General features: G+C 40.0%; 48 protein-coding genes (1 of these 48 cut by a window edge). 22 read left to right on the top strand and 26 right to left on the bottom strand.

Going from position 1 to position 57,671, the window contains the following annotated elements; translation table 11 throughout:
- A protein-coding gene (locus tag BUR11_RS09075) for a PKD domain-containing protein (protein WP_074224511.1) crosses the window boundary here: on the bottom strand, window positions 1-804 show its 5' end (the start). 2,334 nt of this gene lie to the left of the window's left edge; 804 of the gene's 3,138 nt are visible here — the first part of the coding sequence; it begins with the start codon at window positions 802-804; its stop codon lies beyond the left edge, outside the window.
- A gap of 163 nt (window positions 805-967) precedes the next feature.
- On the opposite strand from BUR11_RS09075, the gene BUR11_RS09080 reads away from it, so the two are divergent.
- From BUR11_RS09080 to BUR11_RS09105, 6 genes are all read left to right on the top strand, one after another.
- Entirely contained in the window at window positions 968-2,587 is a 1,620-nt protein-coding gene (locus BUR11_RS09080) for an ABC-F family ATP-binding cassette domain-containing protein (RefSeq protein WP_074224512.1), read from the top strand.
- A gap of 9 nt (window positions 2,588-2,596) precedes the next feature.
- On the top strand, window positions 2,597-3,994 hold the full coding sequence (locus BUR11_RS09085; protein WP_074224513.1) for a sodium:solute symporter family protein: 1,398 nt from the start codon (window positions 2,597-2,599) through the stop codon (window positions 3,992-3,994).
- A complete protein-coding gene (locus BUR11_RS09090) occupies window positions 3,981-5,162 on the top strand; it encodes a class I SAM-dependent rRNA methyltransferase (protein WP_074224514.1) in 1,182 nt (393 codons plus the stop codon). Before BUR11_RS09085 ends, BUR11_RS09090 begins: the two co-directional genes overlap by 14 nt.
- Window positions 5,163-5,215: 53 nt before the next feature.
- Entirely contained in the window at window positions 5,216-5,650 is a 435-nt protein-coding gene (locus BUR11_RS09095) for a hypothetical protein (protein ID WP_074224515.1), read from the top strand.
- 186 nt (window positions 5,651-5,836) lie between these two features.
- Window positions 5,837-8,149 carry a TonB-dependent receptor gene (locus BUR11_RS09100; RefSeq protein ID WP_074224516.1) on the top strand — a complete coding sequence of 771 codons (2,313 nt, stop codon included), beginning with the start codon at window positions 5,837-5,839 and terminating at the stop codon, window positions 8,147-8,149.
- Window positions 8,150-8,163: 14 nt separating this feature from the next.
- Window positions 8,164-8,760: a hypothetical protein gene (locus tag BUR11_RS09105; RefSeq protein ID WP_074224517.1), complete on the top strand. Its 597-nt coding sequence runs from the start codon at window positions 8,164-8,166 to the stop codon at window positions 8,758-8,760.
- Between the two features lie 65 nt (window positions 8,761-8,825).
- Here BUR11_RS09105 and BUR11_RS09110 read toward each other — a convergent pair whose 3' ends face one another.
- Window positions 8,826-9,290, bottom strand: coding sequence for a hypothetical protein (locus BUR11_RS09110; RefSeq protein ID WP_074224518.1), 465 nt, complete (start codon window positions 9,288-9,290; stop codon window positions 8,826-8,828).
- A gap of 213 nt (window positions 9,291-9,503) precedes the next feature.
- On the opposite strand from BUR11_RS09110, the gene BUR11_RS09115 reads away from it, so the two are divergent.
- Window positions 9,504-11,963, top strand: a complete 2,460-nt coding sequence (locus tag BUR11_RS09115) for a ligase-associated DNA damage response DEXH box helicase (protein WP_074224519.1) — start codon at window positions 9,504-9,506, stop codon at window positions 11,961-11,963.
- On the opposite strand, the gene BUR11_RS09120 is transcribed toward BUR11_RS09115, so the two are convergent.
- From BUR11_RS09120 to BUR11_RS09135, 4 genes are all read right to left on the bottom strand, one after another.
- The gene (locus BUR11_RS09120) at window positions 11,960-13,408 is read right to left on the bottom strand and encodes a TrkH family potassium uptake protein (protein ID WP_074224520.1); all 1,449 of its coding nucleotides are present in this window, start codon (window positions 13,406-13,408) and stop codon (window positions 11,960-11,962) included. The two genes, BUR11_RS09115 and BUR11_RS09120, sit on opposite strands and share 4 nt — an antisense overlap.
- Before the next feature lie 2 nt (window positions 13,409-13,410).
- Entirely contained in the window at window positions 13,411-14,757 is a 1,347-nt protein-coding gene (gene trkA / locus BUR11_RS09125; protein WP_074224521.1) for a Trk system potassium transporter TrkA, read from the bottom strand.
- Window positions 14,758-14,922: 165 nt separating this feature from the next.
- Window positions 14,923-16,167, bottom strand: a complete 1,245-nt coding sequence (gene rmuC / locus BUR11_RS09130; RefSeq protein ID WP_074224522.1) for a DNA recombination protein RmuC — start codon at window positions 16,165-16,167, stop codon at window positions 14,923-14,925.
- On the bottom strand, window positions 16,157-17,170 hold the full coding sequence (locus tag BUR11_RS09135; RefSeq protein ID WP_074224523.1) for an alpha/beta fold hydrolase: 1,014 nt from the start codon (window positions 17,168-17,170) through the stop codon (window positions 16,157-16,159). Before BUR11_RS09135 ends, rmuC begins: the two co-directional genes overlap by 11 nt.
- A gap of 79 nt (window positions 17,171-17,249) precedes the next feature.
- On the opposite strand from BUR11_RS09135, the gene BUR11_RS09140 reads away from it, so the two are divergent.
- Entirely contained in the window at window positions 17,250-18,476 is a 1,227-nt protein-coding gene (locus tag BUR11_RS09140) for an Nramp family divalent metal transporter (protein WP_084560901.1), read from the top strand.
- Between the two features lie 6 nt (window positions 18,477-18,482).
- Here the strand turns inward: BUR11_RS09140 and ypfJ are convergent, their stop codons facing one another.
- Window positions 18,483-19,382 carry a KPN_02809 family neutral zinc metallopeptidase gene (gene ypfJ, locus BUR11_RS09145; protein ID WP_074224524.1) on the bottom strand — a complete coding sequence of 300 codons (900 nt, stop codon included), beginning with the start codon at window positions 19,380-19,382 and terminating at the stop codon, window positions 18,483-18,485.
- Between the two features lie 231 nt (window positions 19,383-19,613).
- Between ypfJ and BUR11_RS09150 the strand changes: the two genes are divergently transcribed.
- Complete coding sequence (locus BUR11_RS09150; RefSeq protein WP_234982159.1) at window positions 19,614-20,360, top strand: 3-keto-disaccharide hydrolase; 747 nt, start codon at window positions 19,614-19,616, stop codon at window positions 20,358-20,360.
- A gap of 75 nt (window positions 20,361-20,435) precedes the next feature.
- On the opposite strand, the gene BUR11_RS09155 is transcribed toward BUR11_RS09150, so the two are convergent.
- The 3 genes from BUR11_RS09155 to BUR11_RS09165 form a co-directional block, all read right to left on the bottom strand.
- Window positions 20,436-21,581: an AEC family transporter gene (locus BUR11_RS09155; protein WP_074224526.1), complete on the bottom strand. Its 1,146-nt coding sequence runs from the start codon at window positions 21,579-21,581 to the stop codon at window positions 20,436-20,438.
- Between the two features lie 12 nt (window positions 21,582-21,593).
- Window positions 21,594-22,769 (bottom strand): pyridoxal phosphate-dependent aminotransferase, encoded by a 1,176-nt coding sequence (locus tag BUR11_RS09160; protein ID WP_074224527.1) that lies wholly within the window; start codon window positions 22,767-22,769, stop codon window positions 21,594-21,596.
- 358 nt (window positions 22,770-23,127) lie between these two features.
- Window positions 23,128-23,595, bottom strand: a complete 468-nt coding sequence (locus BUR11_RS09165) for a SixA phosphatase family protein (RefSeq protein ID WP_074224528.1) — start codon at window positions 23,593-23,595, stop codon at window positions 23,128-23,130.
- A gap of 155 nt (window positions 23,596-23,750) precedes the next feature.
- Here BUR11_RS09165 and topA point away from each other — a divergent pair, with 155 nt between their 5' ends.
- From topA to BUR11_RS09205, 8 genes are all read left to right on the top strand, one after another.
- The gene (gene topA / locus BUR11_RS09170; protein ID WP_074224529.1) at window positions 23,751-26,075 is read left to right on the top strand and encodes a type I DNA topoisomerase; all 2,325 of its coding nucleotides are present in this window, start codon (window positions 23,751-23,753) and stop codon (window positions 26,073-26,075) included.
- A gap of 14 nt (window positions 26,076-26,089) precedes the next feature.
- Entirely contained in the window at window positions 26,090-27,340 is a 1,251-nt protein-coding gene (locus BUR11_RS09175) for a carboxypeptidase-like regulatory domain-containing protein (RefSeq protein WP_074224530.1), read from the top strand.
- A gap of 66 nt (window positions 27,341-27,406) precedes the next feature.
- Complete coding sequence (locus BUR11_RS09180; protein ID WP_074224531.1) at window positions 27,407-28,102, top strand: SIR2 family NAD-dependent protein deacylase; 696 nt, start codon at window positions 27,407-27,409, stop codon at window positions 28,100-28,102.
- 45 nt (window positions 28,103-28,147) lie between these two features.
- The gene (locus BUR11_RS09185; RefSeq protein WP_074224532.1) at window positions 28,148-29,086 is read left to right on the top strand and encodes a DUF5996 family protein; all 939 of its coding nucleotides are present in this window, start codon (window positions 28,148-28,150) and stop codon (window positions 29,084-29,086) included.
- Between the two features lie 72 nt (window positions 29,087-29,158).
- The gene (locus BUR11_RS09190; protein ID WP_074224533.1) at window positions 29,159-30,289 is read left to right on the top strand and encodes a serine hydrolase domain-containing protein; all 1,131 of its coding nucleotides are present in this window, start codon (window positions 29,159-29,161) and stop codon (window positions 30,287-30,289) included.
- Window positions 30,286-31,620, top strand: a complete 1,335-nt coding sequence (locus tag BUR11_RS09195) for a YfcC family protein (RefSeq protein WP_074224534.1) — start codon at window positions 30,286-30,288, stop codon at window positions 31,618-31,620. The genes BUR11_RS09190 and BUR11_RS09195 overlap by 4 nt, the downstream gene beginning before the upstream one ends.
- A 27-nt stretch (window positions 31,621-31,647) precedes the next feature.
- Entirely contained in the window at window positions 31,648-32,670 is a 1,023-nt protein-coding gene (gene mgrA, locus BUR11_RS09200; RefSeq protein ID WP_074224535.1) for an L-glyceraldehyde 3-phosphate reductase, read from the top strand.
- Complete coding sequence (locus BUR11_RS09205; RefSeq protein WP_074224536.1) at window positions 32,667-33,860, top strand: MFS transporter; 1,194 nt, start codon at window positions 32,667-32,669, stop codon at window positions 33,858-33,860. Before mgrA ends, BUR11_RS09205 begins: the two co-directional genes overlap by 4 nt.
- Window positions 33,861-33,877: 17 nt before the next feature.
- Here BUR11_RS09205 and BUR11_RS09210 read toward each other — a convergent pair whose 3' ends face one another.
- A complete protein-coding gene (locus BUR11_RS09210; RefSeq protein WP_074224537.1) occupies window positions 33,878-34,669 on the bottom strand; it encodes a hypothetical protein in 792 nt (263 codons plus the stop codon).
- A 200-nt stretch (window positions 34,670-34,869) separates the two neighbouring features.
- On the opposite strand from BUR11_RS09210, the gene BUR11_RS09215 reads away from it, so the two are divergent.
- Window positions 34,870-35,994: a pyridoxal phosphate-dependent aminotransferase gene (locus tag BUR11_RS09215; protein ID WP_074224538.1), complete on the top strand. Its 1,125-nt coding sequence runs from the start codon at window positions 34,870-34,872 to the stop codon at window positions 35,992-35,994.
- On the top strand, window positions 35,995-36,561 hold the full coding sequence (locus BUR11_RS09220; RefSeq protein ID WP_074224539.1) for a GNAT family N-acetyltransferase: 567 nt from the start codon (window positions 35,995-35,997) through the stop codon (window positions 36,559-36,561).
- Here the strand turns inward: BUR11_RS09220 and BUR11_RS09225 are convergent.
- From BUR11_RS09225 to BUR11_RS09250, 6 genes are all read right to left on the bottom strand, one after another.
- Window positions 36,544-37,911 carry an exonuclease domain-containing protein gene (locus BUR11_RS09225; RefSeq protein WP_074224540.1) on the bottom strand — a complete coding sequence of 456 codons (1,368 nt, stop codon included), beginning with the start codon at window positions 37,909-37,911 and terminating at the stop codon, window positions 36,544-36,546. The two genes, BUR11_RS09220 and BUR11_RS09225, sit on opposite strands and share 18 nt — an antisense overlap.
- A 58-nt stretch (window positions 37,912-37,969) precedes the next feature.
- Complete coding sequence (locus BUR11_RS09230; protein ID WP_074224541.1) at window positions 37,970-39,556, bottom strand: NAD(P)/FAD-dependent oxidoreductase; 1,587 nt, start codon at window positions 39,554-39,556, stop codon at window positions 37,970-37,972.
- 180 nt (window positions 39,557-39,736) lie between these two features.
- Window positions 39,737-41,647 carry a polysaccharide biosynthesis protein gene (locus tag BUR11_RS09235; RefSeq protein WP_074224542.1) on the bottom strand — a complete coding sequence of 637 codons (1,911 nt, stop codon included), beginning with the start codon at window positions 41,645-41,647 and terminating at the stop codon, window positions 39,737-39,739.
- A gap of 237 nt (window positions 41,648-41,884) precedes the next feature.
- Window positions 41,885-42,523, bottom strand: a complete 639-nt coding sequence (locus tag BUR11_RS09240) for a sugar transferase (RefSeq protein ID WP_317045249.1) — start codon at window positions 42,521-42,523, stop codon at window positions 41,885-41,887.
- A gap of 1 nt (window position 42,524) precedes the next feature.
- A complete protein-coding gene (locus BUR11_RS09245) occupies window positions 42,525-43,664 on the bottom strand; it encodes an aminotransferase class I/II-fold pyridoxal phosphate-dependent enzyme (RefSeq protein ID WP_074224543.1) in 1,140 nt (379 codons plus the stop codon).
- 131 nt (window positions 43,665-43,795) lie between these two features.
- On the bottom strand, window positions 43,796-44,953 hold the full coding sequence (locus BUR11_RS09250; RefSeq protein ID WP_074224544.1) for a glycosyltransferase family 4 protein: 1,158 nt from the start codon (window positions 44,951-44,953) through the stop codon (window positions 43,796-43,798).
- A gap of 270 nt (window positions 44,954-45,223) precedes the next feature.
- On the opposite strand from BUR11_RS09250, the gene BUR11_RS09255 reads away from it, so the two are divergent.
- From BUR11_RS09255 to BUR11_RS09265, 3 genes are all read left to right on the top strand, one after another.
- Window positions 45,224-45,925 carry a sugar transferase gene (locus BUR11_RS09255; protein WP_074224545.1) on the top strand — a complete coding sequence of 234 codons (702 nt, stop codon included), beginning with the start codon at window positions 45,224-45,226 and terminating at the stop codon, window positions 45,923-45,925.
- A gap of 49 nt (window positions 45,926-45,974) precedes the next feature.
- Window positions 45,975-46,679 carry a sugar transferase gene (locus BUR11_RS09260; protein WP_084560902.1) on the top strand — a complete coding sequence of 235 codons (705 nt, stop codon included), beginning with the start codon at window positions 45,975-45,977 and terminating at the stop codon, window positions 46,677-46,679.
- Window positions 46,680-47,132: 453 nt separating this feature from the next.
- Window positions 47,133-48,467 (top strand): capsule assembly Wzi family protein, encoded by a 1,335-nt coding sequence (locus BUR11_RS09265; RefSeq protein ID WP_159439215.1) that lies wholly within the window; start codon window positions 47,133-47,135, stop codon window positions 48,465-48,467.
- 222 nt (window positions 48,468-48,689) lie between these two features.
- Here the strand turns inward: BUR11_RS09265 and BUR11_RS09270 are convergent, their stop codons facing one another.
- From BUR11_RS09270 to BUR11_RS09310, 9 genes are read right to left on the bottom strand one after another with little or no spacing between them, the layout of a single operon-like run.
- Complete coding sequence (locus BUR11_RS09270) at window positions 48,690-50,087, bottom strand: UDP-glucose 6-dehydrogenase (protein WP_074224547.1); 1,398 nt, start codon at window positions 50,085-50,087, stop codon at window positions 48,690-48,692.
- Between the two features lie 5 nt (window positions 50,088-50,092).
- Window positions 50,093-50,434 (bottom strand): cupin domain-containing protein, encoded by a 342-nt coding sequence (locus BUR11_RS09275; RefSeq protein ID WP_074224548.1) that lies wholly within the window; start codon window positions 50,432-50,434, stop codon window positions 50,093-50,095.
- Window positions 50,427-51,398, bottom strand: a complete 972-nt coding sequence (locus tag BUR11_RS09280; protein WP_074225189.1) for an NAD-dependent epimerase/dehydratase family protein — start codon at window positions 51,396-51,398, stop codon at window positions 50,427-50,429. Before BUR11_RS09280 ends, BUR11_RS09275 begins: the two co-directional genes overlap by 8 nt.
- A gap of 2 nt (window positions 51,399-51,400) precedes the next feature.
- A complete protein-coding gene (locus BUR11_RS09285; RefSeq protein WP_074224549.1) occupies window positions 51,401-52,180 on the bottom strand; it encodes a WecB/TagA/CpsF family glycosyltransferase in 780 nt (259 codons plus the stop codon).
- The gene (locus BUR11_RS09290; protein ID WP_074224550.1) at window positions 52,177-53,346 is read right to left on the bottom strand and encodes a glycosyltransferase family 4 protein; all 1,170 of its coding nucleotides are present in this window, start codon (window positions 53,344-53,346) and stop codon (window positions 52,177-52,179) included. The genes BUR11_RS09285 and BUR11_RS09290 overlap by 4 nt, the downstream gene beginning before the upstream one ends.
- Window positions 53,346-54,485 carry a polysaccharide pyruvyl transferase family protein gene (locus BUR11_RS09295; protein WP_074224551.1) on the bottom strand — a complete coding sequence of 380 codons (1,140 nt, stop codon included), beginning with the start codon at window positions 54,483-54,485 and terminating at the stop codon, window positions 53,346-53,348. The genes BUR11_RS09290 and BUR11_RS09295 overlap by 1 nt, the downstream gene beginning before the upstream one ends.
- Window positions 54,486-54,488: 3 nt before the next feature.
- Window positions 54,489-55,259, bottom strand: a complete 771-nt coding sequence (locus BUR11_RS09300; protein WP_074224552.1) for a hypothetical protein — start codon at window positions 55,257-55,259, stop codon at window positions 54,489-54,491.
- Complete coding sequence (locus BUR11_RS09305) at window positions 55,222-56,397, bottom strand: O-antigen polymerase (protein ID WP_143185898.1); 1,176 nt, start codon at window positions 56,395-56,397, stop codon at window positions 55,222-55,224. The genes BUR11_RS09300 and BUR11_RS09305 overlap by 38 nt, the downstream gene beginning before the upstream one ends.
- A gap of 1 nt (window position 56,398) precedes the next feature.
- Complete coding sequence (locus tag BUR11_RS09310) at window positions 56,399-57,637, bottom strand: polysaccharide biosynthesis protein (protein ID WP_074224554.1); 1,239 nt, start codon at window positions 57,635-57,637, stop codon at window positions 56,399-56,401.
- Between the last annotated feature and the right edge of the window lie 34 nt (window positions 57,638-57,671).

Below are 57,671 nucleotides of genomic sequence, written 5' to 3' on the forward strand. Positions count from 1 at the left end.
CACATGTACAAACGAGGTTCCCCAGCTGGAAGTGGGATAGGTTTGTTGAAACAAATTATCCGGTGCACCTCCACAATTCCCTACGGTAGTCCATTTATTGCCTCCAAAAACAGCGATCTTTTTACAACTATCCGCATTTTCCCCGATCACCCGAACCCTGGAGCCCGTTAGATCCGCCTTGGCTTTCAACTGATAACTTTGTCCTCGGTTTAAAGTGATGGTAAAAGGTACTCCCGGGACATTTCCCCCGTAAGCCTGGACCGAAGAAGTGATTTCAATTTCTGTATTGTCCTCCGTAGCCACCACCAACAATTCACTTTCATCATTGACATTGGCGACAAAGGGCACTGGAACTGTCAAAAGCTCATAATGGGAGGTAACCAAATAATCCATGCCCAGGGCACTGACAGGCAACACCACTGTTCCGTCAGCAGAACGAAAACGCTCATTAAACGCATAAACCGCTATTTTCCCATTGGAACTGATGTAAACTCCTTTGTTCTCAATAACTCCTGTATTCCGATGTAATAAATCAATTTCTTCCGAAGGCACCACATGGGCAAATTGCTGTCCCTTGGAAAGGTTAAAAGGAACGTCCCTCCCGTTATACTCGATGTAGCCCACCGCGTCTTCATTCGCAGAAATAACAATTACGGCTTGATCGGGAGCATCTGGTAAAACTCGATTATTGTCCATGAATCCCACCCAGAACTCCTTTCCTACTGTGGAGAGTTGTGCAACTGATTTTTGGCAATAAAAAAAGCAGCAAAAAAGAAATAAAAATCCAAGTAAAATTCTCTTCATAGAAACCCAACTAGTGGAAATTGCTTCAATATAAACAACCTGCGAAACAATAGTTTAAATATTCAGACTATAGACAGGATTTTAACTTAGAAAAGCGCTTTCCCAACCTGCTCAACAAAATTTTATTCCTATCTTTGCGGCTCAAAAAAAGAAGCAAAACCGAATGATTTCAGTAGATAACCTTTCTCTTAAATTTGGAAAAAGAACACTTTTTGATGAAGTAAGTGTCAAGTTTACCCCAGGTAATTGTTACGGGGTAATCGGTGCCAATGGTGCCGGAAAATCTACTTTTTTGAAAATTCTTTCCGGAGATATAGAAAGTACCAGTGGTTCCGTAAATATTACTCCTGGCCAACGAATGGCCGTATTAAGTCAGGATCACTTTAAATTCGATGAGGTAGAAGTCCTGAAGACCGTATTGATGGGCCATAAAAAGCTCTTTTCAATCATGGAAGAAAAGGATGCCATCTACCTGAAGGAAGACTTCTCTGAAGAAGATGGGATCAGAGCTTCTGAATTGGAAGCAGAATTTGCTGAAATGGATGGCTGGAATGCTGAATCCGATGCAGCTTCCCTCCTTTCTGGCCTTGGCATCACGGAGGACCTTCATTACCTTCCCATGAACCAACTGGCAGGGAATCAAAAAGTACGGGTGTTATTGGCCCAGGCACTTTTTGGTAATCCGGACATTCTGATTCTGGATGAACCTACCAACGACTTGGATTCAGATACCATCGAGTGGTTGGAGAACTTCTTGATTGATTTCAAAAACCTGGTCATTGTCGTTTCCCACGATAGACACTTCTTGGATACCGTTTCTACCCACATCGTAGATATTGATTTCTCCAAAATCAAGATTTATTCAGGTAACTATACCTTCTGGTATGAGTCTTCCCAGCTTGCATTGAAGCAACGATCTGAGCAAAACAAGAAGGCGGAAGAAAAGCGTAAAGAACTTCAGTCATTCATCGAGCGATTCTCTGCCAACGTGGCAAAGTCCAAGCAAGCGACCTCCAGGAAGAAAATGCTTGAAAAGCTGAATGTGGATGAGATCCAGCCTTCTTCCAGAAAATACCCTGGCATCATCTTCAAACCTGAAAGAGAAGCGGGTGACCAGATATTTATGACCGAAAACCTGGAATTGAAATCAGATGGAGTTACCTACTTCACGGATGTCAATCTGATGGTGGATAAAGGAGATAAAATCGCGTTCATCTCCAAAACCAAGCAGGCAGTCAATAAGTTTTTCCAGACGATCATGGAGGAAATCCCCGTGCAGACAGGGAGTTTCAAATGGGGAGTGACCATCAACAAAGCCTACTTACCGAATGACAACTCTGAGTATTTCAATTCTGACCTCAATCTGATCGATTGGTTAAGACAATATTCCTCTAATCAGGAGGAAGCGTATGTAAGAACTTTCTTGGGGAGAATGCTTTTCACAGGTGAGGAAACACTTAAAAAGTCTTCTGTACTTTCTGGTGGAGAAAAGGTACGCTGCATGATTTCCAAAATGATGCTTCAAAACCCAAACCTATTGGTCATGGATGAACCTACCAACCACTTGGATCTGGAGTCGATTACTGCTTTCAACAATGCCGTAGTGGAGTTTACGGGAACTGTTCTGATGTCCTCTTATGACCACGCATTTGTTCAATCTTCTGCCAACAGAATCGTGGAATTTACCCCAAATGGAACGATTGATAGAAGAATGCCTTATGATGATTATTTAAACTCTGAGGAAATTAAAGCGATCAGAGAAAAAATGTACGGAACTAGTTAAGCTTTACTCTTGCTGCTGACTTCGATCATTATTTATCTGGCAATTACGGTTGCCATCGGAGCCTGGTCTACCAGACTGGTGAAAAGTTCCAATGATTTCGTGTTAGCGGGAAGGTCTTTACCTCTTTTCCTATCAGCATCTGCATTATTTGCAACATGGTTTGGCTCCGAAACGATTTTCGGAGCCTCTTCTGTTTATTTGGAGGAAGGGTTGATAGGCGTAATCGAAGACCCCTTTGGAGGCGCACTTTGCCTGGTATTGTTTGGTCTGTTTTTTCTCCGGCCCATGTATAGAATGGGGGTATTGACCATAGGGGATGTATTCAGAAGGATTTTTGGAAAACGCGTAGAGTTTTTTGCTTCCGTCTTCATGATCCCTGCCTATTTCGGATATGTAGCAGCTCAATTGGTGGCCTTGAGTTTAATATTAGGATCCATTACGGATTTAACGTTGGTGGAAGGAATTTTAATCTCCTCAGGCATTGTGGTCTTTTACACCTTCCTGGGTGGAATGTGGGCCATTTCTATCACTGATTTTATCCAAACTACCATGATTGTGGTAGGATTACTATGGGTATCCATGATGGTCGCCTCAGAAGCAGGGGGAGTTCAGAATATTTTATCTCAGGCCCCGGAAGAAAGCTTCCAGTTTTTCCCAACTGGCGGTGCAATTTCCTGGATCAACTATTTTGGAGCCTGGATCATATTAGGCCTGGGTAGCATTCCAAGTCAGGATATTTACCAGCGGGTCATGTCTTCCAAGTCTGAAAAAGTAGCCGTAAGATCCACGTATCTGGCAGGAGGGTTTTATTTGACTTTTGGGTTGTTGCCCTTATTTATAGCACTGGGAGCAAAGGTGCTTTACCCGGAACTTTATCTGGAAAACAAGCAAATGCTCCTGCCCACCATGATTCTTGCCCATGGGGGTCTTCCCATTCAGATTGTTTTCTTTGGAGCCCTGATCTCCGCCATCATGAGTACTACCAGCTCAGGCTTATTGGCACCGGCGGCCATTCTTTCTGAAAACCTGATCAAACCTTTTTTTGGGGAAAAACTGAAAGACCAATCGCTTTTATGGATTCTGAGAGGCAATATAGTTTTGGTGGCCCTGGTCGCCACGGTCATAGCCACGATGGAATCGGACATTTATGACCTGGTTGCAGGAGCTTCCATTTTGATGCTGGTTTCCCTGTTTGTCCCTTTGACAGCAGGTCTGTATTGGAAAAAGGCATCGCCTGTAGGCTGCCTGCTTTCCATGATGGTAGGAATGGTTTCCTACTTGATCTCCGATCAATTGAACCCTGTCATAGATTCACATCTTATTGGATTGATATTTAGTATTTTAGCAATGATAATCGGAAGCATTAGTTTCCCAACACGAACCCCACAACTCGATGAATTATCCTAAGATCATATTAAAAAAAGGAAAGGAAATCTCCTTAAAAAGAAAGCACCATTGGGTGTTTTCCGGAGCAATATTTCAAAAGCCGGAACACTTGGAAAACGGTGAACTGGTTGCTGTCTATTCTTCCAGAGAGGAGTTTCTAGGTATAGGTCATTTCTCTCATGGCTCTATCATGGTCAGGATCATATCCTTCGAAAACAGGGAAATTGACCAGGAGTTTTGGAATGTCAAGATCCAATCAGCCTATGCCTTGCGGCAAAGTTTAGGCTTGACAGCCAATCAGGAAACCAATGTCTATAGGCTTGTTCACGGAGAAGGGGATTTAGTACCTGGCCTGATTGTGGATTTTTACAATGGCACTGCCGTCATTCAAGCCCATCACGTGGGAATGCATGCCCATATCCAAGAAATAGCCCAGGCGATTCACCATACCTATGGGGAAAAGTTGGCCGGGGTCTTTGACAAAAGTGCAGAGACCCTTCCCAAGAATCTGGGGATCTCCTCCAATGAATGGATCATAGGGGAGCCTAATACTGATTTGGTAAAAGAATATGGAGCCACGTACAAAATTGATTGGGAGAAAGGGCAGAAAACCGGGTTTTTCATCGATCAACGAGAGAACAGGAAATTGCTTGCCTCCTATTCTTCCGGAAAAAAGGTCTTAAACACTTTTTGCTATTCGGGAGGGTTTTCGGTGTTGGCGCTCAAAGAGGGGGCAAAGGAAGTTCACTCCGTAGACATCTCCCCCAAAGCAATCGAACTTACGGAAGAAAACGTTGCGTTGAATCCTGAGATCGAAGGCAAACATGAATCCAAGGTAGCAGATGTGGTCAAATACATTCGGGAGATAGGTGATGACTATGACATCATTGTGCTGGACCCGCCTGCTTTTGCCAAGAACATGAAAGCCCGGCACAATGCCGTCCAGGCCTACAAACGATTAAATGCTGAGGCTTTGAAAAAAATCAAACCAGGAGGGATCTTATTTACCTTTTCCTGTAGCCAGGTAGTGGATAAAGCGTTGTTTGCCCATACGATTACGGCTGCCGCTCTGGAATCGGGCAGAAACATAAAAATCCTTCATCAAGTTACCCAACCAGCGGATCACCCAGTGAATATTTATCATACAGAAACTGAATATTTGAAAGGACTCGTATTATTTGTGGAGTAATGCCTGATAATTCGAAGCCATTCAACTATTTTCACCTATCAAAATAAAAGATCATGTATACAGGATTACAACATTTACATTCTGGCCTGGCTTACTTAGTGCTATTGGCCCTCATTATTATAGTGATATATGCCCTTCTAGGCAGTTTATCCAATAGACAGTTTACGGATAAGGATAGAAAAATTGCATTGATCGGTTTTATCCTTTCTCACCTTCAATTGACAGTAGGACTCATCCTCTATTTTGTAAGCCCTCTCGGATTTGAAATGTTAAAATCAGGTTCGGCCATGTCGGACCCTGCAGTTCGATTGACGGCGGTAGAACATCCATTGGTCAATATCATTGCGATTGTGCTCATTACCATAGGATATAGCAAAGCCAAAAAAGGAAGCATTCCCAGAGCTCGCTTCCGTAGCATTTACATGATGTATGCGATTGGATTGGTATTGTTACTTTCAAGAATACCTTGGGTAACTTGGTTAGGGTGATCTCCCAAAAAATTCTATGTAAGTCCGGCAAGTCATTGTCGGACTTTTTTGTTTCCGATTACTCAAATTGAACAATCTGTCCTTTGAATTTGCCTTTTGAATAGTCAAATAAAGCCTATTTCACATTTTTGCAACTTTGTTTCATTTACACTAGTTTAATCTAGAAATGGATTCTATTTTTGTTTCGTGAAACTTATTCAATACACCATTTTCCTCTCGTTGGTCCTCCTTTTTGGTTCCAAAAATACCTATGCCCAAAAATGTGATTTATCCATAAGGGGCAGGATTTTGCACCAAGAAAACAATGATCCTATTGTAGGAGCCTATATCTGGGTAATTGAAAGTGCCACCGGAGCAGTTTCTGATGAAAATGGAAACTTTATAGTCAAAAATCTTTGTCAGGGGGATTATCACCTCACCATTCAATACCTGGGACATAAGGAGATCCAAGACAGTATTTCATTATCCTCCAACAACTTCAACAAAACCTATAGGCTGGAAGAAGAATCCCTTGATTTGGGAGGAGTGGAAATTCACGGTCATCGGTTTGCCGTGCAAACCACGACAGCCGTTACGGCCCTCTATGGGGAGGCATTGCTGGAAGCGAGAGGTGAAAATTTGGGGGAAAGTCTCAAGCGGATCTCTGGGGTAACCACTTTTTCCACAGGAAACAGCATCGCAAAACCCGTGATCCATGGGATGCATAGTAATAGAATTATGATTCTCAACAATGGAATCAGATTAGAGGGTCAGCAGTGGGGCGCAGAACATGCACCGGAAATTGATCCTTTTGTAGCAGATGAGATTACGGTCATCAAAGGAGCTGAAACGGTAAGGTATGGACCTGAGGCAATGGGTGGGGTCATTTTGGTAAACCCTGCTCCTATTCCTACCAAGAAAGATCCCAAGACCAATATTTACCTCAACGGTGGAACCAATGGAAGAATGGGCAACATTTCCATTTCCCATGCGGATGGATCCAATAAAATCAAAGGATTGGGTTACCAGGTCCAAGCCTCTGCCAAGAGGGCTGGAAACATTAAATCCCCGGATTACTTTCAGGGAAACACCGGATTGAGCGAGCTAAACTTCTCTGGTTCTGTAGGATATAGCAGTTCCAAGTTAGGGATAGAAGGGTATTATAGCTACTTCAATACCACTTTAGGGATTTTAAGGGATTCCCATACCGGTAATTTAGACGATTTGCTTGCCATTATTGAAAATGGAAGACCTTTTTCAGATCCAGGGTTCACGTATGAAATCATCAATCCCAAGCAGGTGGTTTCCCATCATTTGGCGAAAGTCAAATCTCATTACCATCTTTCCGATACTTGGAAATTGAATTTTCAATATGGTTTCCAAACCAATAACAGACAGGAATTTGATAAAAGAAGGGGTGATTTAAATGAAAGGCCAAGTTTAGACCTCCAGCTCTTCACGAATACGCTTGACTTATTTATTGATCATAATCTGAAAAATGAATGGAGTGGAAGTTTTGGCCTAAATGCGATCCAACAGGCCAATAACAATGTTCCTGGAACGGGTGTTACCCCTTTGATCCCGAATTATGACATGATCAATCTGGGGATCTATGCCATTGAGAAATACAGTAAGGGGCCTTTGGAGTTGGAGGGCGGATTACGCTTTGACACACGATCAGTAAATACGGCCAGGTATGTGGATTCAGAGCTGCAGGAAGCGGAATTAAGCTATACCAATTTCTCGGCATTCATCGGAGGATTGTACCAGATCAGCCCAAAAGTCACCTTCAATTCCAACTTAGGAACAGCATGGAGACCTCCCAATGTCAATGAGTTGTTCAGTGAAGGATTGCACCATGGAGCAGCTGCAGTAGAAATCGGAGATCCGGACTTGAATTCTGAAAAATCCCTGAAATGGGTAAATGCCTTTGAATACGATGGAGGAAGAACCCATCTGGAACTTACTGCCTACGCAAACCATATTTCAGATTACATCTATTTAAATCCGACCGGTGAAACCTACGTTTCCTTACGAGGTACGTTCAATGTGTATGAATACTTACAGGCCAATGCCTTCTTTTATGGATTTGATTTCTCTGGAAGCTATGTGTTTACAGAACGATTAAGTGCCTATGCGAAGGGTTCAATCATCCGGGCAAAAAACACGGATGAGAACAACTATTTCCCTTTCATTCCTTCCGATAGAATGGATTGGGGACTGGCTTACCAATTTGGTTCCCTGAAAAATTCACAGACCAATAAATTGACATTGAGCAATATGCTGGTGGCCAAGCAACATAGGGAACCTGATTTTGATCTTGCTCCGGCTCCTCCTGCCTATGCCTTGTTCAACCTAGCCTATCAAAAGAAATTTATCCTGGGTGAAAACCAATTGAATGTAGGGGTGCAAATTCAAAACCTGTTCAATACCTCCTATAAGGAGTATATGAATCGATTCCGGTATTTCACGGATGATATGGGTAGAAATATTCTCTTAAAAATAAATTATCAATTTTAAACTTCAACCAACGTATGAATTACTTCAAAAAACCTGCTTTTCTAATGGCAATGATGGTTTCACTGGCTTTTGCCTCTTGTAATAGTGAAGATCCGGTTCCTGAAAATGACGAGGAATTAATCACAGATGTGACTTTGAGATTTACAGAGGTGGATGCAACGGGCAATGCCATTGGAAGCCCTTTTGAGTTTGTCGCATCCGATCCTCAGGGAGTGGAATTAGGTGATCCTACCATTGAGACCGTAGAATTGGTGAAAGGAAAATCCTACCAAATGGAAATCTTCCTTTACAATTCCATTGCGGATGAAGATATCACTGAAGAAGTTCAGGAAGAGGCTGATGAACATCAGTTTTATTTCTTGGGAACTGCATTTGTAGGTTCTCCTGTATTGACTTACACATACGATGACGAAAATGGAGAGATCATTGGGCTGAAGGGGCAAGTGGAAGTCGCTGAATTCCCAGGATTCAACAATGCCAACATGCGAATCATATTGAGACATGATTTGGACAAGAATTATCCAGGAGCGGATAATCCTAACTTCGAAAATTACACTCAAGCAGGAGGTGAAACGGATTTGGATCTCACCTTCCCTCTGGTGTTAAACTAATTAAGACCTAAAACAGAAAAGCAGCTTTACCAGCTGCTTTTTTTGTTTGAATTCAGGGATGATTTTTATTCTTGATAGTTGGCTCCGACATCCCCCGCCACTAAAATCACTTCATAGTCCGGGCCCTCACTGGCAAGGTGTACTTTTACATGCCCATTGAAAGTCAGGAAACTTTCGTAATTGATCACATTCCCATTTGATAGCTCCGTCAAAATAGTGGCTCCCACCAAGGAACTGGCATAAATTGGACTCAACATCGCAGCCATGGGAGCATCAGGGGTTCCATAAGGACCATAATGCAAATGGGCAGGATAGGTTACGGCAGTACTGCCTTTTTCTCCTTTAAGGGTAATGACCAATTCCAATTCCCCGGTTGGCAACTCCCCTACCTCTAATTCTCCGGTATACTTATAATCGCTTGCCTGCTGCAACTCATAAACGGTGGACCGCACATACCGAGAAGGTCTCTCTACCTCTGTGCATCCAACAAACAATACTCCAATAACAAAAGCTAAAACTAGTTTCCTCATAAATAATTTCGTTCAACAGTAAAACGATTTCACTTCTCATATGTTTTCTAATCTCAAAAGTGAAACAATCCTGATCAATAACCAACGTCAAACCTAAGCAATTAATGCATTAAATGGCCAAAATAAAAATCGACAATTTCCTTCGATTGATGGGTTTCATCAAAGAATTCTCACATTTTCACGGGTGCAATACTTTTTAAAAAGCAACAAGATATGAAGGACAAAAGGCTCCAAATCGCATTCAATTACTTTCAAACCAAAGGCTGGAAGCCCTTTCCCTTTCAAATTGAAACTTGGAATGATTTTTTGGATGGCAAATCCGGGTTATTGAATGCCCCTACAGGGTCAGGAAAGACATTCGCCTTGTGGTTTCCCGCAATTTTGGAATACATCCATCAACATCCGGACAGCTGGAAAAAGCCCAAAAACAATGGGATTCAGATAATTTGGGTAACCCCATTGAGGGCTTTATCCAAAGACATTCAAATGGCCATGCAGGAAGTCTGTGAGGTGATCGGGCTGCCTTGGAAAATTGCGGTGAGAAATGGAGACACGGATGCAAAAACCCGAGCTGCTTTAAAAAGAAGACCTCCGGAATGTCTGATTACTACCCCTGAAACACTCCATGTGTTGATCTCCCAGAAAGATCATAAACAATTATTTCAAACTGTCAATGCGATTGTGGTAGATGAATGGCATGAATTAGTGGGCAATAAGCGTGGCGTCCAGGTTCAGCTGGCACTAGAATATATTCAATCCATCTGTCCTTCGACATTTCGAAGATGGGCTGTTTCTGCCACCATCGGAAATTTAAAGGAAGCTGCAAAAGCTTTATTAGGGACCCATAATCCTACCCATATTGTAAAAGCGAACATCGGTAAGGAAATTTTGGTGCATCCGGTATTTCCAGAAGAAATTGAGAAATACCCTTGGTCAGGGCATTTGGGAATTCGGATGCTCGAAAAAGTCATTCCAATTATTGAAGAAGGAAAAACGGTGTTGCTCTTTACCAATACCCGTTCCCAAACTGAAATCTGGTATCAGAAGATTCTGGAAGCAAGACCTGATTGGGCGGGTTGGATCGCCATGCACCATGGTTCTTTGGATATGTCCGTGAGATCCTGGGTGGAAGAATCCCTACATGAAGGAAGGTTAAAATTGGTGGTATGTACCTCCAGCCTGGATTTAGGGGTGGATTTTAGACCGGTGGACCGGGTCGTTCAAGTGGGAAGTCCCAAAGGCGTCTCCCGCTTTATCCAAAGGGCAGGGAGAGCGGGGCATCAACCGGGATTGCCTTCTGAAATCTTCTTTGTGCCTACCAATGCCCTGGAATTGATTGAATGTTCTGCACTTCGAGATGCGATTGAAAACAATGAAATGGAATCCCAATTTCCACCAGAACTTCCCTATGATGTTTTGATTCAGTTTTTAGTCACACTCGCTGTCGGTGAAGGTCTAAATCCTGAAGAAATTTATCTCGTTGCCAAAAAGACCAAATCCTTTGAAAACCTATCGGAATCAGAAATGAGCTGGTTGATGGACTTCATTACCAAGGGTGGTGCATCCTTGGGCAGCTATGAGGACTTCCTCAAAGTCAGCCTGGATGAAGATGGGCTATACCGGGTAAAAAGTAAACGGATCGCCATGAAGCATCGGCTTTCAATGGGTACGATTGTTTCGGAAGTGATGCTCAAAGTGAAATTTAAAAACGGAGCCTATTTAGGAAGCGTGGAAGAATTCTTTATTTCCAAAATGAAAATCGGAGATCGCTTCTTCTTTGCAGGCAGAAGTTTGGAGCTCTTACAGGTCAAAGGGCTGACAGCCACCGTAAAGGTCTCTGAAAAAAAGACCAAAAATGTAGTCTCTTGGATGGGGGCCAGAATGTCCCTCTCCTCCAAGCTGTCGGATAAAATCAGGGAAATACTCGAGTACTACAACCAAGGCAACTACATCTCAGAGGAGATTGTGAGGGTGTTGCCCATTCTGGATTTACAGAACAAATTATCCCTGGTACCCAATAGAGATACCTTCCTGATTGAATCCCATCAAAGCAAAGAAGGTTTCCACTTATTCTTCTATCCCTTTGAAGGAAGGATGATCCATGAATTGATGAGTGCGTTGATTGCCTACCGTATCAGCATCAGTCAACCGGTGACCTTCAGCATTGCCATGAATGACTATGGGTTTGAACTTTTATCCGATCGCCCCATTCAGATAGAGGAGCTGTTGGAGGAAGATCTGTTTTCACTGGACAACTTCCAGGAAGACATCCGGCATTGTGTCAATGAAAGTGAAATGAGCCGAAGGAAATTCAGGGAAATCGCCAGTATTGCAGGGTTGGTGTTCCAGGGCTATCCGGGAAAACCTACCACTTTTAAGCATATCCAAGCGAATTCCAGTTTGCTCTTTCAAGTATTTGAATCCTACGATCCGGACAACTTATTGCTCAAACAGGCGCATGCAGAGGCCATCAATCAACAAATGGATCAGGAAAAAATGATCAAGGCATTGAAGAAAATCAATTCCCAACGGATCGTATTGAAAAACCCGGTTCAATTCACCCCTTTTTCATTCCCCATCATGGTGGACCGATTGAGTCGCACGTCCATATCCTCTGAATCCATAGAAGATAGAATCGTCAAAATCCAGGCCCAATTTGAAATCCAGGATTAATTGGCCCTCCAGAAGAATGGGGTAAAAAGAATCAAAATCGTAAATAACTCCAATCTTCCCAGCAGCATAATAAAGGAAAGGAAAATCTTCGCGGTCGGGCTGAAGAACGAGAAATTATCAACCGGTCCTACTTTACCAATGGCAGGTCCCACATTCCCCAAACAAGTGGCGGTTGCCCCCAGCGAAGTCTCCAGATCATATCCCATAATGGATAGGACAAATGCTCCAAATACGAAGATCAGCAGGTACAACAACAGGAAGTTCATGATGTGGGTTACAATTCTTCCGGTCACGCGATCTCCATTGATGATCAGAGGTACGATGGCCCTGGGGTGAACCAATCTTTTAAATTCCAGGTAGGAGTTTTTGAAAAAGGTGAGGTGCCTTACGAACTTGATACCACCCGCGGTTGAACCTGCAGAACCACCCACGAATAACAAAATAAAACAAATGAAGGTCATTCCCTGGCCATATTGGGTATAATCATCTGACACAAAACCAGTGGTAGTAATGAGCGAAACGACCTGAAAAGCAGATTTACGGAATGCCAATTCGGCATCTGATCCAATTTTGGTGAATATTGGGAAAAACAAGACCACAGAGGTAGCGAGCACAATGAAAGCATAGGCCTTAAATTCATCGCTTTTAAGCACTCTTCTAAACTTTCCTACCAATCCGAAATAAATCACCGTAAAGTTGGTACCCGCCAAAAACATAAAGAAGATGGCAGTATACTGGATAAATGCAGAGTCGTAATAGGCCATACTTGCGTTCTTGGTGGAGAAACCACCTGTTGCCAACGTGGTTAGCGCATGATTGATGGCATCATAGAACGTCATCCCCCCCACCCAATACAACAAGGTAGCCGCGATGGTCAAACCTACATAAACATACCATAATCGCTTGGCAGTTTCTGAAATCCTGGGATGTACCTTGTCAGAAGTAGGTCCGGGGGATTCAGCCACAAACAATTCAATTCCACCAATACCCAATAAGGGAAAGATCGCGACGGTCAATACGATGATCCCTAAACCTCCTATCCACTGCAGCATGCTTCTCCAGAACAAAAGCCCTTTGGGCATGGCTTCTATGTCGTTCAGGATGGAAGCTCCTGTGGTGGTGATCCCGGAGGTGGTTTCAAATAAGGCATCTGAAAAAGAATAGATTTCATGGCTGAGGATGAATGGAAGCATTCCAAATCCCGCCATAAAAATCCAACTCAAGGAGACGATTAAATAACCTTCCCGCTTCCGGATATTTTGATCCTGCTTGGAGAAGGAAAAAAACAGAATCCCTCCGATGACCATGGTGATCACCGCAGAACTTAAAACCGGCCAGGGATCTTCATTAAAATGCAATGAAAAACCAACTCCAGGAAGCATCAACAGTGATATCAGCACCAAGAGGGCTCCCATGATTTTGGCGATCTCTTTAAAGTGAATCATAGTTAATGAAAAAGTTTTTCGAGCGGAAGTTTTGCTTCAGGAAGGGCCAGTACAATCGCCTTGTCGTCCATTTGAAGTAAAAAGTCTCCATCCGGAATAAATACTTTATCCCCTCTGATGACCCCGGCTACGATGGCGGAATCTGGAAAATGGAGTTCTCTTAACGGTTTTTTTACCAATCGATTGGTTTTACATACCGAATACTGGATAAACTCTGCATCCACCCCATAGATCCCGGATACTGCATCCACCGTTCCTTTTTTCAGGTACCTTGAAATCTCATTCGCTGCTACCAGCTTCTTGTTGATCAGTGAATCCACTCCGATACTATGGGAAATATGAATGTATTCACGGGTGTCCACATGGGCGATGGTTTTGTATACTCCGTGATTTTTGGCAGTCAGAGAGGTAATGATATTGGTTTCTGAAGACTCCGTCAATGCCAAAAATGCATCCATTTGCTCCAATCCTTCCTCTACCAGTAATTCAATGTTTTTATAATCCCCATTGATGACCAGTGTATTGCTAAGGTTCTCTGCCAACCATTTACATCTTTCTTTATCCTTATTGACCAAGGTCACTCTAAAGTGGTCTTCCAAACGCAATGCAGTGGTCAAGGCCATGTCATCACCTCCAATGATCATCACGTTCTTGATGGTCACCTTCTTTTGGCCCAATACGTCCATGATGCTTTCAGTATTCTTTTTATTGGAAATAAAGAACACATGGTCATTGTTTCGGATGATGGTACTTCCTCTTGGAATGATCGTTTTTTGATCCCGTAGAATGGCGATAATCCGGATATCTTCAAATATGGGATTCGTCTTGGTATCCATGATCCTCTGGTTTACCAGGGGATTGGATTGGTCCAAGGTAATCCCAACGATATTCAATTTACCTCCACCAAAGTCAAATACTTCGGTGAAGCTGGAATTCTCGATCATGTTAAAGATTTCCCTGCTGCATAGCATGGTGGGAGAAATCAGATTATCGATTCCTAGATTATTGAAATAGTTTACGTTTTCAGGATTCAAATAGGAGTGGTTTCTTACCCTGGCCATGACTCTTTTGGCCCCCAACTGTTTTGCCAAGACTGCAGTCACAATGTTGGTCTTTTCTGAGGTGGTCACACACAGTACCATGCTTGCCCGCTCCACATTTGCTTGTTGAAGGACTTCAAAAGAGGTAGAATCTCCCTGTACTGTCAATACATCCAACTTCGAAGCCACATATTCCAGCACTTCCCGATCTGTATCAATCAGTGTAATATCCTTATTATCATAGCTTAATTGCTCGGCCAAGTGATATCCCATATCTCCTGCGCCTGCAATCACGATATTCATCCCCATAGAGGTAATTCGAGTGATTTAAACAGCTGCAAAATTAACACCTTTCTACATGGCAATCAGCCATATATCCTAAATCTTTTGCAATTCAGGTTTCAAAGTAGTTAATATGATCTTTTCTGTTAAATATATTCCCAACTTTTTCTTTAAAAATTCGGCTTTCTGGTTTTACTCCTCCAATAATTTGGAGCTTTCAATTTCCGGAAGTTCTTCCACATCTTTCAATTTCCGTTGAATGGCCCGAGTTCTTGCTCCAACTAATTTATCGAGTTCAGAATTGGCCTCTCCCAATTTCTTCTGGGTTTTCTCTATCAAGGCTCCAAACTTCCCGAATTCCGTCTTGATACCGCCCAACACCTGCCAGACCTCAGAACTCCTCTTTTGGATCGCCAAGGTTCTAAAGCCCATCTGTAGGCTGTTTAAAATCGCTGACAAAGTGGTCGGTCCGGTGATCAATACTTTATATTCCTGTTGGATCTGTTGGGACAACCCTGGTTCTCTTAGTATTTCAGCATATAAACTTTCGACCGGTAAAAATAAAATGGCAAAATCGGTGGTATGTGGGACCTGTATGTACTTGTTGCTGATATCCGATGCCGCTTTTCTCACTGCTTTGATCAATTCAGCTCTTGCAAAATCAATCGCTGACTTATCGACTAAATCGTAAGCATCTACCAATCTTAAATAAGATTCCTGTGGGAATTTGGAATCCACGGGCAATAGCACTTGGGATTCATTTCCCGGCATTTTCACGGCAAACTCCACCCGTTCTCTTCCAGTTTGCCCAATGGCCGCATTCAAGATATACTGATCCGGTGTCAATACATTGTCCAAAATGGCCTGAAGCTGATATTCACCCAACACACCCCGGCTTTTCACATTGCTCAGCACCCTTTTCAAATCTCCGACCCCATTGGCTAAACTCTGCATCTCCCCTAGGCCTTTTTGCACGGATTGCAATTGCTTACTGACCATTTCAAAAGACTGACCCAGTCTGGTTTCCAAGGTCTTCTGAAGCTTTTCATCTACTGTTTCCCTGATTTTTTCCAGCCGAAGTTCAGTCGTCTTCATCAATTCATCCTGCCTGCGGTTGAGGTCTCCAAACTTTTCTTTTTGCAGGGTATTAAATTCCTGGACATTCCTTCTAAAAACCTCGCCAAAAGTCTTCAACGCTTCATTCTGATCCCTCGATGTGGCGCGTTGATTGTCAAATACCAACCGAAATTGAGCCGTTAGGTTTTCATTGGCTTCCTTTCTGGATTGAATCAATGCCAACTCCACCTCCCGGCTAACCCGTTGCAGTTCCGATTGCAAGAGCTCCTTTTGGGAGGAGTCGTTCCTTCTATAAAAAATCAGTACAAGGATGATCACTTGGGCAACTAGGACCAAGATCAGCAAAGATTCAGTAGACATGGGTTAAGTAATTTGGCCCCTTAATGTAGTCCTTCCTGATTTCTACCCCCAAAAACGATAGATATTCTGCGACAGTTTCGGTCGGTAATTCTTCCATTGGAACATGCCCCGCTTCCTCAAATACCACTAAATGGGAACCGGGAATTGCATTTTCGATGAGGTATGCTTGTTTTAACGGGATCCATTTATCTTCTTTTCCCCACATGATCAGCGTAGGCATTTTGACCACATCGAAGTCAAAATCATATTCCCTGGGGATGGACAAACGGTCCAAAGTAGCCTGCCTGTTTCCATCCCGAAGCATCAGCTCATAGTACCGGTCAATTTTATCACTGGTGATTTTATCAGAATCAAAATACACCTCTTTCATGTTCATGGCAAAGAGGAACTTGGGGGTACATTTCAGCAATAGTTTTGAAAAAATAGGATTGGAAGTCAGCCTGAAAATCAATCCTTGACCTTGACTTTCTTCCTCCTCATCCAGACTCCGGATAGAAGGCATAGGAGCTCCTGAAGCATCAATCAAGTTCAGGCTCAACACTTTATCGGGCCTGGTCGAGGCCATTTGTAAGGCCACAGCCCCTCCCATAGAATTACCCGCGACATGGAATTTATCCAGCCCTAAGTTCTCTGCTAAGGTCAGGGCCAAATGGCTGTAATCTTTAATCGAATAACGTTGTAAGTCATCAGGTCCTGTCAACCCATGGCCAGGAAAATCAAGGGAAATGGTCATAAAATAAGGGCTTAATTCCTCCTGCCAACTTTCCCAGGTATGGAGGGAGGAAAAGCTCCCATGAAGTAACAGGATAGGATCCCCTTCCCCCATGATTCGTACATGGACATTTTGACCGTTTACATTGATAAAGTGGGATTGAGGGGTGGCATACTTTTGATCCACTTCCTCACGGGAAATGTCATTTCTATATAAAAGCAATAAAAAGAACACCAATGCCAACAGCAGGGTAAGAATTACTTTTCCGATTCTTTTTATCCAAACCATCATTTATTTTAAGCTTTTATTTGCTTTCAATTAAAATCTACAAAAAATCTCTTAAATCTCTATTTTGCAGAAAACTTTCAATTTGTCTATTTCCCGATTTTTCAAAAACCTTGGTCCCGGACCGGTCATTGCCGCAGCATTCATTGGGCCAGGAACTGTAACGGTCTGCACCCTTGCCGGAGTAAATTTTGGGTACTCCCTGCTTTGGGCCTTGATTTTATCCATTTGTGCCACACTTGCACTCCAGGAAATTTCCGGAAGAATAGGCATCAGTACAGGACAAGATTTGAGCCAATTGCTACGAAACAGCAAATCCAATACTTTTTTTAAACTTATTTCTATGGTTTTAGTTTTGTTGGCCATCGTATTGGGGAATGCTGCCTACGAATCAGGAAATATTACCGGTGCCAATTTAGGACTGGAAATATTTTGGAAAGCTCCCACCCTGCAGTTTGGAGTATTCACGCTACAGACCGGGAATTTTCTAATCGGAGCCGTTTCGTTGGCACTCTTGTATGTAGGAAACTACAAAAGTCTCGAGAAGTTATTCATTGCGCTGGTCATTTTAATGTCCATTGCTTTCACGGTAACGGCCCTACTTACGAAACCAGATTGGTCTATGGTTTTCAAAGGGTTTATTCCCAGCTGGAACAACCAGGAATTCCTGACCATCGTTTCTTTGATAGGGACTACCGTGGTCCCTTACAATCTCTTTTTGTATGCCAGTCTAGCCAATAAAAGATGGAAAAAAGAAGAAGGGATCTCTTGGATGAGAAAGGATATCGGGATTTCTGTGATCTTGGGAGGTCTGGTTTCCATGGCCATACTTCTGGTAGGTGCAAGTAGCATGAGCACGGAAGTGAGCAATGCCATGGATGTTTCCAAAGGATTGGAACCCGTCTTTGGTGCCACTGCAAAATACCTGATGGGCATAGGCTTTATGGCCGCGGGTTTAACATCCTCGCTAACGGCCCCCTTAGCCGCTGCTTTGGTAGTTTGCGGGATATTTGGATGGGATCAGGATCTAAAATCCAAAACCATGAGGATCTCCATGAGCTTGGTCCTGATACTAGGTTTGACCTTTGCCTCCTTTGGAATCAAACCGGTCCAACTAATCACCTTGTCCCAATTGGCAAACGGGATTTTATTACCACTGATCAGTGGATGGATTATCTGGGTCGGTGCTCAAAAATCCATCATGGGAAACCTCCAGAGCAGCTTCAGAAGCAATCTTGTATACCTGGCCATTTGGATCATCACCCTGGTCCTTGGGCTAAAAAGTATCGGAACAGTTTTCGGGATCTGGTAAGGTCTTTTATAAGTCCGTAGCACTGAAGGTATCCCCTTGGGATAAATCCCCGGTATCAAATCCTTTCTTAAACCATCTCATCCGCTGGGCCGAGGTGCCATGGGTGAAGGAATCCGGAACAACTCTTCCTCCCGATTGTCTCTGTAATCGGTCATCCCCTATCGCATTGGCGGCATTGAGGGCTTCCTCCAAATCACCTGCATCCAACCAGTCCATGGATTCCTGGCTATGATGCGCCCATACTCCCGCCAGAAAATCAGCCTGGAGTTCCAATCTAACGGAATATTGATTGTATTCCTTCTCGCTTAGTTGACCTCTCAATTGGTGGACCTCATCGGTGATCCCCATTATTTTTTGGATATGGTGTCCTACTTCATGAGCGATCACGTAAGCTTGGGCAAAATCACCCGGGGCATTTAATTTTCGCTCCATATCCTCAAAAAAACTTAAATCCAGGTATAGCTTCTCATCTGCCGGGCAATAAAAGGGGCCGGTTGCAGCAGAAGCATTTCCACAGGCAGATGAAACAGCATTCGTGAACAACACCAGGGTGGGGTTACGGTAATTTTCCAATTCCCGGTTCCATACTTCCTCTGTATTGGCCAAAATCGTGGCACTGAACTCTTTCAACAATTCCTCTTCCGCTGTGGGCTCATACGTGCTTTCTGTGGCAAATCCCTGACCTCCCCCATTCATCATCCCTCCAATAAAAGTCAAGGGGTTGGTTCCTGTTGCAATGGAAAATACCACCAGGATCCCCACGATGATTAAGCCGGTCTTTGAAAAAAGTATTTTTAACAGAGGGCCGATCAGAAGTGGATTGAATCCTCCTCCCCCCATTCCTGAACCACTTTTTCCCCTTCTGTCATCTATATTGGAGCTTTGTCTTTTTCCTTGCCATTTCATTGGGTAAAAATTTGTTGGTTAAACATACAATTGGACCGGTATCGTCCTTTGAACAGATTAGGTAAATTGGACTACTGGGAATAGATTCGGTAAGACTATTCACCATTCAATAGTTAAAAATAGCTATTTTTCATATTCACAATCGTGGCTTAAATCAATTAATTTAAATTCAATCATACCCAGCACATGCTTTTAAAACCTACAATCCAACGATTCCTGACAAATTCAGCGATGGCAATACTCCTGATAGTTGCCATTTCAATTTCTGCTTATGCCCAAACAGGAGTTGGGGTCAAGCCCATTAAAGGGGCAAAACTTTTACTGGACGGCACCGAAAAAATGTTGCATAAAAACTGGGAATACTGGGAAGGTCCTAGGTTTTCCAGTACCCTGCCCATCAAATGGCCTGCTACCACGGATCCAGTAGACGGAGGACCAGTCATCAGCAGCAACGACCCTGCCGGTGCTGGAGGAAAATACGGAGCTGCCGATATCGTGACGAAAACCAAATACAGGGATTTCAGGGCACATGTGGAGTTTTTTGTAAAAGATCCAGGAGGAAACAGCGGGGTATATTTGCAGAACAGGTATGAAATCCAAATTCTTGACGGAGACAATACCAATCATGGAATGGCGGCCATCATCAATGAAAAAACACCATCTACTGATGCCTACAACGGTACAGGGAAATGGAATGCATATGACATTGTCTTCAAAGCGGCAAGATTTGAAAATGGCGTGTTGACAGAAAAGGCCAGAACCACCATTTATTTCAATGGCGTCAAAATCCATGAAGACGAACCCATCCAACAAGTGTGGGGAGGCCCCAATTCTGGCATCGACGGAGGAAATGACGGAGGGAAAGGAATTACTGACACTCCGGGAGGCTTAAAGCTACAGGCAGAGGGACATGATGTTTTTTATAGAAATATCTGGATCAAAAAATTGGATTTAGATGGAAAAAGTACCGATTTCTAAAAGGTACACCCACCAAAAAAAGCCCCAGACAAACGTCCGGGGCTTTTGCAAATTAATCAATAATCAAACCCATTGTTATGATCTGCTTTCAGCAGAACTGTCTTTCAATTCCTTTTGATCTAAAAAAGGAATGGTAAATTCTAAATTTCTTATCCAAGAGAATACTCTGGGAATCAATGGAACCAAAATCATGACGCTTCCTACAGTCAATACATGTAAGGGAACGGTGAAATAACTACCAGAGCTGAACACTCCCAGAATCAACACCGTGCTCATTGGCAAGGAAACCGCCAGAATATTGATCCCCAACCCCAGGTCAAAGGTCCCATGTTCAACCTCGATCTCCTTATCCCTTTCCAGGTGACGTACGGCCGACATATGTGCAAAGGGCCAAAAAGAACAAGCCGAAAGAGGGAATACCACCGCTAATAATACGGCCGCTTCACTTGGCAAATCCACCAATGCAATAAATCCGGCACTCAGGACCAAGCTAAAGCCTGCTCTTAAGATCAATACAGAGGCGATGGACTGGATCTGTTCTCTCTTCAGGATTACCGAAACCCCTATGAATAGCAGTACCAGGGGAGTCATCACATCTTTCAACATCAGAATAGATTCACTGATAAAACCAGGAAGGTTCTCCAGTCTCAGGCCAAAAGAAAGCAATAGTAAGGCTACCAAGATCACCAAGTTGATCGGCTCCTGAAACATGGATAGAATCAATTCTTTTACTTTTTGCCCGTTGGACCGGGATCCCAATCCCATGTGCTTGTAATACCAGCTCATGGCCAGGAGGTAAGAAAAGATCAATACATATACTTTGTTTCCAATATCTGCCAAGGCGCCCCAGGCCAAGGCATCCTCTCCAAGATATTCCAGTAAAAACGGGAAACAGGACAATCCCGGGGCCAGGGATGGAATCATCAACAACCAAGTCCGCATCTCGGCACTATCTTTTGAGAACCCAAGTAATGGCAAGGTGAACTTACTGGTTAAAAGCATGGTCACATTCCATACTAGAATCAATAGAGGGAGAAACATCAACTCTGAATCAACCTCTATTTTTAATAAGGCAACAAAGATCATGGCAGGTAATGCCAAGTCAAGAATAATCGTTTTAAGGCCTTTTTTATGTTCATCTTTTACCAGCCTGTTTTTCAACAGGAACCCGATTAGGATAAGCAGTAAAAGCGAACATGTTTTTTGTAAGGCGATGGACATATAAAGGCTGTCTTAGGCGGTTACTTTCTTGAATGTTTCGACGAAAATTTCCATTTCGGATTTGGTTCCCATACTTACGCGGCACCAGTCCTTATTATTAATGTCAAACACCCGGATCCCAACCCCTGAATCATACATGGCTTTCAAAAACTCCTTGCCATTCATTTCGATAGGGAAAATCATGAAACTGGTATAAGATGGAATGATGTCATAGCCCAAAGAAGCAATCGCATTCCTGGTAAATTCACGGCATTCTGAATTATATCCTCTGCATTCTCCCATAAACTGGGTTTCCTTCATACTTGCAATGGCTCCTTTTAAAGAAGTAGAACAAAGTCCCATGGTGCTCCTTACCATACTGGTAATACTTTCAATTCTTTCTGGGGTAGCCACGATGTATCCGATTCTTAATCCGGCCATTCCGTGGATTTTACTGAATGTTCTCGCAACAATTACATCCTTTCCTTCGGCTACAAGGCCCACCATGCTTTGAGAAGCCGCATCATCCAAGAATTCCAGATAGGCCTCATCGACGAAAATCGGGGTCTTTTCTGAAGCAGATGCACAAAACTTCTTCAGATCAGCTGCATGGGTGATAGAACCTGTAGGGTTGTTTGGATTACACACATAAATAAGCTTGGTCTCTGAATCGATGGCACTTTCCATGGCAGGAAGATCATGCGCATAATCATCAGTAAGAGGTACGGGTTTCCACGTTCCTCCCATGGACTGAGCCGTATTGATCAGTGACATGTAAGAAGGATCTGCTGCAATTATATTTCCTCCATGCTGGAATCTCGTAATGGCCACTTTCTCCAAAAGATCCGTAGATCCAGGGCCCAACATGATATGATCCGGGGTCACTCCTTCTTTTTCTGCGATCATGCTGATCAAGGTATTGGCATCTCCATGCGCATAACGGTTTCCTGAAGCTGCTGCTTCAGCAATTGCTTTGATTACTTGGGGAGCTGGTCCATAAGGATTTTCATTCGCATTTAATCGGGCGACCATTTTAGGTTCTGCAATCGGAAAATCCGGTAAATATTCTCCGAGTATACTCTCTGGAGCGTAAGAAAATGCAGTGCCTGCTTTTCTGCTCGGCATCGCAAAAGATGGAGCTGCTATCAAGGATCCTGCAGATAGCAAACTCGTTTTCATCCAATCTCTTCTGTTCATTGATTTAAACATGGTTTCAATGGTTAGGGTATATATTTCTTTGAAGGGTATTCGATTTCAAGTACCGCTCTTCCCCTATAGGAAGGAGGTCACAGGTATTCTTAAGGGAGCACTTTCCTTTAGGCTCTGGTAATCGTATCCGGGATTAAATGCTTCCGGTCAGGTGGGTCTATTGTAAAAATCATTGGATTATGCAGTTTTTAAAACAACAAGGTGTTTTAAAAAGCATTTACTCCAATTTTTTTGTGAATTTATAGAAAATAGGTTTAAAAAGAAATCACTAATCAGTGATATTTTGATAAAATTTAATTTATAGGTTAAAAAATATACTAGAATAAGCAGGTAATCATGACAATCCTCAAAAAGCAGTTCATTGGAGGATTTCAATCAAAGAACCGGTGTTCACTCCTACCATGTTCCAATCAGAGATTTCCAGATCCAGGCATGCCAACATTCCCGGTTGCATATTAATATAGTTCTCCCCAGAAATATGAGAGACCAACAGACTCAGGATCGGATTGTGACCTATGATTAAACAAGACTCCGCATGTGTAGGACATCCTTCCAGGATATGGATCAAACCACCCAAATTACTTTCGTAAATATCCTTTAAGAATACCTCTTCTTTGATCGAAATATACTGTTGGATAATTCCTGCTGTTTGCATGGTTCGTTCAGCTGTGGAACAAAACATGAAATCAATAGAAAGCGATCTACTTTGGAGTTCTTTTCCCAATTGATTCAACTTTTCTTTGCCTTTGTTTGTCAATTGTCTTTGAAAATCTGTTCCTTCAGAAAAACCTGCTTCTCCATGCCTTAATAAAAATAAACGCTTCATATTGATAAGATTAGGTCCTTTGTTTACACCGATATTTCATCAAAAATCCCTCCAATTCTTCCTTCATATTTTTTATTTATTTGGAACAAAAAAGTATGCCCTCTATTTTTAGCAATCCAAATCGGGCATAAGAGCCCAAAATAAAATTGATTTTTATGTCGAAAAACCTTGTCATTGTCGAGTCCCCTGCCAAAGCCAAAACCATTGAAGGCTACCTAGGTAGTGATTATAAGGTTGTTTCCAGCTATGGCCATGTGAGAGATCTCCCAAAAGGAGATAAAGCAATTGATATCAAGAATAGGTTTGAACCTACTTATGAGGTTACTGCCGATAAAAAAGAGGTCATCAAAAACCTTAAATCATTGGTCAAAGATTCTGATATGATCTACCTGGCAAGTGATGATGACCGTGAAGGAGAAGCTATTTCTTGGCACTTAAAAGAGGTGCTGAAACTGAAAGATGAGCAAACGAAAAGAATTGTATTTAGGGAAATCACCAAAAATGCAATCACCAAAGCCATCGAAAACCCACGTGGAATTGACATCGATTTAGTCAATGCACAACAGGCACGAAGAATCCTCGATAGATTGGTGGGTTTTGAGCTATCCCCTATCCTATGGAAGAAAATAAAAACAGGACTTTCAGCGGGAAGGGTTCAGTCTGTGGCCGTTCGGTTAATAGTGGATAGAGAACGTGAAATAGAACACTTCAAAGCGAAGTCCAGCTTTAGGATTACCGCTATTTTTGAGGTTTCCGGAAAAACCTTTAAAGCTGAGCTTCCTAAACGGTTTGAGACAAAAGCGGAAGCAGAGGAATTTTTAAAATCCTGCTTGGCAGCAGATTTCTCCGTAGGTAATCTGGAAAAAAAACCAGGTAAGAAATCCCCTGCGGCACCATTTACTACTTCTACCCTACAGCAGGAAGCAAGTAGGAAGTTGTATTTCTCGGTGGCCCAAACCATGTCTGTGGCCCAAAAGTTATATGAAGCGGGTAAAATCACCTACATGAGAACCGATAGTACCAATCTATCTGATGACGCCATGAATTCCGCAAAAAATGCGATTCATGATTCTTATGGTGAACAATACCATCAATCCAGAAAATATGCTACGAAATCGGAAGGGGCTCAAGAAGCACACGAAGCCATTCGTCCAACCGACTTTTCCGTCAACCAAATTTCGGGAGACAGAAACGAGCAGAGACTGTATGATTTAATCTGGAAGCGAGCCATTGCTTCCCAAATGTCGGATGCACAGCTGGAGAAAACCACGATCACGATCGACATTTCCAATTCAGATTTGAATCTTGTGGCTACTGGGGAAATCATCAAATTTGACGGATTCTTAAAAGTATACCTGGAAGACACAGATGATGAGCCGGAAGATGATGACAATGCCAACAAATCACTACTTCCTCCGCTTACGGTGGGGCAAGAACTGGCTTTGCAGGAGATGAAAGGGAAAGAAACCTTCTCCAGACCGGCACCACGATATACGGAAGCTTCTTTGGTGAAGAAATTGGAAGAACTGGGAATCGGAAGACCTTCCACCTATGCGCCGACGATTTCTACGATTCAAAGAAGAGAGTATGTCATCAAAGAATCCAGAGATGGCGTGTCCAGAAATTATGTGGAACTGTCCATTGCAGATGGTCAATTCAAAGATGAAACCAAGACTGAGATCACCGGGGCCGAAAAACAGAAATTATTCCCTACCAATATTGCAATGGTAGTCAATGATTTTCTGGTGGAGCATTTTCCAAATGTCATTGATTTCAGCTTTACCGCCCGTGTGGAAAAAGAATTTGACGACATTGCCTCGGGAGGTCAAGTCTGGCAGGACATGATCGACTCCTTTTATGGCAATTTCCACCATAGCGTAGAAGAAACAGAACAGGTTTCCCGTCAAGACATCAATACCAGCCGAGTGATCGGCACGCACCCTGAAAACGGTAAAACCATCACCGCCCGACTGGGAAAATTTGGACCTTTGGTGCAGATCGGTGACAATGAAGACGAGGACAAACAATTCGCAAGTCTGAAAAAAGGACAATTTATTGAAAACATTACCCTTGAAGAGGCTTTGGAATTATTTAAGCTTCCAAGAGACGTAGGAATGTTTGAAGATAAAAAGATGGTGGCTGCCATCGGAAGGTTCGGTCCTTACATTCGACATGATGGTGCTTTCTTCTCGTTGGGCAAAGAACAAGACCCACTGAGCATCAATGAAGAGGAAGCCATTCAACTGATTAAGGATAAGCGAGAGGCTGATGCGAAAAAACACATCAAATCTTTTGATGAAAACCCTGAAATCCAGGTATTAAATGGTAGATGGGGACCTTATATCAAAATGGGTAAGAAAAATTACAAAATCCCGAAAGATAAGGTAGCAGAAGACCTGACCTATGAGGAAACCATTGACATTATAGAAAATCAACCGGAACCAAAGAAAAAAGGGAGATTCGCTAAAAAGAAAAGCTAAGAAATTATCGCTTTATGCCTTTCAATAGGATCATTTTATCCAAGCCAAAATCAGTTCATAGTCTACTGATTTTGGCTTTTTTGTTGGTAGTATTCACCACCTACTCCGAAGCCCAAAACACCTTGAAAGGTAGAGTGATTGAATACAGCACAGAAACTCCCATTCCCTATGCCAGCATCTTTTTAACCAATACCACCCTGGGAATCACCGCAGATGAACAGGGAGAATTCACCTTGTCCATACCCGATGGAAGTTATGATGTGCTTGTTCGGATGCTAGGCTATGAACCCTTGACATTTTCAATCAATACCAATCGTCTCCCCAAAAAAGGCTTTCAGGTTCAACTTAATTCCGAGGATCAGGAGCTGGAGGAAATAGATGTGGAAGAAGAACGGGATCCGATCTGGTATCAGAACCTGGAACTGTTCAAAAAATATTTTTTAGGCACTTCAAAAAACGGGCAATCCGTACAAATCAACAATGAAAAAGACTTACTTCTGGACAGAGAGTCCCACCCGGATATCCTTCAAGTGAGTGCCAAAAATCCCATTCTACTGGACAACCCCAATTTGGGTTATCAAGTGGAGTTTTTATTGGTTGATTTTGACTATCATTTTAAAAAAGAAACCATACTATATAAGGGATATCCTTTATTCATTCCCTATAAAGATGTAAAAAGGGCAAAGGCTAAAAAACTCCAGAAAAACAGGGGTCTTGCCTACCGGGGTAGTTTGCAGCATCTCATTCACTGCCTTTATTTAGGAATCAGCGAAGAGGAAGGGTATGTCCTCCAAAAAATGAAGCCTATTCCCAACCCCGACAAACCCAGCCCAGCGATAATGGAGGAGGCCAGATCCTTATTTAAAACAAGCACCTCCACCGCTCTTAAGGACAGCATCCAAGTGCATGTCTTGTCCAAATCCACCATTCCGGATTCCGTGTTAGTCCTACAGCAACAAGCACTTGATCCAGAATCTCTATTGGATAGAGAAAAAGAAGCAGGTAGGGTATTTCTGAATTTTTCTGACCACATCCACATAACCTACACCAAGGAACCTATGGCAAGAGAATACCCCGGAGCCCCAATAGGTAGCTACAGAAAATCCAACCAGATTTCCAAAATAAAACTGAATGATCCTAAGGTGGAATTGTTTGCATCAGGAAGCTTTGATGATCCTTTAGGGATCATGGTAGAAGGGTACATGGCTTGGGAAAGAGTCGGCGATTTAATGCCTATTGATTATGTTCCCACCGATGAGAAATAGTCCTTGGGGTTCCCTGCCTATGGATTTTTTTGAAGAAATTTGATTACCTACTATTTTTACCAAACCATGGAGAAAAAAAAACTGGTCGTTTTATCAGGTGCAGGGATATCCCAGGAAAGTGGAATAAAAACTTTCAGAGATAGCAATGGACTTTGGGAAAACCATGACATTATGGAAGTCGCTTCTCCAGAAGGCTGGAGAAGGAACCGGGCGCTGGTCCAGGAGTTTTACAATCAACGGAGAAAGCAAGCCAGGGCATGTCAGCCCAATGAGGCACATAAGGTATTGGCAAGATTAGAGCAGCGGTTTAACGTCACCATCATTACCCAAAATGTGGATGACCTTCATGAACGGGGTGGATCCTCCCATGTCATTCATTTGCATGGGGAACTATCCAAAGCCCAAAGCAGCAAAAACCCGGATCTAGTGTATCCGATGGAAGGATGGGAAATCAAAGAAGGTGATTGCTGTGAACTGGGAAGTCAGCTCAGACCACATATCGTTTGGTTTGGGGAGCCTGTACCGAAGATGGAAGAGGCAATTGATCATGCAGCAACTGCCGATTATTTTATAGTCGTTGGAACCTCATTACAGGTTTACCCGGCTGCAGGTCTCATTGATTATGTCCCCAAAAAAGCAAAAAAGTTCTTGGTAGACGTGGTCATCCCAAACTCTCCTTTGACTAAAGATGTCTTTTGTTTAGAAAAAAGGGCCAGTGAGGGATTGAAACATTTGGAAAGTGTTATTTTAGGAGAATTATAGAAATTCAGTTTTTCATTTTCATATCTTGAATAAAATATTTTTACTATGGCAACTAAAAAGTCTCCTTGGCCAGTTTTTCAATTTGAGGAATGTAAAGAAACAATCACGCTTGTTCATCTATGGACCCAGATTGTCGGTAAGGTAAGGCTAAAAAAAACACCATGGCAGAACCATTCCTGGCATGTATCGCTCTACGTGGATCACCAAGGGCTGACTACCGGAAATATCCCCTATGAACACGGGCTTTTTGAAATCATGTTTGATTTCATCCACCATGAACTAAAAATAAAAACCAGTTCCGGTACCAGAGACCGGTTCTCACTGGGCGGGCAAACTGTTTCCAGTTTCTATGAATTGTTGATGGAAAAACTCAAGTTCTTGGGAATTGAGGTGAAAATCCATGATATGCCAAATGAAATAGCTGGTGCCATTCCTTTTTCAAAAAACTCCCAACGAATCCCCTACCAAGCAAACCAAGCCCAAAACTTCTGGAAAATATTGGTTCAAACTCAAAATGTATTCTTGAAATTCAGAAGTAAATTCACCGGTAAACAAAGCCCTATTCATTTCTTTTGGGGTTCATTTGACCTGGCGTATACCAGATTCTCCGGAAGAAAAGCCCCTACATTCCAAGGAGAAATGCCCAATATGCCGCTAGAAGTCATGCAGGAAGCGTATTCCCATGAGGTTTGTAGCTTTGGTTTTTGGCCTGGAGGTAATGCATACCCTACCCCAGTTTATTACGCTTATATTTATCCCAATTCACCAGATTTTCAGAATCAGCAAATTCAGCCCAGCACTGCCTATTGGAACGAAAGCATGGGGGAATTTATGTTGAATTATGAGGATGTTCGGACCTCCGCCAATCCGGCTGAAACACTGCTTTCCTTTTTGCAAAGCTCCTATGAGGCGGCCTGTAAAGTAGCAGATTGGGATCGTGAAAATTTAGATTGCGATTTTTCGCATTTAGAAAAAAAGTCATGAAAAACGGGTTCATTTTAGTTCTAAAAAACACGTAAAGTGTTACATTAATGAATTGACACCAACCCATTGATAATGAAAAATAAAACTAGAATTATCCTTTCGGCAATTGCCTTGTGGTTTGTTCTTTTTTTAATTCTGGATTGGTGGAACAGTTATCCAAAAGTCAAAGTAATTCCCATTGTTACGGTAGAGACGGTACAGGATAAAATTGATTCCTTGCTTCAAAACTCATTAAGGGAATATACGCTTGCAGGAATTGGAGTGGGAATTGTAAAAGATCGAAAAATCATCTATCAGAATGCATTTGGCTATCAAAACCTACAAACCCTGGATTCTTTTTCAGTCAATACCTTAGTCCCAACTGCATCCATTTCAAAACTATTCACCGCCCTTGCGATCGCAAATTTTCTATCCTCTAAAGAAATCAAGGCAGACCAACGGGTTTCAAGTTTAAGCGTTCCAACATCCTCTGAAAGTCAACTGGGGCAATTAACTTTTAGGGATTTTCTGGAACATCAAACGGGCTTGAAGAATCCGGGACTGGTCAAGAAACTATTTTCTCCAGATGTAGCAAAGCCTCTGAAAGAATATGGAAACCATTTATGGAGGGAGGATCATCAGATCCCTGACAGTCTTCCGTATGAGTACCATGATGGGAATTTTGATATGCTTGGATTTTTCCTTCAGGAATCGTCGCAGCAATCCTTTGAAAACTACCTGAGGACCAATATTCTTATTCCTTCAGGAATGACTCACTCGTTCTTTACCAAGCAATGGCCCATCGACACCATCCCCGCTGTGGGATACCAGGAAACATTGGTTTGGAGGAGAATGGAACCCCGCCCCATCACTTTTGAAAGAAGCCCGTCCCCCTCTTCAGGTCTCATTAGTTCCATTGAAGATTTAAACCTGTTTCTCATTCATCTTCTACGGGGAGAAATGGGAATATTTCAGGAAGAGCTGAACTGGCTTACCCCTGAAAGTGGAGAGGCTCCTTTGGGCTTCCAGAAAATTCAGCTGGCAACCGGTGAATGGTACGGGCATTATGGGGGTCAAGCCGGGTATAGCTCCCTTTTGATTTATTCTCCTACCCAGAACCTGGGACTGATCCTTCTTGTGAACACCCGTGATTCAAAGAATTTCAGAAAAAAAATCATGGATCAATTAGTTCAAATCCTCTCATCTATCCCCCCTTCCACATGAAAAGAAACTTCCCCCATCCGCTGATCATCATGTTGGTATTTATAGTAATCGCAGGGATCAGCACTTATTTCATTGATTCAGGTGTGTTTGAAAGGGAAATTGATGAAAGTACCGGTAGGGAAATTGTCATCGCAGGAAGTTTTCATGCAGTGGAGGATCAAAATGCAAGTGTATACGACATCCTATTGGCCGTTCCGGAAGGAATCATAGAAGGTGCGGATATATTGGTGTTGATCTTATTGATCGGAGGGGCATTCTATGTAATTGAAAAAACGGGAGCACTACATATTGGCATTGAGGCATTGATCTACACGTTTCGAAAACGACAATTTCTGTTGCTCCTTTTCCTGGGATTGGTATTCGCCTTATGTGGTGCCACTTTTGGAATGCAAGAAGAAGTCATTGCCTTAGCCCCTGTCTTATTGATTTTAGCCAAAAAGTTGCATTACGATATCCGGTCCATCTTAGCGTTGAGTTTGGGGACGGCATTGGTGGGAGGAGCTTGCTCTCCGATCAATCCTTTTGGCTCATTGCTTTCTCTAAAAATTGCCAACCTAGAGTTAGGTGAGGGTCTTTGGTTTAGAAGCTTCCTATTTATTTTCATTGTTTTATCCTGGATATTATATCATATCTGGAATGGAAAAATCAAACATGTAGAACAAGCCACCATCTCATTTAAGCCGGTTTTTATCTCTACCAGAAAGAAAATCATTCTATTCATCATGACACTGGGGATTCTTTCAATGGGTTGGGGCATCACCCAAAAAGATTGGGGGTTCAATGAAATGTCTGCCTTGTTTTTCCTGGTGGGATTTAGCTGTGGCATCATCGGCAACCTGGGAGTTAACGGAACAGCAAAGGCCTTTACCGAAGGTTTTGGAGAGTTGATTTTTGCCGGAGTGATTGTAGGACTCGCAAGAAGCATTTATATCATCCTTGAAAATTCTGCGATCATCGACCCATTGATTCAGGGACTCTTTTCCCCTTTGGAAGGACTCCCTACCCAATTGGCAGCCATTGGGATGTTTCTGGCGCAGGGAGTGGTCCATATTCCGGTACCCAGTACATCGGGTCAAGCCGTACTAACCACTCCTTTGACAGCCCCCCTCACGGATTTGCTTGGGATCTCCAGGCATATTGCAGTCATGAGCTATCAATATCCCGCAGGATTTATGGATTTAGTAACCCCCACCAATGGGGGGATGATGGCAGTGATCGCCGCTGCAGGGGTGAATTACAACCAATGGTTTTCCTATATTTTGAAAAGCTGGTTGCTTTTGATGGTTTTGGGGTTGATTTCTGTTATTTTAGGCATAGTTTATTTTGCTTAGAACCTTTTAAAACCCAAAAAAACACGGATGAAAATCAACGATCACAATCCATTGCCTACCTATCATGCTGATTCTGAAAGGTATGATCACATGAAATTCAGAAAATGTGGAAACAGTGGATTAAAATTACCTGAAATAAGTCTTGGACTCTGGCATAACTTCGGCCATAATGCGGACTTTACGTTGGGTAGAAAAATATTGAGAAGAGCCTTTGACCTTGGAATCACCCACTTTGATTTGGCCAACAATTATGGCCCTCCTTATGGTTCAGCAGAAGAGAATTTTGGAAGAATTTTCCAGAAAGACTTTAAAGCTTATCGGGACGAATTATTGATTTCCAGCAAAGCAGGATGGGATATGTGGCCGGGTCCTTACGGGAATTTCGGATCAAAAAAGTATTTGATCGCAAGTTTAGACCAAAGCCTCCAAAGAATGGGACTGGATTATGTGGATATTTTCTATCACCATAGACCTGATCCAGAAACACCCTTGGAGGAAACAATGGGGGCCTTGGATCAAATCGTCAGGCAAGGAAAAGCCTTATATGTAGGGATTTCTCAATACAGTGCAGAAGATACCATCAAAGCGTATGATATCCTGAAGAAAATGGGGACACCACTTCTGATCCATCAGCCAAGATATAGCATGCTAGACCGCTGGGTAGAAGGAGGTTTATTGGATGCCATTGGAGAAAGAGGAATAGGAAGCATCGCTTTCTCTCCCTTAGAACAAGGAATGCTGACCAGCAAATACTTAAAAGGTATTCCTGAGGATTCCAGGGCTGCAAAAGATGGCAGGTATTTAAAGGCTGAACAGATCTCTGAAGAAAAGCTTTCCATGATCAGTAAACTCAATGGAATTGCAAAGACCAGGGATCAGTCCTTGGCTCAAATGGCGATTGCCTGGTTACTGAAAGACCCAAGAATCACTTCGGTTTTGGTGGGAGTTTCCAAACCTGAACAACTCGATGACAATGTGGCGGCCATCAACAATACTGTTTTTGGTCCCGCTGAAATTGAACAAATAAAATCAATCATCGGGGCTTCATGAAATTGATTTCCAGCAGAAGTGCCTTGATTTTGATCGTCATCGCTCAATTTCTTGGCACTTCTTTATGGTTTGCCGGCAATGCGGTGGCACCTGAAATTGGAGCCTTATTAGGCGAACCTGAATTAATTGCCTCCATCACCTCTACGGTCCAGTTTGGTTTTATCATAGGCACATTTTTTTATGCTTTTTTTGCAATTCCCGATCGGTTTCCTCCAGGAGATGTGTTTTTCTTCAGCGCGGTATTAGCGGCCTGTTTCAATATTCTGGTAGTCCTTCTCCCCTTTCAGCTCCCCTACATCTTGTTCTGCAGATTTCTGGTGGGTTTCTTCCTGGCAGGGATTTATCCCGTAGGGATGAAAATAGCCGCCGATTATTTTGAAAAAGGATTGGGAGCTGCCTTAGGGTTCCTCGTGGGTGCCTTGGTGCTTGGAACCGCTTTCCCCCATCTTATTAATGGTCTCGGACTTCAACTTTCCTGGAAAATCATCTTTTGGATTACCTCTGCATTGGCAATACTGGGAGGGGCACTTGTAGGCTTCTTTGTACCAGATGGTCCTTACCGAAAATCAAACCCCAAATTCGACGTCAGCCTTTTACCTAAACTCAGCAAAATAAATGCCCTTAAAAGTGCTGCTTCGGGCTATTTTGGTCATATGTGGGAGCTGTATACCTTCTGGGCTTTTGCGCCGATGGTGATCGCATTTCTATCTGAGGGGAGCTTCTCCTCCTCTAAGATCTCTTTATTATCTTTTTCAGTCATCGCTATAGGGGGAATTTCCTGTGCGGTGGGCGGAGTCATTTCCCAAAAAACAGGAAGTAAAAAAGTGGCTTTATTTTCATTATTGGGTTCAGGGGTATGCTGTATTTTCTTGGTAATTGCCCCCAGTGTTCCGAGCTCAATTTGGATGATCTTTCTATTGATTTGGGGAATACTCGTGACTGCCGACTCTCCTCAATTCTCCACCCTGGTTTCCCAGTCTGTCCCTGCTGAATTCAAAGGGACGGCCCTAACGTTGGTAAATAGTATGGGGTTTGCCTTAAGTATCGTCAGTATTCAATTCGCTCAGTTATTACTAACCTGGTTACCCATAGACCAAGCTTTGGCATTGTTGGTGGTAGGACCATTGACCGGAATCCTCCTTTTCAGATTTTTTGCAAAAAAAAAGAGGCCTCAACCTGAAGCCTCCTAGCGTAAAGTCAAACCGGACTATCGCACTACATTTTCTAAAGTGGCCAAGTACACCCACTTTTGATCTCTTGAATTTAAACCTTCATTGACAGCCTTTTGTTGCGCAGCAGTTTGATTTAAATCTTCATACGCCTGCGCATTAAAGAATTGCATGTAATCCTTATACATATTCAGGGTTAAATGTGTTGATTTTGCTTCTGATCCAAGGGGTAATGCAGTTCTCAGAAAGCTCCAATGCCCCATCAGCCCTTGTTCAATCCTACTTTGATGGATCGGTCTAAATACCTCCGTTTCCGCCTCTTCATATTGCTGAAATTTTCCCTCATAGGCTTTCATCAGGTCAAAGGAAGCCAGCACCCCTGGTTTCATTTGGAAATTATCATCTGTAGAGACTATTTCCTGCATGTAAAGCCTCATGGGAGTATCCTTGATAGCCAGAGCATTCTGAAACAGTTTAGCTACCTGGGCATCGTTTAAATGAGGATAAGCAATTTTTGTATAGTCAATCAGCGTGGACTCATCCAGGCCATTCATCATCTTGACAGGATCATTGTAATAGGTGATGGTAATGTATTGAAAGGTACTTTGATCTGCACCTGATTGTAATGCCCAAAAATCCCATCCTTTGATTTTATCATCATTTAATGCTTGACGGTAAACTTTCTCCATTAAATCTTTATACTCGATGTAATCGAAAATCTGATCATTTTCGACTTTGATGAAATCGAATACCATGTACTGAGTTTGCTGAGCCCGAATACCACTTGCCATGAGCAGGACAAAAAACAAGAATATTATAATCTTTTTCATATTACTTTGGGTTTAGGGTAAATTGTGCTTTGCTTTAATTTAAAAAATAATTTCGTTGAATTATTAATATGAGAGAGATTATTTTATTTTATTGATTTTTTCAGCAAAAAAGCTAATTTTAATAAAGTAATGGAGAAAATGTAATATTTATAAAGTATTGCGCTTCTACTTAAAATATCAACAAATAAACCCTCAAATAAATGACAGGATTATCAAGAAGATCATGGTTAAAAAGAGCAACTCTAGGGAGCAGTTTTGCATTGTTGGGAGGAGCTGGACTCACCAATTCCCTTTCCGCAGAGGAAATCAGGAAGTTTAATCCTAGGCCAATGGATGGTCCCATCATGTTGGGATCGAATGAAAACCCCTATGGACCTTCAGAATTAGTCCGAAAATCCATGAGCAGTGGATTTGATTTGGGCTGTAGATATCCCTGGAGATATAACTCAGACCTGGTGAAAATGATTGCCGCAAAAGAGGGGGTTCCTGAAGACCACATCGTCATGGTGGCAGGTTCAACAGAAGGACTGAAGATCACCGGACTGACTTTTGGAGGAGGAGGAGAAATCATTTCCTGCGAACCCACTTTCCTGGCGATGATGGATTATGCCAAGTTATGGGGTACTTCCATCAATTGGGTTCCCCTCAATAAGGACTATGATTTTGATTTGGATGAAATAGAAAAAAGAGTCTCTTCCAAGACCAAGCTCATCTTCCTTTGTAACCCGAATAACCCTACCGGAAAATTGCTTCCGGCTCAGAAAGTCCTCGATTTTTGTAATTCTGTCAGCAATAAGGCCATCGTGTTTTCTGATGAAGCCTATTACGATTACATCACTACCCCCAATTACCCCTCCATGGTGGAGTTGGTCAAGCAGGGCAAAAACGTCATTGTTTCAAAAACATTTTCAAAAGTGTATGGACTGGCAGGAATTAGATTAGGCTATTTAATTGCAAAACCTGAATTGGCAGAAAAGCTCTCCGAAAGAGTAGTGGCCAACTTAAACATCATGGCCATAGAAGCGGGAAAAGCTGCATTGCAAGACCAGGAATTTTATGATTTTTCAGTCAGTAAAGCGAAAGAGGCAAAATCCATGATCATCCAAACCTTGGATGAGCTGAAACTCCCCTATTTGGAGTCGCATACCAACTTTGTCTTCTTTCAAACAGGGAGAGATATCGTGGAATTAAATAAACAAATGGCCGATAAAGGGTTTATCATTGGCAGGCCTTTTCCACCATTAATGGATTGGTGTAGAATCTCGACGGGTACCATCGAGGAAGTTGCCTTATATAATCAAGCCATTCGAGAAGTTTTAGGCTAAATGTTGGATCATCATCTGATTTTAGAAAATGACAAAGTCCTGCTTCGACCACTTCAGAAGCAGGACTTTCCAATACTCAGGGCTTTATGCACGGACCCTAAGATGTGGACCTGGTTCACTTTTGACTTGAGTACAGAAGAGGGATTTACGAATTGGGCGGATCCTGCTTTACGTGGGGAAAGGCTTCAATTTACCGTGGTAGATAAATTTACCGGTCAACTCGTTGGATCCACTGCGTTTGGAAACTACGTCCCGAGGGACCAACGTATAGAAATTGGTTGGACCTGGCTAGGAAAAGCAGCCCAAGGAACGGGGATCAACCAGGCGATGAAAAAGGTCATGCTGCAGTATTGCTTTGAAAAATTGAATCTAAAAAGGGTAGAGATCAAAACCGATGTACTGAACCTGCCTGCAAGACATGCCTTGTTGAAGTTGGGAGCAGTGGAAGAAGGGGTACTTCGCAGCCATACCTTGATGGTACATGGCAGAAGAAGGGATACGATCTATTATAGTGTGCTTCCGGAAGAATGGGAGAAAATCAAAAAAAGATCAGGAAACAGGGTTTAAAACCTGGATTTGTTCCGGAGCAAGTGAGGGAAGGAATTGTTTCAGAATGTAAAAAGTTTCCGGAACAGTGGGAACTGGCTCCAGTTGTTCCAATATGGATTCCAACTCGGTCATTTCGTTGAAATATCCATAGCTTTTTAAAACTCCCCGGTCAAAAACACATACGGCAATTTCCTGGTCAACCCTCCCCTTAAACCTCACTAGAATCTCACGCTTACTCTCTTCTATCAAATGGATGAATTTCTTGGCATTCCGACTATATTCCTGAGGGGGAAGTTGTGAATTACAGGTACCCTGACAGCTTAAAAAACCTCCTTCATGGCAAGGAGCTTTTCTCAATCCACATAGTCTTGGACATAGGCCAAACGATTTTATTCCTTCCTTCAAAAATGCATGGGCTTCTTCAGAAGAAAGGAATGATTCCAAAGGCCGTAAGTGCTTTGTTACTTTGGCGATTTGAAACCGGATAAAGCCGGAACCATCTGTGTATTGAAACAAGCCCCACATGGTTTTTGGCAATTTGAGTGCGGAGTTATACTTAGGCCATAAGCGCTTTATTTCCAAGGCCTCTACCAATAATGCCATCATTTCAGAACCGGTCAATTCCCATTTCAAATCAAATACCTCCGATTTTAGCTTTTGTTTGAGACCAGGCAAAAGGTTACCAGAGAAATGGTTCTTAAACCGCTCCTTGATATTGATGGCTTTGCCCACATAAATCACTTTTCCACGCTCATTCAGCATGTAATAAACCCCGCATTTTTCGGGGAGTTGCCTGAATTTTGAAAGAGAAATATTCGGTGGCAAGAAGGCTTCGCCTGAATTCTTTTTTAGGGAAGCAGCAATGATATCAGGCCTTTCCTTGACCATTTCATCAAACAAGATGGCAGTGGCCCTGGCATCTCCCATCGCACGGTGCCTTGCTAAAATCGGGATATTTCTATGCTCGCAAATTCTTCCCAAGCTATAGGAACTTAGACCCGGAATGACTTTTCTGGCCAACCGCACGGTACAGAGTTTATCGGCTTTGAACTCCCTACCGAATCTTGCGAAGCTTTCTCTGACAAAGCCATAATCAAAATTGACCGAATGGGCCACAAACACCCTTCCGTGAAGGAGGTCCCATAATTTCTCCCCAACCTCTTCAAAAGTGGGAGCATTCTGAACCATTCCATTATCTATTCCCGTAAGACCCGTGATGTAAATGGGAATGTCTTGCTCTGGATTTAGGAGGGTTTCAAATTCGGCTATGATCTTATCGCCATCATGGATCAATATCGCTATTTCAGTGATCCCGCAATTTTTGGCGGTACCTCCTGTAGTTTCTATATCCACGATTGCATATTCCATAGCCCAAGATAAAGAATTGGTAGGAGCTCTTAAGGATCTATGTCAGGGATTGACACAATCAGTTTACTTTCCTACGATAGGTTTCAATTAATTTTTCGGCACATCGTTCACCATCCATGGCCGCAGAAACGATCCCCCCAGCATATCCTGCCCCTTCCCCGCAAGGGTACAGGCGCTTGATCTGAACATGCTCAAAACTCTCCCGATCTCTTGGAATCCTTACGGGAGAAGAGGTTCGGCTTTCTACACCAATCAACTGGGATTCATTGGTATAATAACCTTTCATTTTTTGGCCAAATGCCTTAAAAGCCATCGCCAGTCTTTCAGCTATAAAATCAGGTAAAACTTCCCTCATTTCCACCGAGGCCAAGCCCGGCTGGTAGGAAGTATCCAAAAGCGTCGAGCTATTCTTTTTAGTTACAAAATCAATCATTCTCTGCGCCGGGGCCACTTGGGTTTTACCCCCTAGTTCCCAAGCTTTCCTCTCCACCTCAGCCTGGAACTCCATGGCGGCCAATGGCCCAAAATGCTGATAGGCTGGTAAATCTTCCAACTCCACTGACACCACGATTCCTGAATTGGCAAACTTACTATCTCTCCTACTTGGACTCATGCCATTGACTACTAGCTCTCCGGGAGCAGTTGCAGCAGGTACAATGTATCCTCCTGGACACATGCAAAAACTAAATACTCCTCGTTGTTTTCCTTTATAGGAAGTTTGTGTGACCAGTGAATAAGCAGAGGCAGGTAAATAAGGACCTCGATCCACTTCACAATGATATTGAATTCGGTCGATCAAATTCTGGGAATGTTCAATTCGAACCCCTAGGGCAAAAGGCTTTGCCTCTATCGTGATTTTTTTATGATGAAGTAAATGGAAGATATCCCGGGCTGAATGTCCGGTAGCCAGGATTACTCCAAGACCTTTGATTTTTTCCTGATGTTGGGTAATTACCCCTTTGATTTCATTGCCTTCCAGGATGAAGTCATCCACTCTACAATCAAAATGGATTTCCCCTCCTGCATCCAAGATGGTAGTTCTAAGGTCCGCAACCAGCTTCGGCAATTTATTGGTGCCAATATGGGGATGTGCATCTACCAAGATCTCTTCCGTGGCGCCGTGGGCTACCAAAATCTCCATGATACGCCGTACATCTCCACGTTTCTTGGATCGGGTATACAGCTTTCCATCTGAATAGGTACCGGCCCCACCTTCTCCGAAGCAATAGTTTGAATCTGGATTTACCAGGTGATGTTTCGTAATCGCTGCCAGATCCCTTCGCCGGGCCCTGACATCTTTTCCTCTTTCCAGGATGATGGGCCTGACACCAAGTTCAATGGCTCTTAAGGCAGCAAACAAACCAGCAGGACCAGCTCCCACGATAAGGATGGGATCTTTGGAACTGACATTTTGATAGGTAGGAATATGATCAATTAAGGAAGGTGCCTTCTCTTTTATAAAAAGTTCTGCTTGGACATTGATTTTAACTTTCCTGCCTCTTGCATCAATGGATCGCTTTACCTGCCGGGCAACCACATCAGTGGAGTCAATTGGAATCCCTGCCTTCTTTAAAATTGTTTCTTGAAATAGCTGAGGATCATAAGCCTGCTCAGGGCTCAATTGAAGATTGAAATCTTTTTTCATGGTAAGGTATTTATCCTTAAATAGCCCACAAAGATAGCTATTCAGCCAAGCTTATACCAAGTAATTCCATGCACTGAATCAAAAAATAGGGAATTATGAAAATGCATGGCTCAAGACCATAAAAAAAAGGAAAACGCTAATGCACATTTTCCTTTCATAAGATTCCTTTCAATTGAACGATCAATTCAATCGATCCAGCACTTCAAACCTGGATGAATTGGAAATAAATTCCGGTACAATCACTTTTAAATGACCTACCAGATCATTTTCAGAGTTTTTACCGATCAAATTCATAAATAGTTCTATTTGCCCATCGATTTTGTGGTAAGCAGCTGGAGCCACCTGGGCAATCTTGATTTTCGGATGGTGTGTAATTTTCACTGTCTCAAAATCGTTTAACAGCTCCTCATACAACTTCTCTCCTTCTCTTAAGCCAGAGAATACAATTTTGATATCCTCATCCACTTTTTTCCCTGAAAGCTGGATCATTTTCTTGGCCAAATCCAGAATTTTCACCGGCTGCCCCATGTCAAAGACATAAATCTCTCCCCCTTCACCCATCACACCTGCTTCCAACACCAATTGACAGGCCTCTGGAATAGTCATGAAATACCGAGTGATATCAGGGTGAGTCACCGTAATTGGCCCCCCATGGAGAATCTGTTTTTTAAACAGGGGAATTACCGATCCATTGGAACCTAAAACATTTCCGAAACGGGTGGTTATAAACTTGGTATGGTATTTTTTGTGGTTTCTTTCCAGATACTCATTCAAAGCTTGGACATACATTTCCGCAGTCCGCTTACTGGCCCCCATCACATTGGTAGGATTCACCGCTTTATCTGTAGATACAAAAACGAATTTATCTACTTGGGAAAGTACGGAAAGATCAGCTAAAATCTTGGTGCCGATTACATTGGCATGAACCGCCTCTTCTGGATAATTTTCCATCATCGGCACATGTTTATAGGCGGCGGCATGGAAAACCACCTGAGGTTTGTAAGTTCTGAAAACCTCTTTCATTTTCTTCTTATTCCTTACATCACCAAGAATGATCTTGATAGGACAATTAGGCCATTTTTCTTTGAACTCTTGTTCCACATCATATAGTGCAGACTCAGCGATGTCCAATAAGATCAACAGTTTAGGTTCATAATGGGAAATCTGTCTACAAAGCTCTGAGCCAATGGAACCTGCAGCTCCTGTCACTAAAACCACCTTATCGATGAGATCTTCCTGAATTCTTGGATTATCCAAACGAATTTGTTCCCTGCTGAGAAGGTCCTCAATTTTTATTTCACGGATAGCCCCGGCAGTCAACCCTCCATTGATCCATTGGTCCACGGGTGGAACGATAGAAACTGAGACCTTTAATCGGAGGCACTCATCGATGATCTCATTTTTTCGCTGAACAGAAAGATCCCTTACAGCAATAATCAACTCAGTGATATGATTATCCTTAACTAATTTCTCTAATTCAGTTAAGCCTCTGAAAATCCTTTTTCCATCAATGTTTTTCCCTTCCTTTTTGGGATCATCATCCAAGAAAGCTACCGTATTGAACAAGCTTTTACTGTCTCTTTTAATAGCCTCCTGCGCAATAATACCAGCTTCTCCAGCACCGAAAATGATCCCGTTTTTCATCTCCCGGGCGGTAATCCCATTTTTCAGATAAACAAATAGCTCTTTGACCAACAGGCGATAGAATATCAGCATGAACATAGCCGATAAACTGGCGATGATCAATACGGAAGTTGGAAGTAAGAACCTATCATTTAGGAAATTGCCATGGAAAAAATTCAAGAAAAGGAATAATACGAAGTTGATGATGACCGTTTTAAAGATATTCGAACCATCTCTGAATCCCGTATGTCTCACAATTCCCTCATAACTTCTTGTGTTTTGCATCACCAGAAGACCGCCTACCATAAATGTAAAGGAGCCTGCAAAAGCGTCGTTTTGCTCGATTAGTGCTAATTCAAAATTGAATCGGACTAAGTATCCAAAAAGGGCACACTGCAATAAGATAAAAGAGTCAAGGGTGGCTATAATCCATCGAGGAAGAATTTTTAGCCTTGTTAAAAAATTCATAGTAAAACTTTTGTCAAATGATCAATATTTGAATTCAAACATTTTTTAACCAGAGTAAGCAAATATATAATTATTTCTTAAGAAAATTACCATTCCGCCAAAGGACCTTCAGTATTTTTCATTTAAATCCAATAATATTTTGCATTATTCGTATAATTAAAAATGGTTCTGATGACATTGCAAACTTACCACCTTTCAACTTAGAAATTAATCTTATTGTTCTAAGTACGAAAAATTTTATTGGAGTGGATTGTTCACCACACGTTTTGCTGGGGATCCGGTAAACTTTTCCGAACTGACATGCCCCTTTTGGGTGATTCCTTTTCCAGCCAGTACATTAAAAAATGTCTCAAATAAAATCCTCATATCCAGCTGAAAAGAGCAATTAGTTACATATTCTACATCGTACTCAAATTTCTTTTCCCAGGAAATGGCATTTCTACCATTAATTTGAGCCCAGCCAGTAACTCCTGGTCTTAGTTCATGCCGCTTACTTTGCTCTTCTGAATACAAATACAGATACTCTCTAAGTAAAGGTCTCGGCCCTATCATACTCATGTCTCCCTTCAGCACATTAATCAATTGGGGAATTTCATCCAATGAACTAGCCCTGACCCATTTTCCCAATGGATTGATTCTTTGATTATCCGGTAATAAGAAACCAGATTCATCATAGGCATCATTCATTGTTTTGAACTTGAGTATATAAAATAGTTTGCCGTTGAGGCCTGGTCTGACTTGTGAAAAAATGGGAGAGGATCTATAATACACCCCTAATACAAGATAGAGTAGGATAAAAACTGGAGAAAGTGCAATAAGCATTAAAAAGGATATGAGAATATCCAATGGCCTCTTTATGTACTTCTTATAAATCACTCTAGAAATAACTTTTTTGAATTTCCTTCTCGATGATTCCAACAATTTCCTGTTGCTGGTCCATAGTCAAACTGGATGAACTGGGTAGGCAAAGCCCATTACTAAATAATTTCTCAGCTACTCTCCCTCCATAAAATGGAGCTCTTTTAAATACAGGCTGCAAATGAAGAGGTTTCCACAAAAACCTGGTTTCAATTCCATTATTCAATAAAACAGACCTTATTCGATCATTAGAAAAACCTGTTTTCTCCTCATCGATTAATATAGTGGTCAGCCAATAATTGGATTCACTTTCACTTCTTTCCTGATGAAAGGATATCCCAGGAAAATCAGCTAATAAATTTCTATATCGAGTATTGATTTCTCTTCTTCTCTTGACAAAACTTTCCAGCTTTTCAAGCTGAGCCAATCCTACGGCTGCCGTCAAGTTGTTCATCTTGTAATTGTATCCAATCTCAAGATGCTGGTAATAGGGCAGGTCTTCTCTTGCTTGAGTAGATAAGTGTGCAGCTTTTTGAATTAACTCCGTATTGTTGGCGATAATCGCTCCTCCCCCACCTGAAGTAATGATTTTGTTTCCATTAAAGGAAAAGATCCCAATATCTGCGAAAGTACCACAGGATTTTCCTTCGTATTTACTGCCCACTGCCTCTGCCGCATCTTCTATCACTGGGATATTGTACTTATTGGCAACCTCCATCAGTTCATTGATTTTGGCAGGCATTCCAAATAGGTGCACCAATACAATGGCTTTCGGCTTTTTCCCTAAGGCAATACGAGACAGAATGGCATCTTCCAATATCTCCGGAGAGATATTCCAGGTATCTATTTCACTATCCACGAAAATAGGTTGAGCTCCCAAATAAACGATTGGGTTTGCGGAGGCACAAAAAGTAAAAGACTGGCAGATCACCTCATCCCCAGGTTCTACCCCTACTAATACCATGGCTAAATGGAGCGCAGAAGTACCTGAGTTCAGGGCTACAGCCTGATGTGTCTTGATCTTTTTGGAAAGTTTGTTTTGAAATTTATTAATAAAGGCCCCAAAAGTAGCCAAGTTACCCGATGCTATAGCCTGTTCAGTATAACACTTTTCATTACCTTCAAATACCGGAAAGGAAAGAGGGATTCTGTACGCCATGTATTAATATAGTGTAAAACTTTTCTAAACATACTACTTAAAGTACAAAATCCCAACACTGAATAATGAATGTACAGCTACTATAAAGGCAGATTTGCTAAAAAATTAAGTAAATCGGAGGTTCGAATCCATTAATTTAAATTGATAGTACTGTCCTTAAGACCTTCTCTATCTACCGTAGCTTTTCTTTTTTTCTTAGTTCCTTTCTCTCTGATTTCCAATACCCTAGGAGAAAGATCCACTTTTTTCTTCACATATTTGATAGTGACTTGATCCAGCCTCCAACCCAAAATAATTACGATACACGAGATCAATGGAAGAACTAAATTATCTGAGAAATCTTTTAAAACAAAAACCAATAAAATTATTGTAAACTGCAAAAAACCTAATAGCAAAGCGACTTGATTATGCTTAAGGCCCATTCTCATTAAGAAATGGTGCACATGGGATTTGTCGGGGCTCATGGGGCCTTTTCCTTGAGATATCCTTCTGGCAAAAACTCTTGCCATATCATACAAAGGATAAATCATCAAGGCGACAGAGATGCCAAAAGTAGGCTCAAATTTCATAAAAGCTCCTTCCGGTAAGCCTTCATTGATTTCCATAAAAGCAATTATTAAGGTTCCTAAGGTAAAGCCTAAAGTCAATGAACCCGTATCACCCATAAATATTTTGGCAGGATGCCAATTGAAAACCAAAAAGGCGAGAATACCTCCCAAAAATGTAAAACTTATCAAGGCATAACTTTCCACCCCTTGAATATAAAACCAGGATCCTAGCAAGCTGAGTGAAATAACAGCAATAGTTCCTGCCAGGCCATCCAATCCGTCGATTAGATTGAATCCATTTGTTAATGCCAATAGAACCAAGGTAGAAAAGGAATAACTTGCAAATAGATTCAATTCTTGAATCCCAAGGAAGCCATGAAAACTTCGGATACGAATATCCGCAACCACCACGACTAATAAAACAGAGATCAATTGGCCTAGCAATTTCTTGGAAGCTCTCAATTCCACAAAATCATCCCTCAACCCTACAAAAAACATCAATAAGATTCCACCATACACATATCGAATATCAGGTAATGAAAATTGCCAGATCCAGATTCCCAAAGAAATGGTCGCCGCCATAAAGAACCCGATCCCCCCCATGGATGGAACCACATGTTGATGAATTTTTCTACCACCTGGGGAATCTGACAACTTATATTTGGTAAAAAGTTGAATCAGTACCGGGAAAAATAAGACTGCTGTGGCAAAAGATGATAAAAATGCGAGTATATAATACATGTAAATTGGTTTAGACTGACAAAAAAACAAAAATAAGGCCCATTTATGAAAACATTTCCAACTTTAAACGGATTTAACTATAAAATGGCAACAGATTTGAACTGTTTTTTTTTGAAATAATTTTAAAAAAGAAAGTCAGAAGCTATTTAAAACACCAACTGCAATTTTATGTATTTACAAATATTCAGCCTTTCTTTTTGAAATAATTTCAATAATCCCGAATTTTATTGTTTTAATTTATTAAAAATATTAAAAACAGGTTTTTTTACTATGACCGAAAATACTATCAAAAAATCTGAAGAATTTGAGGTTTACGTTAGTCCCACAAAGCCCAAAAATGAAAGTAATGATTCAGTTCAATCGCCAAATTATAATTGGTATAACCTTACTTTCAAGAGAATTATTGATCTAGGTGGAGCTTTTGGTTTTATGATCTTTTTTGGATGGTGGATGTTTCCTATTGTTGCAATCTTAATCAAATTGGATTCAAAAGGACCTGTTTTTTTTAAGCAGACAAGAGGAGGAATAAACGGCACAACCTTCAATTGCTATAAATTTCGATCTATGGTTATTGAAGGCAAGGAAAATTTAAAGCAAGCGACTAGAAATGATCCTAGGGTAACTAGAGTTGGAAAATACTTAAGAACGACAAGCATTGATGAATTACCCCAGGTCTTGAACGTCATCTATGGGAATATGTCTATTGTAGGTCCGCGACCTTTAATTGTTTCTCAAAATGAAGAATATTCAAAAAAAATAAAAGGATATGAAAATAGGCATTTGGTTAAACCAGGAATTACTGGTTTAGCACAAATTAAAGGTTACCGAGGAGAAACAGTTATCTCCCATTCAATTTATTTCAGATACAAGCTTGATATGTATTACATCAAAAATTGGCATCCTTTATTTGATATAAAAATAATGCTATCCACGATAAAATCTTTGTTCCAAGGGGATTCTAATGCTTATTAAATAAACCCAATTACTTATGAAAGACTTTTAAATTCAATTTTCTACAGAAATGAACCAGCTACAACAACTAAATCAGTTTAAAATATTTACTTCAAAATCAATTTTATCGAATGATTTTTTAGAAGATAACGATATACAGATGTCTGATCATTTTAATTGGATGAATTTAATATTAAAAAGGGCCATTGATTTATTAGGTGCATTTATTTTTATGGCAACTATCGGGTTTTGGCTATTTCCTATTATAGCCATCTTGATCAAATTAGAATCTCCAGGGCCTGTATTTTTTCGACAGGAAAGGGGGGGTATTTACAATTCTAGATTTCGCTGCTATAAATTCCGATCTATGGTAGTAAACAAAGAAGCCGACATCAAACAGGCAACTAAAAATGACCCTAGAATTACAAAAGTAGGAAGGTTTATTAGGAGAACAAGTATAGATGAACTACCACAAATTTTAAATGTCATTTATGGAAATATGTCATTAGTTGGACCTAGACCTCATCCCATAAAATTAAACGAAATGAGTGCAGCTACAATTCCAGGGTTTAATAATAGGCATTTAGTTAAACCAGGAATAACTGGACTTGCGCAGGCTAAAGGATATAGAGGTGAAACTCAAACATTCCACCAAATGTATTTTAGATATAAACTTGACTTACATTATATTAAAACTTGGAGTCCGATTATGGATTTGAAGATAATCTGGATGACTTTTATATCCATTTTAACAGATAACGAAAATGCCCATTAGAAAAAAATCATTATTTTCACTTAGAGAAAAAGCATTTCATTCGAAATGTTTTTTTTTTAGCAAACTCCAATATTTGAAATGAATTCCATGAAAAAATTCAGCCTTCTATTAATTTTTTTCATTTTTGGGTTCCAATCTTTTTGCCAAAACCTTCCTCTTTCCTTTAGTCAACTCTACGAATATTTAAGGAGAGAGCAAGTCCAAGGCCATGTTGACAGTTCTCTTAGTTTTAATGTAAGACCAATTGCAATCCCGAAATCATTTCCTAAATACAATTCTGCTTATTTAGGAGACTCAACATCAAGATACCCTTACTCACCTTCTTCGTTTCAAAAAAAGAATAGTAAATTAAAACTAACACTAATCCCGATTCATTTACTTACGACCTATAATTCATCCATACCAAATGGTTGGGAAAACTCTGAATTACTTTCTAATGTGGGTTTGCAAATTATGGTTTCACCTGGATTTCATTTTAACTTTGGAAAGCTTTCGTTTCAATTTAATCCCAACTTCCACTTTGCTCAAAACAAAAGGTTTGAAGAATATCCAACAGAAGCTCCGAATGAGTATTTCGGCCTTTTGAGAAGAAGTGTTTTCGGAATAGAAAAGCCTGTAAGGTACGGGACGGGTTCAATTTCAAGTTTTAATCTAGGCAATTCCCATATTGGTGCCTACCTAGGAGGGATATTCCTAGGCGTTTCTTCTGAAAACATTTGGGCAGGCCCGGGACAATTTACTTCCCTTGTCATTAGTGATAATGCTCCTGGCTTTTACCATTTCAGGCTCCAAAGTACCAGGCCTTTAAAAACGTTTTTAGGTAACTTTGAAGGTATCTATTGGGCTGGACAATTAAATTCATCCAATAAAACACATTTTTCTGATGGCAATTACCAAACTATATTTGGTGAGAAAGAAGAATCCAGTTGGAGGTATTTTACAGGCTTGACTATTTCTTATAGCCCTAAATGGATTCCGGGATTCTCATTGGGAGGGACTAGAGGTTTTCAGGTCTATAGAGAGGATATGGAAAATAATTTTAAAGCTTTTTTCCCTTTATTCGCCCCATTCCAAAAAGAAGAAGAGGGCCTGATTGAAAGCCGGGATTTGAGACAAGATCAAAATGTATCTATCTTTTCCCGATATTTAATTCCTTCTGCTAAGGCTGAAATTTACTTTGAATTTTCTAGAAATGATCATCCTCTTAACTGGAGAGATTTACTTCTTAACCCAGAACATAGCCGAGCATTTCAATTAGGTTTTAGTAAATATTTCAAACTACCTAGCCGATATTCTTTAGGATTCCAAGGAGAAATAACGCAAAGTGAATTTAGTATAAATAATATCGTAAGATGGCCAAATGTACTGGGAATAAGTAATAGTGGACTAGGATCCTTTGATAATTTCCAAGTGAAACACGGTTGGACCAATGAGGGTCAATTATTGGGAGCCAATACCGGAATCAGTGGCAACTCCTATTTAATCAAAGTAGGAATCTATGACGGATTTGAGGAAATATCTTTCAAGATAGAAAGATTTCAAAACCAACCTAACTTCTATGAATTTGCCAATACAGCAGGAATGGATGTGGATCCCTGGGTAGACAATTCATTTTTTGTGAACTATTCAAATGCATTTGAGAGATTCTTATTTAAAAGCTCCATAGGAATAACTTCCTCTTACAATTATAATTTCCTAAAAGAAAATCAAAATCAGGACGGGTTTTCAACAGGAACAAACAAGAAAAGTAATTTTTCCTTAAATCTTTCATTGATCTATTCTCTTTAAAATAAAAAACCCTTCCATATATTTATCGGGAGGGTTTTACTTTCTTCAAAATTGCCTAAGAGAGATAAAAATTATATTCGTTCTGGATTATATAGGCTATTGTAATTCGGTTCCTTAACTTGTAATTTATTTTAGCAGTTTTCTTTAAAGAAACAGATATTCTCAAAGTTTGGAAATCCTTTCAAACCATGCTTCAAATTGTTTACTGATCATCGAAAACTATCATGCTTTCCCAATTGCGTAAACTCTAAATCCTATGGTCCTTAGAGCATCGTGGTCCAAAATATTTCTACCATCAAAAACTTGAGCTGGTTTCAACATAGAGTCATAGATTTTTTGCCAATCGTATGTTTTAAATTCATCCCATTCTGTTAAAATAGCCACTGCATGGGAATCTCTACAAGCTCCATAAGGATCAGTATCAATAGAAAGAAGCGATTCGTTTTCCTCCTGGTTTCTGGATTGAAGGTAGTTGATATCACTTTGAATCTGGGGAGCCTTCACCTTTGGATCAAAAACGTGAACATTAGCCTTTTCGCACAGTAAATGATCTGCAACATAGATGGCTGCTGACTCTCGGGTATCGTTGGTATCTTTTTTAAAGGCCCATCCCAAAAAAGCTATCTTCTTTCCGCTTACTGTATTGTAAAGGGATTTGATTATTTTTTTTGCAAACCTGCCTTTTTGGTGATCATTCATCTTGATAACCTGTTCCCAATAATCCGCAACTTCAGTCAATCCATAGGATCTGCTTATATATACCAGATTTAAGATATCCTTTTGAAAGCAAGATCCACCAAAACCAACAGATGCCTTCAAAAACTTACCACCGATTCGACTATCTGCACCAATAGCGCGGGAAACCTCATCAATGTCTGCTTCAGTAACCTCACAAAGCTCAGAAAGCGCATTGATGGAGGATACACGCTGGGCCAGATAGGCGTTAGCCGTCAACTTGGAGAGTTCGGAAGACCATACATTAGTAGTCAGGATTCTATCCCGAGGAATCCAATGGGAATAAACTCCCACTAAAGCTTCAATAGCCTCTCTTCCACCCTGGGTATTTAGATCACCTCCAATAAGCACGCGATCAGCCTTATGCAAGTCTTCTATTGCTGTACCTTCAGCTAAAAACTCAGGATTGGAAAGGATCTGGAATTTCACTCCATTTCCGGCATTGTCCAGAATATCCGTTACAGCCTCAGCGGTACGGACTGGAAGAGTTGATTTCTCCACTACGATTTTATCCGTATCAGAAGCAGCAGCGATCTGCCGAGCGCAAAGTTCTATCCATTTCAAATCCGCAGCCTGTCCCTTACCCTCCCCGTATGTTTTGGTAGGAGTATTCACAGAGATAAAGATCATCTCAGCTTCATGGATCGCCTTGTCAACAGCCGTGGAGAAAAACAGATTTCTCCCCCTGGCTTCGGCTACTACCTGATCTAAGCCAGGTTCATAAACCGGCAGATTGTCCAGGTTCTCATCATTCCAAGCGTCTATTCTGGCTTGGTTAAAATCCACTACAGTTACTTTGATTTCCGGACATTTTTGGGCGATAACAGCCATAGTAGGCCCCCCCACATACCCTGCTCCAATACAGCAGATTTTTCTGATTTTCATAAATGTTAAATTGCAACTCCCCAATATAAAAACCTAAGTTCATCTATTCCTTCATTATGTAGAGAATGAAGAACGCCTGCGGGGATTTCTAATAGTAAGCCATTGTAAATTTTAATATCCTCTCCTCCAACGCGATATGTACCTTCACCATTTAGGAAATAAAAATACTCAAACATTGTAGGATGCATATGCTCTTCGCAAGATTCATCTGGTTGAAAAACACCAATTGCAATTTGAGTCAATGAATTGTCAAGCTCATCATTCTTTTTAAAAACTAGCTTTTTTCCAAAGCCATGAGCATTATCTACAGGAACTAAACTCTTTAAATCTACACAATAATTAGACATTTTCAGTGACTTTGATCTGATCAAGTATCCAATTATATGTTTTCTCAACACCATTTCTTAATGGGATTGAAGGGGCCCACCCCAATTTTTCTTTGATTAGTTTATTATCGGAATTTCTACCTTTTACACCGGTCGGACCTTCAATATTTTTTATAGACAAATCTTTGCCAGATATGTCCATTACTAATCTGGTAAAGTTTTGAATAGAGATCATTTCTTCGGATCCAATATTTACTGGTCCGGCAAAGTCTGATTCCATTAATCTTCTAATACCATCAACACATTCATCAACAATCAAAAATGACCTAGTCTGGGTTCCGTCTCCCCAAACCTCTATAACATCCCCATTCTGTGCCATTGCTACTTTTCTGCAAATGGCAGCAGGAGCTTTTTCTCTACCACCTTTCCAGGTTCCCTGTGGTCCGAATATATTATGAAACCTGCCAATTTTTGAATTGAAACCATGGTTTCTATTGTAGGTTAAATATAAACGCTCACTAAACAGTTTTTCCCATCCATATTCACTATCTGGAGCTGCTGGATATGCACTATCCTCAGAACATTTAGGATTGTCTGGATCCATTTGATTGTATTCGGGATACATACAGGCGGAAGAAGAATAAAAGACATTCTTAACTCCCTTTCTCTTCATTTCTTCAAGAACATTCAAATTACAAAGCGCACTATTATGCATAATATCGGCATCATTGTCACCCGTAAATACAAAGCCTGCTCCTCCCATATCAGCTGCTAGCTGATAGATTTCATCCAGATCAGAAGTTACTACCTGCTTTACCAAATTAACATCCCGTAGATCTCCTAAAACAAATTCATCTGAATTCGTATTACCATACTCATTCTCTTTGATATCTACCCCACGAACCCAATAACCTTCACTCTTTAATCTGTTTACTAAATGTCCGCCGATGAATCCACCAGCACCACAAACTAATGCTTTTTTCATAATCATTTATTTAATTTAAGTTTATAATTTATTAAATCTTTTACTCCGTAAAATGCGAATTTTGGTACGATGCTCACATACCTTTTGTAGAGTCTTTTTGGTTCTACACTTAATCTGAATAACCACTCCAACCCCGACTTTTGGATCCATTTTGGGGCTTGCTTAACATTACCAATATGAAAATCGAATGCAGCACCAACTGTAATTAAAAAATCCACTTGCGTAAATTGTGAAAGATATTTGGCGAACTTCTCCTGCTTTGGACTGCTAATCCCAACCCAAACAATATTTGCACCCGAAGAGTTTATTAGATCGGAAATAGACTCATAGTCATAATCTTTGACATCCATAAATGGAGGACAAAACGTCCCTACTACATTATTATTTTCAAACTTCTCACTACATGCCTGTTTTAATTTATCAGCTACCCCTTCCATACCTCCACAAAAAAAATGTTTAATATTTGTGTTACATGATTTGACCATCATAGCTTCAAAAAAGTCCGGCCCATAGCACCTCTCCATAGCTTTTGCTCCTTTAGCCCTTCCTACCCATACTCCAGGCATACCGTCAGGCAAATTGATATAAAACTCATTTAAAACCTTGTTGAAATTTGCATCTGTTTTTGCTTCCATGATGCCATGTGCACCTGTTGCACTGATGCACCTGTTTGTCCCGCTACTCTCCCTGTGAATAATCTCTGACAAAACAAGATCAACAGCTGAATCAAATCCATCTTTAAAAAGTGGTATATCTACCACAGTAATAGCTCTATTTATCATGACTGGTCCATTGCTAGTTTAAAGGCACTTATGTGAATTCGGGCGCACTCAGACACATCGTATTTTTCTAAAGCTTCGCACTTATTTAATTCTCCTATTCTCTCTATTTCATTTTGGTTCAAACTAAGTTGTATAAGATAATCTACAGCCTTATCCAAATCGTCTAACTGATATAAACAGCCATTCTCCATATCTTTTACCACCTCAGAAATTGCACCAACATCAGAAGTCACTATAGGCAATGAAGAAGCCATTGATTCCAAGATGACCGTGGGCACTCCTTCTGCTTTGGAAGACAATAAAAACACATCAAACGCAGATAAATAATCTGATATCTCAAACTTAGGTATTGAAACAGTAAGGAAGCCATCTCTACCTAAGCCTTTAGCTTCTATCAGGTCAATTACATTACTTTTGTAGTAAGTCCATTGGGATTCTGTCTTATTTCCGATGACCCTGAAAAACACACCGTCTTTACCAGCTTTTTGCTTAAATCTATCGCATATTTTTACAAAATTTTCATGGGCCTTTTGCCTGTTTTGATTCCCGATAGTGCCGATCAGAAAAGCATCATTCGGAACATCTAAATAGCCACGCATCATTTTTTTTTTGTCTTCATCGAATTTGAATGAATTGCAATCAACAGGTGGGTAAAACGGTATCAAATTGTTGAATTTTGCAATATCTCCATGTTCTTTTGCTATTTGCAAACCTGTCGTCATGATCACATCCGAATGTTTCTTAACGAAGGGTGACAAAAGGTTTCGCAACCACTTAGGTGCAAAATTACTTAATAACTGCCACACAACTGGTTTATTGCTACGATTGGCAGCTATAGCACCTTGGATATTAAATAGACCACAAAGCTGGACCAAGTCAATCTTATTACTAACAATTACTTCCTGAATAAACTTTATATCAGAAAAAAAATTAGTAAAATATTGAAAATGAATGGCTAAGTTTAATGACTTTCTCGGCCTGTGCAATTCTCGATTGATGACTTTTATTCCCTTCTCTTTCAACCTTCTTGTTCCAGTCCCATTTGGGTCAGGAGTTAATACAATGTATTGATATCCCGCTTTTTTAAGAGAATCATTTAATCTGAAAATCTGATTATGAGGCCCACCAAAAGTTGGAGTCAGAATTATAGCTAGAATATATTTCATTAGTTTTTTAGTCTCATTAAATCTTTCAAAAAATGAATATTTTCAAGCGATTTCTCCACCATTACGTTAGGGGTTACTTCTGCAATAAACCTTTGATCATTACCAATAGATAATTCGTAAATGCTATTTTTAATTTTATCAGTCCCCAAATAACTTTTATTCAAAGGGACACATGCGTCAGGATGAAGTTTTACATCAAAGGCCAAGTCCTCAAGCTTCCTGTGGTAAGCCAGAAACAATAAGGGCAATGAAGAAATATAGCCTAACATCGCTGAATGATATCTAGAAGCGATAAAGCCACCTCTACATTCTGCAATTTCATTTAAGGTGGAGATTGGATTATAATTAAAGTTAGACAGTGCCACTCTACTCTCAGAGAATATACCAATAAGTCTATTAAAAAGAAGACGAGAGATATCCACATCTGACTCTCTTTCACCACCTCTAATAACAAATATTTTAACCTTCAAATTTGCATTGGCTACCATTGCCTTATTAAGCCCATCAAAGACCTGATCCTGATAGAGTTGATTTAAATCTTCTCCTTCGGCATTATAATAATGCAAGGGAGTCAAAGAAACTCCTATTAGGCTTGAATCAATCTCAGAACGGCTCAAGGGCAATAATGCAGCCAAATCAAAAGTCAAAAAAGTATTACTTGATACCATTCCCAAGGTTTTAATTTCTTCATAGGAAGCCATATCTCTTACCGTAGTAAGATTAGATAATCTAATTGCAGCTTGGGTCAATACTTTCGTAAAAGAATATTTAAACGGTCCCAATCCATTTCCAATCAAACATACTTTTTTACCGGAGATTCTTGCCAAGGTAAAAATACCCAAATAACGGAAAAGGTATCGTACATGTCGAAGATACCTAGAAAACACATAATCATCATGGAAATGAGTACCACCACATAAAATAACAAAATCTGAATTTTTAAGAGATGATAAAATTTGCTTAACACCAGGCTTAACAATTTTAACGGGAAAGTTAAAAAAATAATCAGAACTACTTCCCTTAGACACCAGTTCGATTCTAAAATCCGAATTAACATTCAATTGAGTAAGCAACCCATATAACATTGCTTCATCTCCAGTATTATGACCACCAAAGTGACCTAATATTAAAAGATTCATAATTTACTTTAAATAAATATCATATACTTGATCTCCTTTAGAAGGATTGCCTGCCATACTATGATTTAAATTAATAATTTTCATATGACGATCCTCAAAATAAGGAATTGACATATCCGTCATTTTATTAAATTGAGAAATATAAAAATTAGGGTCTTTCCGAAAATTATTGAAATTTAAGAATAACCGGTTTTTAGATTTGGTAGTATAATAAGCTAAAAAACTCCAAAATACTTCAATTGCAAATAATTTAGCAGAAGAAAAATAAGATTTACTACCCAAATAAGATTTTTCTTTACTCCAAGAATCAACAACTTCTTTATAAGGTCTATAAACCCAAATAAAATAAGATTCGGAATGAAATAATTTGAGAATTTTATAAAGTTTACCCATTTTACTACTATCTACAAAAAAAGTAGAATCTTTAAACTTATTAAAAATATAATAGTTATAATTTCGAATATAATCTAAATCATTTTTATTTAATTTATAAAAGAAATTAGACATTCTTACCTTAGAATAAAGATTAGGATTATAAGGAAAATCATGAATTAAATTATTATAAACATTATAAGGACACTTATATACTGGTACACCACAACCGCAAGAAGTGTGTTCTGAAGGAACTTTCCGAGAATCATCATTATTTCTATAGATAAAAAATCGAAACAATTCACCTAAGAATACAGCATTAGCACAATTAGAAAAAACATTTCCTATCAAAGTAGTACCAGATCTACTCGCTCCTCCTATAAATATTAATTTTTTCTTCACTTTGAGAAATAAAATAAATTAGAAAATAAATAAACTGAATTGTATTATAAATAAATACATTATCCGAAATCAGAATTATTACAAATGTAAATGTAAACATAAACAATAACAAGAAATTATAACCAAAAAAATAAAAAAACTTAAGGTAATATATAAAAAATAAAACACCTAAAATAATACCAAATTCAACAAAAATCTTTAAAATATCGGAATGCACTAAAGTCAAATTAGTAAAACTCAAAGAGGAAGTATAAATTGACAATTCACCAAGATTATAACCGAATAATGAAATTACATTATATTCTTTAAAAAGATTATAATAAATTAAATAACGTCCTGCGCTAAATTGATTAGGAGAAACCATTAAATTATTATATATAAAATCATCATAAACCCCATATCCAAAATTAATTATAATGAAATAAATAAAAAAAATAGATAAAAAATATAAAACTTTAAGGGATTTTAAATTAACTATTTTATAAATTTTAAAATATGCTAAAAAAAGCATAAATAAAACAATAAAAATAGGCAATCTTTTACCGACTACTAACATCATGAAGATAGAAATAATTAAATAAGAATACTTTTTATTATATATAAAATAAAGACAATACGGTATATATAAAAAACAGATTATTGACTCAGAAGCTGAATTAAATCCATGAGAAATAAAATTATTAAGATTATTTAGAATTAAAAAATCAAAATTATGAGTTAGAAAAGTAAATAAAATTAATATATAAAAACTGTAAATAATGAAAATCCTAGGAAAAGATTTAAAATAAGGGTGCATACTGAAAAAATAAAGAATAGAAGAAAAGATCCCTGAGAAAACTAAGAAAAGTTCTTTAAAAGCCATAAATCCATCTTTATAATTTAAATTAGTCAAAGATTTTAAGCAAATAAATAATAAAATTATCATAAAAAAACCCAAAAATGATTTTAAAAAACGAACATCAGAACAAGATAATGACGGTTTTCTTTTAATAAAAAGAATAGCAACAAATATAAATAAAAAATTCTTAAGGTATGACGAAAATCCCATATAAGGTATAAAAATAAAGAAAAAAATAGTAGAAATTTCAGCAATTGCTAATAACTTACTATATCTAGAATACACTGTTAAGGAAGTCAACTTATATAAATTTAAATAGAACTATATTATATTTCTCTCTAAGTATTCGTAAATAAAAAATATTTATAATAAGTAAAGACATAGAAGATAATACGGTCAAAATAATAGCTAAATCTAATTGATTAACATGGAAATATAATGATAAATAACCAGACAACAATATAATGAACGTGGAGATTAAATAATAAATACTTTGAAATCTTGCAACAGAATTAAGATTTCCAAAAATTTTAATCAAAGTAAATGTAGGTCCTGTAAGACCATTTAAAGCTTTTGATAAAAATAGAATAAAGGACAATACATAAAATAAATTAATAAATTTTTCCGGTATTAACAAAATATCGATTAGAAAGAAAACTAAAAAATAGGAAAAAATTGGAAATAAAAACCCAAAAATAAAAAATAATTTTATTTGTTTTTTCAGAAACACTCTAAATTCAAATGAAAAATTTCTTAAATTAGAGTATACTGGGGCATTTGAAATATTTAATATTTGATATGGTAATTCAACTCCATTACTTAATTTTTTACAAATACTAAAAACTCCTAGAATATCATTTGTGGTAAAAAAAGAAAATATATATGTAATTCCATGAGAATTAAAAGAGTTAGAAACTTCCAAAACACTTGCATTAAAATAAGTTCTTATAACAGAAAAAGGTATTATTGATGGAGAAACTAGTATTAATTGTTTATACCACGAAAAAACTAATTTTACAACAATTATAAAATTTATAAAATAAGAAATAAAAAAAATAAACGGTAAGTGACTTGACCCAACAAATATAATTAATAAAAATTGAATTAAAAGAAAAAATGAATTGGTAAATAATAGATACAAACCTACCTTATTATCTCTTCTGAGTAACTCAGAAAACACAAACGAAAGTGAAAACAAGTGTGCAGAAATCACAACATAGAAGGGAATTTTTAACGAGATATATAAAATTATATTTAAAAAAAATTGAAATATATTAATGAAATAAAAATATGAGAATTTTTTACGTATTAAATCTACATCGTTCATATCTACCCTTAATATCATAGTATCAAAACCAAACTTAAGAAATATTGAATATATTGCGATAAATGAAAAAAAATATGAAAATTCTCCATACTTAGAAACACCACCATCATAGTTAGTCATATAATAAAGTATTAAATAACTTAAACCTATACTTGATAGTCTAATTATTAGAAGAACTAATTTTTTTTCAAAAAATTCGCCTTTTGATCTCATTAATTTTCGAAATAAAATTTCAATATTTTTTTAT

Source organism: Algoriphagus halophilus (assembly GCF_900129785.1).
Lineage (GTDB): Bacteria > Bacteroidota > Bacteroidia > Cytophagales > Cyclobacteriaceae > Algoriphagus > Algoriphagus halophilus.

What these genes read in the sequence shown, in the direction of transcription:
- BUR11_RS09185 (WP_074224532.1), top strand. Translation starts at nt 28,148, where the DNA reads ATGGCAACTAAAAAGTCTCCTTGGCCAGTTTTTCAATTTGAGGAATGT.
- BUR11_RS09205 (WP_074224536.1), top strand. Translation starts at nt 32,667, where the DNA reads ATGAAATTGATTTCCAGCAGAAGTGCCTTGATTTTGATCGTCATCGCT.
- BUR11_RS09290 (WP_074224550.1), bottom strand. Translation starts at nt 53,346, where the DNA reads ATGAAATATATTCTAGCTATAATTCTGACTCCAACTTTTGGTGGGCCT.
- mgrA (WP_074224535.1), top strand. Translation starts at nt 31,648, where the DNA reads ATGAAAATCAACGATCACAATCCATTGCCTACCTATCATGCTGATTCT.
- BUR11_RS09180 (WP_074224531.1), top strand. Translation starts at nt 27,407, where the DNA reads ATGGAGAAAAAAAAACTGGTCGTTTTATCAGGTGCAGGGATATCCCAG.
- BUR11_RS09195 (WP_074224534.1), top strand. Translation starts at nt 30,286, where the DNA reads ATGAAAAGAAACTTCCCCCATCCGCTGATCATCATGTTGGTATTTATA.
- BUR11_RS09220 (WP_074224539.1), top strand. Translation starts at nt 35,995, where the DNA reads ATGTTGGATCATCATCTGATTTTAGAAAATGACAAAGTCCTGCTTCGA.
- BUR11_RS09165 (WP_074224528.1), bottom strand. Translation starts at nt 23,595, where the DNA reads ATGAAGCGTTTATTTTTATTAAGGCATGGAGAAGCAGGTTTTTCTGAA.
- BUR11_RS09155 (WP_074224526.1), bottom strand. Translation starts at nt 21,581, where the DNA reads ATGTCCATCGCCTTACAAAAAACATGTTCGCTTTTACTGCTTATCCTA.
- trkA (WP_074224521.1), bottom strand. Translation starts at nt 14,757, where the DNA reads ATGGGGATGAATATCGTGATTGCAGGCGCAGGAGATATGGGATATCAC.
- BUR11_RS09110 (WP_074224518.1), bottom strand. Translation starts at nt 9,290, where the DNA reads ATGAGGAAACTAGTTTTAGCTTTTGTTATTGGAGTATTGTTTGTTGGA.
- BUR11_RS09225 (WP_074224540.1), bottom strand. Translation starts at nt 37,911, where the DNA reads ATGGAATATGCAATCGTGGATATAGAAACTACAGGAGGTACCGCCAAA.
- BUR11_RS09080 (WP_074224512.1), top strand. Translation starts at nt 968, where the DNA reads ATGATTTCAGTAGATAACCTTTCTCTTAAATTTGGAAAAAGAACACTT.
- BUR11_RS09210 (WP_074224537.1), bottom strand. Translation starts at nt 34,669, where the DNA reads ATGAAAAAGATTATAATATTCTTGTTTTTTGTCCTGCTCATGGCAAGT.
- BUR11_RS09275 (WP_074224548.1), bottom strand. Translation starts at nt 50,434, where the DNA reads ATGTCTAATTATTGTGTAGATTTAAAGAGTTTAGTTCCTGTAGATAAT.
- BUR11_RS09095 (WP_074224515.1), top strand. Translation starts at nt 5,216, where the DNA reads ATGTATACAGGATTACAACATTTACATTCTGGCCTGGCTTACTTAGTG.
- BUR11_RS09310 (WP_074224554.1), bottom strand. Translation starts at nt 57,637, where the DNA reads ATGAGATCAAAAGGCGAATTTTTTGAAAAAAAATTAGTTCTTCTAATA.
- rmuC (WP_074224522.1), bottom strand. Translation starts at nt 16,167, where the DNA reads ATGTCTACTGAATCTTTGCTGATCTTGGTCCTAGTTGCCCAAGTGATC.
- BUR11_RS09150 (WP_234982159.1), top strand. Translation starts at nt 19,614, where the DNA reads ATGGCAATACTCCTGATAGTTGCCATTTCAATTTCTGCTTATGCCCAA.
- BUR11_RS09255 (WP_074224545.1), top strand. Translation starts at nt 45,224, where the DNA reads ATGACCGAAAATACTATCAAAAAATCTGAAGAATTTGAGGTTTACGTT.
- BUR11_RS09280 (WP_074225189.1), bottom strand. Translation starts at nt 51,398, where the DNA reads ATGAAAAAAGCATTAGTTTGTGGTGCTGGTGGATTCATCGGCGGACAT.
- ypfJ (WP_074224524.1), bottom strand. Translation starts at nt 19,382, where the DNA reads ATGAAATGGCAAGGAAAAAGACAAAGCTCCAATATAGATGACAGAAGG.
- BUR11_RS09295 (WP_074224551.1), bottom strand. Translation starts at nt 54,485, where the DNA reads ATGAATCTTTTAATATTAGGTCACTTTGGTGGTCATAATACTGGAGAT.
- BUR11_RS09260 (WP_084560902.1), top strand. Translation starts at nt 45,975, where the DNA reads ATGAACCAGCTACAACAACTAAATCAGTTTAAAATATTTACTTCAAAA.
- BUR11_RS09160 (WP_074224527.1), bottom strand. Translation starts at nt 22,769, where the DNA reads ATGTTTAAATCAATGAACAGAAGAGATTGGATGAAAACGAGTTTGCTA.
- BUR11_RS09250 (WP_074224544.1), bottom strand. Translation starts at nt 44,953, where the DNA reads ATGTATTATATACTCGCATTTTTATCATCTTTTGCCACAGCAGTCTTA.
- BUR11_RS09190 (WP_074224533.1), top strand. Translation starts at nt 29,159, where the DNA reads ATGAAAAATAAAACTAGAATTATCCTTTCGGCAATTGCCTTGTGGTTT.
- BUR11_RS09135 (WP_074224523.1), bottom strand. Translation starts at nt 17,170, where the DNA reads ATGATGGTTTGGATAAAAAGAATCGGAAAAGTAATTCTTACCCTGCTG.
- topA (WP_074224529.1), top strand. Translation starts at nt 23,751, where the DNA reads ATGTCGAAAAACCTTGTCATTGTCGAGTCCCCTGCCAAAGCCAAAACC.
- BUR11_RS09175 (WP_074224530.1), top strand. Translation starts at nt 26,090, where the DNA reads ATGCCTTTCAATAGGATCATTTTATCCAAGCCAAAATCAGTTCATAGT.
- BUR11_RS09265 (WP_159439215.1), top strand. Translation starts at nt 47,133, where the DNA reads ATGGTTTCACCTGGATTTCATTTTAACTTTGGAAAGCTTTCGTTTCAA.
- BUR11_RS09245 (WP_074224543.1), bottom strand. Translation starts at nt 43,664, where the DNA reads ATGGCGTACAGAATCCCTCTTTCCTTTCCGGTATTTGAAGGTAATGAA.
- BUR11_RS09235 (WP_074224542.1), bottom strand. Translation starts at nt 41,647, where the DNA reads ATGAATTTTTTAACAAGGCTAAAAATTCTTCCTCGATGGATTATAGCC.
- BUR11_RS09270 (WP_074224547.1), bottom strand. Translation starts at nt 50,087, where the DNA reads ATGAAAATCAGAAAAATCTGCTGTATTGGAGCAGGGTATGTGGGGGGG.
- BUR11_RS09115 (WP_074224519.1), top strand. Translation starts at nt 9,504, where the DNA reads ATGAAGGACAAAAGGCTCCAAATCGCATTCAATTACTTTCAAACCAAA.
- BUR11_RS09285 (WP_074224549.1), bottom strand. Translation starts at nt 52,180, where the DNA reads ATGATAAATAGAGCTATTACTGTGGTAGATATACCACTTTTTAAAGAT.
- BUR11_RS09215 (WP_074224538.1), top strand. Translation starts at nt 34,870, where the DNA reads ATGACAGGATTATCAAGAAGATCATGGTTAAAAAGAGCAACTCTAGGG.
- BUR11_RS09230 (WP_074224541.1), bottom strand. Translation starts at nt 39,556, where the DNA reads ATGAAAAAAGATTTCAATCTTCAATTGAGCCCTGAGCAGGCTTATGAT.
- BUR11_RS09090 (WP_074224514.1), top strand. Translation starts at nt 3,981, where the DNA reads ATGAATTATCCTAAGATCATATTAAAAAAAGGAAAGGAAATCTCCTTA.
- BUR11_RS09120 (WP_074224520.1), bottom strand. Translation starts at nt 13,408, where the DNA reads ATGATTCACTTTAAAGAGATCGCCAAAATCATGGGAGCCCTCTTGGTG.
- BUR11_RS09105 (WP_074224517.1), top strand. Translation starts at nt 8,164, where the DNA reads ATGAATTACTTCAAAAAACCTGCTTTTCTAATGGCAATGATGGTTTCA.